Source organism: Lyngbya sp. PCC 8106, assembly GCF_000169095.1.
Lineage (GTDB): Bacteria > Cyanobacteriota > Cyanobacteriia > Cyanobacteriales > Microcoleaceae > Capilliphycus.
The window spans coordinates 57672-115342 of sequence record NZ_AAVU01000016.1; the positions used below are offsets into that span (position 1 = coordinate 57672).

At 40.7% G+C, this 57671-nt stretch carries 47 protein-coding genes (2 of these 47 cut by a window edge); 26 read left to right on the forward strand and 21 right to left on the reverse strand.

Going from position 1 to position 57671, the window contains the following annotated elements; translation table 11 throughout:
* The 4 genes from L8106_RS12640 to L8106_RS12655 all read right to left on the reverse strand — a co-directional run.
* On the reverse strand, positions 1-2035 hold the 5' portion of the coding sequence (locus L8106_RS12640) for a hypothetical protein (protein ID WP_009784700.1). It extends 200 nt beyond the left edge of the window; 2035 of the gene's 2235 nt are visible here — the first part of the coding sequence; the start codon lies at positions 2033-2035; its stop codon lies off the left edge, out of view.
* Between the two features lie 147 nt (positions 2036-2182).
* Positions 2183-2722: a type IV pilin-like G/H family protein gene (locus L8106_RS12645; RefSeq protein ID WP_009784701.1), complete on the reverse strand. Its 540-nt coding sequence runs from the start codon at positions 2720-2722 to the stop codon at positions 2183-2185.
* Positions 2723-2870: 148 nt separating this feature from the next.
* Positions 2871-3401 (reverse strand): type IV pilin-like G/H family protein, encoded by a 531-nt coding sequence (locus L8106_RS12650; protein WP_009784702.1) that lies wholly within the window; start codon positions 3399-3401, stop codon positions 2871-2873.
* A 106-nt stretch (positions 3402-3507) separates the two neighbouring features.
* Positions 3508-4833 (reverse strand): bifunctional 2-polyprenyl-6-hydroxyphenol methylase/3-demethylubiquinol 3-O-methyltransferase UbiG, encoded by a 1326-nt coding sequence (locus tag L8106_RS12655; protein ID WP_009784703.1) that lies wholly within the window; start codon positions 4831-4833, stop codon positions 3508-3510.
* 614 nt (positions 4834-5447) lie between these two features.
* Between L8106_RS12655 and L8106_RS30480 the strand changes: the two genes are divergently transcribed.
* Positions 5448-5651 carry a hypothetical protein gene (locus L8106_RS30480; RefSeq protein ID WP_071941388.1) on the forward strand — a complete coding sequence of 68 codons (204 nt, stop codon included), beginning with the start codon at positions 5448-5450 and terminating at the stop codon, positions 5649-5651.
* A gap of 329 nt (positions 5652-5980) precedes the next feature.
* The gene (locus L8106_RS12660; RefSeq protein ID WP_009784704.1) at positions 5981-6235 is read left to right on the forward strand and encodes a SemiSWEET transporter; all 255 of its coding nucleotides are present in this window, start codon (positions 5981-5983) and stop codon (positions 6233-6235) included.
* Positions 6236-6295: 60 nt separating this feature from the next.
* Here the strand turns inward: L8106_RS12660 and L8106_RS12665 are convergent, their stop codons facing one another.
* Positions 6296-7567, reverse strand: a complete 1272-nt coding sequence (locus L8106_RS12665) for an RNA-guided endonuclease TnpB family protein (RefSeq protein WP_039896187.1) — start codon at positions 7565-7567, stop codon at positions 6296-6298.
* A gap of 401 nt (positions 7568-7968) precedes the next feature.
* Here L8106_RS12665 and L8106_RS12670 point away from each other — a divergent pair, with 401 nt between their 5' ends.
* Entirely contained in the window at positions 7969-9555 is a 1587-nt protein-coding gene (locus L8106_RS12670; RefSeq protein WP_009784706.1) for a radical SAM protein, read from the forward strand.
* Positions 9556-9598: 43 nt separating this feature from the next.
* A complete protein-coding gene (locus L8106_RS12675) occupies positions 9599-10375 on the forward strand; it encodes a WecB/TagA/CpsF family glycosyltransferase (protein ID WP_009784707.1) in 777 nt (258 codons plus the stop codon).
* A gap of 36 nt (positions 10376-10411) precedes the next feature.
* On the opposite strand, the gene L8106_RS12680 is transcribed toward L8106_RS12675, so the two are convergent.
* Entirely contained in the window at positions 10412-11584 is a 1173-nt protein-coding gene (locus tag L8106_RS12680) for an RNA-guided endonuclease TnpB family protein (RefSeq protein ID WP_009784708.1), read from the reverse strand.
* Here L8106_RS12680 and tnpA point away from each other — a divergent pair.
* On the forward strand, positions 11583-11984 hold the full coding sequence (gene tnpA, locus L8106_RS12685; RefSeq protein ID WP_009784709.1) for an IS200/IS605 family transposase: 402 nt from the start codon (positions 11583-11585) through the stop codon (positions 11982-11984). The two genes, L8106_RS12680 and tnpA, sit on opposite strands and share 2 nt — an antisense overlap.
* Before the next feature lie 102 nt (positions 11985-12086).
* Here the strand turns inward: tnpA and L8106_RS12690 are convergent, their stop codons facing one another.
* From L8106_RS12690 to L8106_RS12700, 3 genes are all read right to left on the reverse strand, one after another.
* Positions 12087-13589 carry a sugar transferase gene (locus L8106_RS12690; RefSeq protein ID WP_156803659.1) on the reverse strand — a complete coding sequence of 501 codons (1503 nt, stop codon included), beginning with the start codon at positions 13587-13589 and terminating at the stop codon, positions 12087-12089.
* A 546-nt stretch (positions 13590-14135) separates the two neighbouring features.
* Complete coding sequence (locus L8106_RS12695; protein WP_009784711.1) at positions 14136-15554, reverse strand: GTP-binding protein; 1419 nt, start codon at positions 15552-15554, stop codon at positions 14136-14138.
* 7 nt (positions 15555-15561) lie between these two features.
* The gene (locus tag L8106_RS12700; RefSeq protein ID WP_009784712.1) at positions 15562-16479 is read right to left on the reverse strand and encodes a TIGR01777 family oxidoreductase; all 918 of its coding nucleotides are present in this window, start codon (positions 16477-16479) and stop codon (positions 15562-15564) included.
* A gap of 269 nt (positions 16480-16748) precedes the next feature.
* Here L8106_RS12700 and L8106_RS12705 point away from each other — a divergent pair, with 269 nt between their 5' ends.
* Both L8106_RS12705 and L8106_RS12710 read left to right on the forward strand, forming a co-directional pair.
* The gene (locus L8106_RS12705; protein ID WP_009784713.1) at positions 16749-18392 is read left to right on the forward strand and encodes a DUF3352 domain-containing protein; all 1644 of its coding nucleotides are present in this window, start codon (positions 16749-16751) and stop codon (positions 18390-18392) included.
* A 255-nt stretch (positions 18393-18647) separates the two neighbouring features.
* On the forward strand, positions 18648-19934 hold the full coding sequence (locus L8106_RS12710; RefSeq protein ID WP_009784714.1) for a WcaI family glycosyltransferase: 1287 nt from the start codon (positions 18648-18650) through the stop codon (positions 19932-19934).
* A gap of 384 nt (positions 19935-20318) precedes the next feature.
* On the opposite strand, the gene L8106_RS12715 is transcribed toward L8106_RS12710, so the two are convergent.
* The 3 genes from L8106_RS12715 to L8106_RS12725 form a co-directional block, all read right to left on the reverse strand.
* On the reverse strand, positions 20319-20921 hold the full coding sequence (locus L8106_RS12715) for a fasciclin domain-containing protein (protein WP_009784715.1): 603 nt from the start codon (positions 20919-20921) through the stop codon (positions 20319-20321).
* A gap of 289 nt (positions 20922-21210) precedes the next feature.
* Positions 21211-22197: a cysteine synthase A gene (locus tag L8106_RS12720; RefSeq protein WP_009784716.1), complete on the reverse strand. Its 987-nt coding sequence runs from the start codon at positions 22195-22197 to the stop codon at positions 21211-21213.
* A gap of 157 nt (positions 22198-22354) precedes the next feature.
* The gene (locus L8106_RS12725; protein WP_009784717.1) at positions 22355-22993 is read right to left on the reverse strand and encodes a peroxiredoxin; all 639 of its coding nucleotides are present in this window, start codon (positions 22991-22993) and stop codon (positions 22355-22357) included.
* A 165-nt stretch (positions 22994-23158) separates the two neighbouring features.
* On the opposite strand from L8106_RS12725, the gene L8106_RS12730 reads away from it, so the two are divergent.
* Positions 23159-23443 carry a hypothetical protein gene (locus tag L8106_RS12730; protein WP_009784718.1) on the forward strand — a complete coding sequence of 95 codons (285 nt, stop codon included), beginning with the start codon at positions 23159-23161 and terminating at the stop codon, positions 23441-23443.
* 32 nt (positions 23444-23475) lie between these two features.
* Here the strand turns inward: L8106_RS12730 and mutS are convergent, their stop codons facing one another.
* The gene (mutS, locus tag L8106_RS12735; protein ID WP_009784719.1) at positions 23476-26136 is read right to left on the reverse strand and encodes a DNA mismatch repair protein MutS; all 2661 of its coding nucleotides are present in this window, start codon (positions 26134-26136) and stop codon (positions 23476-23478) included.
* 841 nt (positions 26137-26977) lie between these two features.
* Here mutS and L8106_RS12740 point away from each other — a divergent pair.
* From L8106_RS12740 to L8106_RS12770, 9 genes are all read left to right on the forward strand, one after another.
* The gene (locus tag L8106_RS12740) at positions 26978-30067 is read left to right on the forward strand and encodes an ABC transporter transmembrane domain-containing protein (RefSeq protein WP_156803660.1); all 3090 of its coding nucleotides are present in this window, start codon (positions 26978-26980) and stop codon (positions 30065-30067) included.
* A 668-nt stretch (positions 30068-30735) separates the two neighbouring features.
* On the forward strand, positions 30736-32412 hold the full coding sequence (locus L8106_RS12745; protein ID WP_071941389.1) for an HlyD family efflux transporter periplasmic adaptor subunit: 1677 nt from the start codon (positions 30736-30738) through the stop codon (positions 32410-32412).
* A gap of 122 nt (positions 32413-32534) precedes the next feature.
* Complete coding sequence (locus tag L8106_RS33625) at positions 32535-32627, forward strand: HetP family heterocyst commitment protein (protein ID WP_232228473.1); 93 nt, start codon at positions 32535-32537, stop codon at positions 32625-32627.
* 4 nt (positions 32628-32631) lie between these two features.
* Positions 32632-32748 (forward strand): hypothetical protein, encoded by a 117-nt coding sequence (locus L8106_RS34355; protein WP_304412086.1) that lies wholly within the window; start codon positions 32632-32634, stop codon positions 32746-32748.
* Between the two features lie 685 nt (positions 32749-33433).
* On the forward strand, positions 33434-33730 hold the full coding sequence (locus tag L8106_RS12750) for a hypothetical protein (protein WP_009784723.1): 297 nt from the start codon (positions 33434-33436) through the stop codon (positions 33728-33730).
* Between the two features lie 155 nt (positions 33731-33885).
* Positions 33886-34188, forward strand: a complete 303-nt coding sequence (locus tag L8106_RS12755) for a hypothetical protein (protein WP_009784724.1) — start codon at positions 33886-33888, stop codon at positions 34186-34188.
* Positions 34189-34445: 257 nt separating this feature from the next.
* The gene (locus L8106_RS12760) at positions 34446-37055 is read left to right on the forward strand and encodes a calcium-binding protein (protein ID WP_009784725.1); all 2610 of its coding nucleotides are present in this window, start codon (positions 34446-34448) and stop codon (positions 37053-37055) included.
* 56 nt (positions 37056-37111) lie between these two features.
* On the forward strand, positions 37112-37855 hold the full coding sequence (locus L8106_RS12765) for a peptidylprolyl isomerase (protein WP_009784726.1): 744 nt from the start codon (positions 37112-37114) through the stop codon (positions 37853-37855).
* 324 nt (positions 37856-38179) lie between these two features.
* Positions 38180-38518, forward strand: a complete 339-nt coding sequence (locus L8106_RS12770) for a hypothetical protein (RefSeq protein WP_009784727.1) — start codon at positions 38180-38182, stop codon at positions 38516-38518.
* Positions 38519-38723: 205 nt separating this feature from the next.
* On the opposite strand, the gene L8106_RS12775 is transcribed toward L8106_RS12770, so the two are convergent.
* Positions 38724-39470, reverse strand: a complete 747-nt coding sequence (locus L8106_RS12775; protein ID WP_009784728.1) for an LEVG family PEP-CTERM protein — start codon at positions 39468-39470, stop codon at positions 38724-38726.
* A gap of 195 nt (positions 39471-39665) precedes the next feature.
* On the opposite strand from L8106_RS12775, the gene L8106_RS12780 reads away from it, so the two are divergent.
* Complete coding sequence (locus L8106_RS12780; protein WP_009784729.1) at positions 39666-40508, forward strand: MOSC domain-containing protein; 843 nt, start codon at positions 39666-39668, stop codon at positions 40506-40508.
* Positions 40509-40633: 125 nt separating this feature from the next.
* Positions 40634-41365: a DNA repair protein RadC gene (gene radC, locus L8106_RS12785; protein WP_009784730.1), complete on the forward strand. Its 732-nt coding sequence runs from the start codon at positions 40634-40636 to the stop codon at positions 41363-41365.
* Positions 41366-41424: 59 nt separating this feature from the next.
* Here the strand turns inward: radC and L8106_RS12790 are convergent, their stop codons facing one another.
* Complete coding sequence (locus tag L8106_RS12790; RefSeq protein ID WP_009784731.1) at positions 41425-41916, reverse strand: NINE protein; 492 nt, start codon at positions 41914-41916, stop codon at positions 41425-41427.
* 286 nt (positions 41917-42202) lie between these two features.
* The gene (gene miaA, locus L8106_RS12795) at positions 42203-43105 is read right to left on the reverse strand and encodes a tRNA (adenosine(37)-N6)-dimethylallyltransferase MiaA (protein WP_039896212.1); all 903 of its coding nucleotides are present in this window, start codon (positions 43103-43105) and stop codon (positions 42203-42205) included.
* A 184-nt stretch (positions 43106-43289) separates the two neighbouring features.
* Here miaA and gyrB point away from each other — a divergent pair, with 184 nt between their 5' ends.
* The 5 genes from gyrB to L8106_RS12820 all read left to right on the forward strand — a co-directional run bounded on the left by gyrB (position 43290) and on the right by L8106_RS12820 (position 51202).
* Complete coding sequence (gyrB, locus tag L8106_RS12800) at positions 43290-45227, forward strand: DNA topoisomerase (ATP-hydrolyzing) subunit B (protein ID WP_009784733.1); 1938 nt, start codon at positions 43290-43292, stop codon at positions 45225-45227.
* Positions 45228-45411: 184 nt separating this feature from the next.
* A complete protein-coding gene (locus L8106_RS12805; RefSeq protein ID WP_009784734.1) occupies positions 45412-46077 on the forward strand; it encodes a TnsA endonuclease N-terminal domain-containing protein in 666 nt (221 codons plus the stop codon).
* A gap of 4 nt (positions 46078-46081) precedes the next feature.
* A complete protein-coding gene (locus L8106_RS12810; protein WP_009784735.1) occupies positions 46082-48457 on the forward strand; it encodes a Mu transposase C-terminal domain-containing protein in 2376 nt (791 codons plus the stop codon).
* Between the two features lie 209 nt (positions 48458-48666).
* Complete coding sequence (locus L8106_RS12815) at positions 48667-49776, forward strand: ATP-binding protein (protein WP_009784736.1); 1110 nt, start codon at positions 48667-48669, stop codon at positions 49774-49776.
* 130 nt (positions 49777-49906) lie between these two features.
* Positions 49907-51202, forward strand: coding sequence for a TniQ family protein (locus L8106_RS12820; protein WP_009784737.1), 1296 nt, complete (start codon positions 49907-49909; stop codon positions 51200-51202).
* On the opposite strand, the gene L8106_RS12825 is transcribed toward L8106_RS12820, so the two are convergent.
* From L8106_RS12825 to L8106_RS32150, 5 genes are all read right to left on the reverse strand, one after another.
* The gene (locus L8106_RS12825) at positions 51178-53106 is read right to left on the reverse strand and encodes a TniQ family protein (protein WP_009784738.1); all 1929 of its coding nucleotides are present in this window, start codon (positions 53104-53106) and stop codon (positions 51178-51180) included. The two genes, L8106_RS12820 and L8106_RS12825, sit on opposite strands and share 25 nt — an antisense overlap.
* Before the next feature lie 55 nt (positions 53107-53161).
* Positions 53162-54979 (reverse strand): DUF262 domain-containing protein, encoded by a 1818-nt coding sequence (locus L8106_RS12830; RefSeq protein WP_009784739.1) that lies wholly within the window; start codon positions 54977-54979, stop codon positions 53162-53164.
* A 103-nt stretch (positions 54980-55082) separates the two neighbouring features.
* Positions 55083-55373, reverse strand: coding sequence for a hypothetical protein (locus L8106_RS12835; protein WP_009784740.1), 291 nt, complete (start codon positions 55371-55373; stop codon positions 55083-55085).
* An 85-nt stretch (positions 55374-55458) separates the two neighbouring features.
* Complete coding sequence (locus tag L8106_RS12840) at positions 55459-55758, reverse strand: hypothetical protein (protein WP_009784741.1); 300 nt, start codon at positions 55756-55758, stop codon at positions 55459-55461.
* Positions 55749-55910: a hypothetical protein gene (locus L8106_RS32150; RefSeq protein WP_156803662.1), complete on the reverse strand. Its 162-nt coding sequence runs from the start codon at positions 55908-55910 to the stop codon at positions 55749-55751. The genes L8106_RS12840 and L8106_RS32150 overlap by 10 nt, the downstream gene beginning before the upstream one ends.
* Positions 55911-56201: 291 nt before the next feature.
* Between L8106_RS32150 and L8106_RS12845 the strand changes: the two genes are divergently transcribed.
* Entirely contained in the window at positions 56202-56720 is a 519-nt protein-coding gene (locus L8106_RS12845; RefSeq protein ID WP_009784742.1) for a hypothetical protein, read from the forward strand.
* Between the two features lie 168 nt (positions 56721-56888).
* Positions 56889-57671 carry the 5' portion of a hypothetical protein gene (locus L8106_RS12850; protein WP_009784743.1) on the forward strand. It continues 696 nt past the right edge of the window, so 783 of the gene's 1479 nt are visible here — the first part of the coding sequence; the start codon lies at positions 56889-56891; its stop codon lies beyond the right edge, outside the window.

The following is a 57671-nucleotide window of genomic DNA, read 5'->3' on the forward strand; positions in this document are numbered from 1 at the left end:
CATTAATTCCCGCATTAACCATCATTGTATAACTATTTCGACTGGCGAACTGTTGACCCACACGAGTTACCATTGGAACTTCCATCCACAACGTTTCTAATGTCGTTGTCGCGCCATTGTAGGGGAACGTATCCAGCAAAACATCTGCGATCGCTAAATTGGCTCGATGAATTATCGAACTGGGTACTCCCGATAAAAAGATTAAGCGATCTGGGTTAACTCCCTCATCTTTTGCCAGTTGAATAAAGAACTCTTTGACGATATCTTGTTTCTTGAAACCCTTAATTAAAAAGTAGCTATTTGGGACTGCTTTCAAAATATGAATTTGCATTTTTGCAGTTTGCGGGTGGTATTTATAACCCGTCTGAGAACTAAGATAAATCACCGCATCACCGGGAATATTTAGGTCATCCCGTCGTAACGTTGGTACCCCGACTTCAAAACCATCCACTGCAATATAAGTTTGTGGAAGTCGCCAAATCTTCTCGCTGTAATAGTCCTGAGCATTTTCGGGTAATACATAAGGATCGGCAATATAGTAGTCAATATTTTGCACTTCTGAAGCATCCCAACCCAACCACGTCACTTGAACAGGTGCAGGTTTCACTGCCATAATTTCACAAGTTACATCGAGAGTAATACTATCAAGATCGATAAGAATATCAATTTCATCCTCGGAGATTTTATCCGGAATTTCTCTAGATCCCACAGGAAACTCATGGGCTGTATCGGCTTTATTTACATACCAATCTTGTAAAGCATCTTCTCGACCTTTTGCATTAATTAAATAAGCATAAATTTGAAACTTTTCTTGGTTATGATGGTGAAATAACCATCTTGCCAACCATCCCACCGAATGATTTCGCAGACAATGAGAAAGATAGCCAATTCTCAAGGGTTTATTCGGATCTTTAATAGATTGACGGGATGCAAATTTTTGTTTGTATTGCTTAACCGCAGAATCAGCATAGTTTTCAATATTCTTTTGACAGATTTGAGCAACTTGTTGTCGTAGTTTATTATTAACCTGCGGCTCATCTCGTAAATAAGCAGGAAAAAATAGAGTTGAAAATAGGCGCATTGTCACTTCTTGAGTGAGTTCACTTGGATTGAACTCTATCAAAGACTCGACCAAAGTTTCATGGCGTTCTAAAATAGAACTGACTTCAGCCACATATCCACCACCCGCAGACATTAAGCCTCTTAAAATTAAGTGATTTGCATAAACTTTATCCGCTAAATCTTCAAGAGCCGCATAACAATGCTTTGCAAGTTCAATCCCTTTTTCAAGATTTTCTGCTTTTTGATAAAGAGTTGTTATCAGAAACAAAACCGTTGTATTTTCCGGTTCCAACTGGAAAGCCAATTCAGCAAATTCAACTGCTAACTTAGCCTGATAATGGATAATCGAAATTATAGTCGCAGTTGTTTTTAATAAATCGATCAACTCGCTCTGCTCGGAAACATAAGGCAGACAAGCTTTAGTGAATTCTAAAGATTGAGAATCTAAAGGGGCATAGTTTAGAACTTCTTGTAAAACCAAAAACAACAATTTACTATCGATATCTTCCGCTTCTGAAGGGGACTGAAGCAAGTCAAATACACCAAAAGAAGTGAGTTCCTCTCCGGTATAGGTTTTGAGTAAAACACTCAGTGCAATTAAATTTAATATATTATTGATATCTGTAGGAGTAATCTCTCGGATATGTTGGCGAATTGCCCAAGCCACAGCCCAATCTTCTAAATATTCTCGCCGTTGAGCTTCATGTTGCAAGACTTGGATTAATTCTGTTGTCCACTGTTCGACTTCCTCCGCTTCCCCCTCCGCCATCGCAAACAGCCAACTTGTCTGGGCTTCGGCTTCCTCTCCCTGCAACAGCAGCATCAGCCCCAAATTCCAGTAATGGGATTTTACATCAGGTTCTGTTTCTATTGCAGCTTCGTACAGACGGCTTGCTTGCTGATAATCTCCATCGAGTAGACATTGCTCGGCTTGTTGTTGCCAATTTATTGTTTGTGAATCGGAAGAAGACATTCTCATATTATGTTCGCATTATTCGTGATCATACCGTAGGTTCGGTTAAGTGGTAGCGCAACCCAACAACAACCTAACAACACAACAACACAACAACCGAAAACATTGTTGGGTTTCGTTCCTCAACCCAACCTACCAACTATCAATCTAGACATCTTCCATCTTAGGATTAGCTTTTTCACAGGTGGGATCAGAATTTTTAGCATTAATACTACCTAGTTGAAAAATACCCAGATCTTTATCTGGCCCCTTAGCTTGACACAGTATACTTCTTGATGTTGATTCTGCATCATTAACATATACCAAATAGACGTGTCCAAGATAGTCTCGAAGAGGAGCGCCATCCTCAGCTTTTGCTGTACAGCTAACTGCGGCTTTACCAACGGCACATTCATATTTGTAATTTTCTGTTTCAGTCTTGATACCCACACCAAGAGCATTAATATCAGTATTAAACTGACCGAACTCAGTGTACGCAGCTTGCTGACCTTTGTTAATTGCACTCAGGTATTGCTTCGCTTCAGACTCTTTGGCTTTGTTCGCTTGGTTAAGGAAAGAAGGCAACGCGATCGCAGACAAAATACCGATAATGATGATAACAACCAACAATTCAATTAGGGTGAAACCTCCTTCTTTTTTTCTCTTAGCAACGTGTTGTAAGAATTTTGCTTTAAATTCTGTCTTCATTGTCGTTTCTCTGTTTGAGTTGGATGAAAGTATTGTTCGGAAAAAATCAGATTTAATTAAAAAAATAAGTGGGTAGCAACCGCCACCCACCTAAATCAACAGTAAATTGTCTCAAATCACGAAAGCAGTGAAGGTATTCCCAATGAAACTAGACATCTTCCATAGTCTCTGGACATTCGGGATCCTTTTGACCAAATTCAACAACTGTAGCTACATCAATCCCTTCCGGATCTTTACCTGGCTCCTTAGTTTGGCAGAGCAGACTTCTTGATGTTGTTTCTGACTCACTAATACTGATTAAATAGACGGCTCCCAGATAGGAGCGAATAGCAGTTCCCGTAGAGGTTGCTTTACAGTTAACTCCCCCGACACCTGTAACACATTTATACTCGAAATTGGTTGTTTGTGTCTTGATACCCACACCGAGAGATGAAATATCATCAGAGAATTTACTTTTCTCAGTGTAAATTGCTTGCTGACCTTTGTTAATTGCACTGAGGTATTGCTTCGCTTCAGACTCTTTGGCTTTATTCGCTTGGTTAAGGAAAGAAGGTAACGCGATCGCCGACAAAATCCCGATAATGATGATAACAACCAACAATTCAATTAGGGTGAAACCCTCTTCTTTTTTTCTCTTAGCAACGTGTTGTAAGAATTTTGCTTTAAATTCGGTCTTCATAGTAGTTTCTCCTTGGGGTTAGGATAATGGATATCTTGTTTTCGTATCCCTAACTTACCCAGTCACTTTCCGTTTCATATCACCCCTCAGAAAATTTTTTGACTTTTTAGGCGGAACGCTCCAAAAGCACATACAGAAAGGGATCGAGGTCACTCAACAGTTCTTTGACTTGTTCAAAAGCCGTTTGCTGACTCACGGGTTCGAGGGTGATGGGGTCAACAGTGCGGATTTTTTGCCATCGTTCTACTAAACTGAGAAAGGGTTGGGGTTCATCCCAGAGGGGAAGCAAACTCGCGACCACATCACTTTCTTGGTGAAGTGCAACCATTGTCGGAAGTTTAACGTATTTGCTCATCTCGAACGGTCTGCGGGTTTGGACACATTGAATCAAGTCTTCTTTTGCTTTAGAATGTCTTAGTTGTGGGTGTAGATGAACGGTGACAGTGTTCCAGTCGTTATCACTCCATTCAGAAACAGGTTCAACCAGATGAGCGGCGCCCGGATGACCACACCAAAAGTCTAACAAACGATGAACTGGGTTCAGTAGTTCAAACAGGTGGAGTTGGTCTTCTGCTGAAAGTTCGGGAAAACTCATCGCCAGAAATGCAGGTAAATTATCCGGTTCTTTAAACAACCCCGTTATATCCCAATACCGCCAATTTACCATACTGATAAATTCTAAGTTAGCTTCTCTCAAAGCCGCAAAGAGTTCGGGAATTGTTGAACCTTTATCGCCCATTAATAAGTGGTTCGCCAGCATTGCTTCATCACTTTCTTTCGCCCTTTCACTCCAAGTTTGCATCTTAATCAAAACCTGATCTTTAAGAGAATTCATCGTTTCTCTAGCGACTTCTATCTCCATTTCCCCCGGACTTTCATTCATCAACCCCATGAACTTAAACAAGTCTTGCGCTCGATAATAGGACGCCCTCTGAAAGTAACTATGAAGATTCGTTCTAATAATTCCTTCGGGCTTTAATACCGCTTTCATTGCCTTCAACCCTTCGACAATATCTGGCAACAAATACAGCACTTCATCGGCGTTAATATAGTCAAACTCCAACCCAAGCTGAGGCAATTCTTCTATAGAAATCGCGTGAAATTCGCAGTTTGTAAAGCCGTAATGTTCTAATCGTTTTTGGGCTAAATCAACGGATTTTGCTGATAAATCTACCCCCACAATTTTCGCGCCGGGGTTGGCTTCAGCGAGAACGAGGGATTTGTACCCGCTCCCACAACCCGCATCTAAAATAACTTTGCCTTCGGTATTAATAAATTTTTGATTTCTTAGATAATAAGACGTGACTAAATTATGAATATAGAGGATATCATAAGACTCTTTAGGAGATCTTTCTAACGGGATTTTCGGATAGGGTGCCGACTCAAATTGTTGACGAATCTTTTCTACTAATTCTGGATTTTTTTGTTCCATCGTTCATAAACTCCAAATACTTTTAACCTTAAAAACTACAAATATTATCCAAATTTGTCTCTGTTCTATTTAACTCTAAATTACCCTAAATCCCCCGCTCCCGTGACTCCGCCCCCAAACCCCCCGCCCCCGTGACCCCCAATAATGGGGGTAGCTGAGGGGTTTTGATAATGGGGGTAAAAGGGGAACTTTCTTATTCCCCCCTTTCAAAGGGCAGGGCTGTTTCATTCTAAGTTAAAAATTGCCGGGGTTGATGGGGTGAAAGGGTGATGGTGAGTCCACCCCCGTGCGCGGGTTCCCCGCGTTGAGGGGAGTGGCGAACCCGAAGGGGGTGATGGGGAGAGGAGTTTTTTCCGAGGAAAAATAGCTTTTTATTAATAAAAATCCTCCCTACCTCCCTACCTCCCTACCTCCCCACCTCCCCACAAATCAAGTTTTCGGGCAACGAAACGGCCCTGCTTTCAAAGGGGGGTTAGGGGGGATAAAGAGGGTTAGACGGGATAAAGAAAGCTTGGTGGGGATAAAGAACTAACAAAATCGAAAATTGGGATTAAGTGATAAAATCTGTACGAATACAGCGACTCAAACCTAATTTTACCGTTTAACGTGTCTTTATGGATAATAAAGTCGGATTTCTCCTCAAAGTCTTATTACTCTCAGCAGCCGTATCGGTTCTGATTAAATATGTAGGGCCATCTCTATCGATTCCGTTATCAGTCACAAATACTTTAATTGCTGTCTTTTTCCCGAGTATAGCGCTCGCTTTGGTTTTCCTGTGGCGAAGTACCCGTCCTTACGAGAAGTCTACCCCCGACTAAAGTTCAGGGAAATTAACACTCAAAATGAAGACATTTAAAAGTTTTGCTGCGATCATATTTTACCTTTTCTGGGATGGATATGCAAGCATTTATAGCGCTACGCGCTAGGGAACAGGGAACAGGGAACAGGGAACAGGGAACAGGGAACAGGGAACAGGGAACAGGGAACAGGGAACAGGGAGTTTAAAACCTCTCTCAGTAAAGGTTTGAGAGTTTCTCAATTTCATCAATTTGTCAATACACCAGTGCGACCTGCTATATGTTAATATCTCCTCATCTTCCAACTCCTCAACTAGAATAAGAAAGGCTAAATTCAGGGTAGTGTAGGGATGACTTTAATTACAGCAATTGGACTGCTGGCAGGGACTTTAACCACAGTTTCTTTTTTACCGCAGGTGATTAAAACCTGGAAAACAAAATCAACTCGTGATGTTTCCCTAGAAATGTTTGTGCTTTTTTGTTCAGGTGTCTTTTTGTGGATTGTTTATGGGGCTTTAATTGGAGACTTACCCATCGTGGCGACGAATATTGTCACTCTCAGCTTGGCTTCAATGATTCTCTTTTTTAAGCTAAAATATCATTAAGATTGAATGTAACTTTTTTCAACTTTGTAAGCAGGACTTCTAAAGTGACATCCTCCCCTCCTAACTGCGAAGCGCAGTATAGAAGGGGCTTCCCAACTTCGCAATTGAGAGTTGCTGCCTCACAGGACTTGCATCCAAGTATCCTCCGCAGCCAGCAAACGCTAGTCCAAGCGTCTGTTTTACCCGATTCAAAATGTTAATTCCAGAGTTCCAATCTCGGTCGATAACTAACTTGCAGTGAGGGCAATTATGAACTCTATCCTTAAGTGTCTTCTCAACCCTTGCACCACAACCAGAACACTCGATACTCGTGCCTCTAGGGTCATCTCCAATTGCCCACTTACCGCGTTTTACCGCCACTGCTTGCAGGATATTCAGGAAACTCCCCCAGGCTGCATCCAATATCGACTTAGCCAATCGGGTTCTTGCCAAGCCCTTAATGTTCAAGTTCTCAAACGCTATCAAGTCGTAATGCTCACACAGCCAGTGAACGACTTGATAATGAAACTCTTTTCTCTGTCTGGCAACGTGCAAGTGAAGACGAGCAACTTTATTAGATTGTCGTTGGTAGTTTTTAGAGCCTTTCTCCATCCGTGCCAATTGTCGTTGTTGACGAGCTAACTGTTGTTGAGACTTCCGGTAAAATTGGGGAATCTTTACAGCTTGTCCGTCAGATGTCGCTAAAAACTTCTCTAAACCAACATCTATGCCAACAGCACTTTTAACTTCATCTACTGGCAACGGCTCAGGAATCGTGTCGTCTTCCAGGGAAAAACTTGCATACCATCCATCAGCTTTTTTGACTAAGGTAACTTGCTTAATTGCAAAACCGTCAGGGATTGGGCGATGCAAGATAACTTTAATTTCGCCAATCTTTGATAGTTTCAAGATGTTCCCTATCAGATGTGCGCCTGCTTTTGGGCAGTTCACTCTAGGAAAAGTAAACGAGCAGATGTCACCCCGCTTCTTAAAACGTGGGCGACCTCCTCGCTTACCATTCTTATCGGGAATTAACCAACGCTTACTCGCTTTGTCCAATCTCATCAAGTTCTGCTGCTGGCAGTCGGCATAGATGTTTTTGTATTCAGGAAATAGCTCTTTAGTTTGTTTTAACTCTGATGCTTGTGAGTAATAATCAACTTTTTCAGGGATATCACCTATCGGTTCAGAAACAATACTGCATCGGTCAAACTGGCATCGAGTACGGCGTAGACAATCGAGCCTCTGACCGAGTGCGTAATTATAGTGCCGACGCAGCAACTCGCCCCAGGTTTCCATTGTGGACTCCTGGTCGGAAGTTGGCTTGAGACGGTACTGATAGGTGATTATCATGATAATATTGTATCGCAATTAGCAACACAATGCAAGATCATGAAACACCTAGCAGTAAGGATTCCTGAGCAAGTAGCTCAAGATACTCAAGGCTTTCTGCGAGCAGGAAGACAGAACACAATCAGAAGTATTAAGAGCATACATTCGTAGTCTCAAAAAGAAGGTTAAATGTAAAAACGCAAATTAATTGGAAATCTCCGTCCCTCCGATTTCCCGCCTATCCCCATACCACCAAACCCTACCGGGCTATGGTGGCAGTACCCCGGCGAAAGTCTGATGGATTAGAAGTCTATTTTGGTTTTCAAGAATTGCGACTTATCTTTATTGAATTTTAACTTAGCCTAGTGAATATTTCTGTCTTCGACTCCGAACGTCTTTTGTTTACTCCGGCGACACCGGATATGAACGCTATTCCGATTATTTTTGCGTTTCCAAACGAGTATACTGTCGGAATTACCAGTTTAGGTTATCAAATTGTTTGGGCGACTTTGGCTTTACGTTCCGATGTACAAGTTAGTCGGCTATTTACAGATATTCACGAACCTCTACCCACCCAACCCGAATTACTCGGATTTTCCGTATCTTGGGAACTCGATTATATCAATATTTTAGAACGCTTAGAATTTCTCAATATTCCGATTCGTTCAGTGAACCGAGACAATTCTCATCCGTTAGTATTTGGAGGGGGGCCTGTTTTAACCGCTAATCCTGAACCTTTTGCAGACTTTTTTGATCTCGTTTTACTCGGAGACGGAGAAGACTTATTACCCAATTTAATCACCGCTTATCAACAAGTAAGAACCGCAAGCCGGGAAATCAAATTACGACATCTGGCTCAAGTTCCAGGTGTTTATGTTCCTAGTTTATATCAAGTCATTTATGAAAGTCAAGACGGTAAAATAAAATCGATTGAACCGATAACAGCAGACATTCCGAAAATCGTTCAAAAACAAACCTATCGCGGAAATACCTTATCGGCTTCTACTGTGGTGACGGAAAAAGCCGCCTGGGAAAATATTTTCATGGTTGAAGTGGTTCGCAGTTGTCCAGAAATGTGCCGCTTTTGTTTAGCGAGTTATCTCACCTTACCGTTTAGAACAGCTAGCTTAGAAACCTCACTCATTCCGGCGATTGAACAGGGTTTAACCGTTACAAAAAGGATTGGTTTGTTGGGGGCTTCTGTAACTCAACATCCCGAATTCAACGAGTTATTAGACTATTTGAGTCAACCGAAATATGATGATGTTAGGCTAAGTATTGCTTCAGTTAGAACGAATACTGTTACTGTTCAACTGGCAGAAACTCTAGCCAAACGAGATACAAAAAGTTTGACCATTGCCATAGAAAGTGGCAGCGAAAATCTGCGTAAAATTATCAACAAAAAGCTAGAAAACGAAGAAATTATTCAAGCCGTTGTCAATGCCAAAGCCGGAGGATTAAAAGCCTTAAAACTCTATGGAATGGTTGGGATACCTGGTGAATATCCTGAAGATGTAGAAGCAACTCTGGCTTTGATGAAACAACTCAAAAAAGCCGCCCCCGGTTTAAAATTAACCCTCGGTTGTAGTACCTTTGTCCCAAAATCTCACACTCCCTTTCAATGGTTTGGGGTGAACCCAGAAGCCGAAAAAAGGCTGAAATATCTTGAAAAAAATCTCCGTAAAAATGGAATAGAGTTTCGTCCAGAAAGCTATAAATGGTCAGTCATTCAAGCTTTAATCTCAAGAGGCGATCGCCGAGTCTCTCATCTGCTAGAATTAGTCAGAGGCTATGGTGAGTCTTTGGGAAGTTATCGACGGGCTTTTAAAGAGTTGCGAGGACAATTACCCGAACTCGATTATTATGTTTATGAAAACTGGCATCTTGATGATATTCTCCCGTGGCATCATCTACAAGGGCCACTTCCTGAAGCCACACTGAAAAAGCATTTAGCAGATGCAAATTCTCAGATCAAAAACCCATTGAATTGTACCCCAACCGCAGTATAATAAAGTTAGCCGAATTCCTGGCTAAATTCATCGGTGAATTCTAATGCTTGATTTAGGGAAATATAACCTTTTAGGGGTCAAAGTCAGCGCCATTGACTATGAAAGTGCAGTCAATCAAGTGATGAATGGGGCTAAAAATCATCAATCCCTGATTGTCGCCGCCCAACCTGTTCACGGGATTATGACGGCAGTTTTAGACAAAGCTTATCGCTATCGTCTGAACCGTTTTGATTTAGTTTGTCCAGATGGTCAACCTGTACGTTGGGCTTTGAATTTACTCTACAAAACTAATCTCAAAGACCGAGTTTATGGCCCCAATTTAACCTTATATATTTGTGAACAAGCCACTCAACAAGGGGCTAATATTTTTCTTTATGGTTCAACTCCCCAAGTGTTGGAAAAATTAGAGTTTAATCTTAAACATAAATTTCCAAATCTTAAAATTTGCGGTGCTATTTCTCCGCCTTATCGCCCTTTAACAATAGAAGAAGATGCTGCTTTTATCAAACAAATTCAAACCTCTGAAACTGACATTTTATTAGTGGGTTTAGGCTGTCCTCGTCAAGAAACTTGGGCGTTTGAACATCGAGATTTACTCAATTGTCCGATTCTTTGCGTTGGGGCGGCGTTTGATTTTCATGCAGGTAATATTCCTCAAGCCCCCGGTTGGATGCAACGAGGAGGCTTAGAGTGGGCATTTCGACTCTGGCAAGAACCGAAACGATTGTGGAAACGATATATTTTTCTCAATCCGTTGTATTTGATTCTATTATTTCTACAATTTATTCGGGTACTTCCGGTGGAAAAATGGTCACATTGACACACTCCCCCGGATAAATCGCGGGGGATTCTGGAGTCAAACAACAGAAGCAGGCAAACCCTGTCTCACACTGTCTAATCCAAGAGTCGATGCCCCGACTCTTTTAATGTTTAGAGAAGCATTTTCGTCACGTCCATTAACATTTGAACAGGACGGACAACGCCATTCTCTGGTATTTAATTCCAGTTTTTCTAGAACGTGACCGCAGTGAAAGCAGGTCTTACTAGAGGGAAACCATTGGTCAATAAAGACCAGTTGTTTCCCTTTTTTCGTAGCAACCCATTCGAGTATTTCAATGAACTCTGCAAAAGCCAAGTCACCGATTTTTCTACCCCAAAGCTTCTGCATTCCTTTGAGGTTTAAAGTCTCAAAACAGAGAACATCAAATTGTTCTGTTAATTGATGAGCAAGCTTCCAGAACCAATCTCGTCTGCGGTTCACAACTTTTCCGTGCTGGCGAACAAAATGTTTCCTAGCCTTCTCCCAGTTCTTTGAACCTTTACGTTTTTTGGACAAGCTTCTAGACGCTTTCTTGACCTCACTGATAGCCTGTTTCAGGAATTGCGGGGATTGTACTAAAAAGCCCTCGGAACAAGTCAAAAACGTTTTTAGTCCGAAGTCAAATCCAGCGATTTTACCCGTCTCGGACTTGATTTCAGGAGTGCTGTTATTGTCAACGACAACGCAGAAAAATAACTCGCCCAAAGGATTTCTCTTAACCGTCACCGTTTTAATTTTCCCTTCAATAAGTCGAGAGTTCCAGAATTGATAAACTCTACTGCCTATCTTGACTCTGTTCCCGCCTACGAACTTGTATCCCGCCTGCTTTAAAGTGAAAGATTTATACTTTTTCACTTTCTTGAAATTGGGCGGTCTAAATCCTTTTTTGTTGTGTTTAAAAAATAATTGGTAGGCTCTGTCAATTCGTTCGCATATATTTTGAACGGCTTGAGAACCTACCAATTGCCAGAACTTATTTCTATTTCTGAGTTTTGCAATGTGAGACTGAAGTTTAGCCTTTTTCACACACTTCCCAAACATCCGATAGTACCGCTTGTGCAAAGCGATACAGTGATTGTAAATCATGCCAGCAGCATTAATGGTCTGGTGGAGTGATTTGTTTCGTTTGTGTCGGTAGAGTTTAAACTTCAGTGTCTTCATAGTTTGATATAGTACCATAAACTGTAGACTATTGCAATCTATCGACATGAAACCAACATACAGACATTTTAACCATGCTATCGGAAACGCTACTGTACACCTCGTATGGATTCCTTGTCGTCGGAAAAGGTTGTTCTATCAAAACGAAACTTTAAAGCTAAGGTGTATAGAGGTTTTTCAGTCTGTAGCTAACGACAAAAAGTGGATTATTAAGGCAATAGAAGTTGCCTCAGATCATGTTCATCTTCTCGTGGAGTATGACCCACACCATTCAATCGCTCAAGTCGTTAAAGCGTTTAAAAGCAGAACATCTCGGCTCCTTAGAGAAGAGTTTCCAGAACTGTTAAAGCTTCCAAGTCTATGGACGCATTCTTATATGTTTGATACCACAGGAAAGATCAGCAGCAAAAGAATACTTGATTACATTAATGATCCACATCACGACTAATATTTTACTGCCAAATAAAATGGGCTGCCCTCGCTTGTATCCCCCGGTTAAAACACGGGGGCTTTACGCATCGCCACCGTAAATGAATGAATGAGTGATGTGTTAATAAGCTCCTTTGCGATTCAAAACAACATGAACCGTTTTCCATAAAATCTGAAAATCAAGCAACAGTGACCAGTTATTAATATACATCACATCCAGACGAAAAGCATTCTCGAAATCAATAATATCTGAACGTCCAGAAACCTGCCACAAACCCGTAATTCCCGGTAAAACATTTTGTCGTGCAAAGTGATGAGGCGCGAATCCCTCAACATCTCGTAAAGGCAGAGGACGCGGCCCAACCAAACTCATTTGACCCCTGAGAACATTAATTAATTGCGGCAGTTCATCTAAACTATATTTACGCAAAACCTTCCCAACTTTTGTAATCCGAGGGTCATCTTTCATTTTAAAGAGAACACCACCTTTGATTTCGTTGTTTGCTTCTAGTTCTTTCATCAGTTGGTCAGCGTTAATCACCATTGTTCTAAATTTCCACACCTTAAAATGCCGCCCTCGCAAACCCAAACGAGTTTGTTTGTAGAAAATCGGCCCTGGTGAGTCTAATTTAATTAAAACTGCAATTAATAGCAAAACAGGACTAGCAAATAATAAAAGCAATACCGCAACTGTTAAATCAAATCCTCGTTTTAACCAAAAATCAGTTCCCATAATTGCAGGTGTTGAAAACCGAATGGTTGGCATTCGACCAATCATTTCAATTTGAGGGGATTGATAAGGAAGTTCTAAACCAACTGGTAATACTCGTAAGTTAATTCCTGCGGTTTTTAAACTCCAATAAAAGGACATTGGATTCGGAATAGATTGCCAAGAACAAACAAATACTTCTCCTACATCTTGTTGTTGAATATCTTCTAGAATTTTTAGCCAATTTTTTTGTCCTTCAATCGTCGATAAATCTATTTGACCTACAACTTGAAATTCTCGATTACTAATTAGTTTGAGTGATATTTTCGCGGCTAAAGTATCCCGAGGCGTTCCAATCAGAAAAATATTGCGCGTTAATATTCCTTTGCTGCGAACGGTAATGACAGCTAACTCTAATAAAAAACGACCAAACAAGACAAAAACAATGGTAAAAATCCAGGCTAGTATAAACAGAGAGCGAGACAAAAATATACCGGGTCTATAGAGAAAAGCTAGCACAATTAAGATCACTTGTGCCAAGGTTAAACAGCTTACTAAACGCAAAAAACGACGACGACTATCACGGCGACTATAAAGACCTGCTGCGGCGATAATACCAATGGTAATCGCTAAAATCGGGAATAAAAAACCCGGTTGTTCTGGTGAACTTCCGATGAGGTCAAAAGACTCAACACTTTGAAAATGTTTTGTGTTAATAACAATCCATTTAGAGCTTAACCATCCGAGGGAAATTAACAGAGAATCGCAAAGGAAAAGAATGAGATTTCGGACTAAAGCAATCGCGGCTCCTTTGTCGAGATGAAGTAAAATACTAGGAGCGCGTTGGTCGTTAAATTGAGCGTTGTCAATTTGGGGTTCATGTTTTTTTTCAGGGTTCGGCACATTCTTGAGCATGGTTTGATTACTCTGGTTTGAAAATAACATTAGTGAGAACAATGACTCTATTGACTATCAATAGAGTTTGATTTTATTTCTAATCAGAATTTAGATCCTAGATGAGATAATTTGTGATCAAAAATGCGACCCTGATTACTTAATATACAAATACAATTAACCCAGTTGGGCTTCAATTGCAATCAACTCTAACAAACTTGAGTGGAGTAGAATTGTAAAATCAACAACTTTTCCATTATTGATGATACAATATAGAGGAAATTAGAGTACAAACAAGTGACTCTCGTGATTGACCTGTTAAGTTGAAATGGTTTTCAGTTTGAGAGTAAAGCTCGTTAAATCGTGAAGTCAATATGATGAATCCCTTGTCTCCTCAATACATCAGCCTATCTGAAATTAGGGATAGTGCTGGTCTTCTCATTCTGGGCTGTGATCACAACTCTATCATATCAAATCCGGGTTAATTTTCCTACCTTTTCTAAGATCATTTAATCAGTGATTCGGGAGCAATCACTTTCCCTTCTTGTGTTTAAAATATAAATAAGTTTAAGGTTTTGTAAATTCTTGTCGCAATCGATAAACAATTGTATCACGATCCACTTGATGAATAATCTCTTGAATCACCGTATCAATCCCCGATTCTCCCCAAGTACAGCCTTGTTCAAGATAAACCTGAGCCGCCCGACCCACTGTATATGTTCCATAAGCCGAGATAGAAGCTTGAGTCAAAGCAACACCCGCATAAGTCGAAATATCAGTTGCTAATCCGGCGGCACTTTTACCTAATCCTAATATTGCCCCACTTCCCCACTCAGCGAGAATCATCCCACCCGCACTCAACAAAATCGTTCGTAAAAGCTGACTCGCCTCATAATTGGTAATCGGTAAACCATACAAACGAGCCAGAGAACGAATCAAAATCAAATCACTAATTGTTGTCGCCAACACATCAATAATAGCAATCGGATTAATTGCGATCGCGATCGCTTTATACTTAGTAAACTGCCAAATTAACGCCTCAGCTTCCGTTTGCTGAAGTTTAATCGTTTGATGAGCAATTTGTTTTTCCGCCTCTCGCGCTTGTACCAACGCATTCAACGCCAAAAGAGAGCGTCCTTCAAGATGAAGAATATTAACAATCGCACTTTTCAACTCGTCGATTTGAGGCGGTGGAGACTCCCATTCTGAAGTCACCCGACCATCAGGCCATTCAACCCGAACTTGAACTGTAGCAGGTTCTGCTGCAACTCGCACCACTTCCAACAGAGAGGAGTCAGTTTTCGCAGTTTCTCCAACTTTCAAGGGTTCGGTTGGTGCATCCCAGTTTAGATCGTCAAAATCAAAATTCAGTGCATCAGGAGTCGTTAACCGTTGTAAATTGAAGTAAATCGCCTGTTGTTCGGTATCAGTGTAGAGGTCAACCTTATTAAAAACAACAATTAAAGGTTTTGTTGATCTTCGCAACTCACACAGCCCTTCGTACTCCGTGCGAGTCAAATCACCCGACACCACAAACAAAATCAAATCCGCCTGACGAGTCACCTCACGGGCCATTTCACCTCGAACCTGACCCCCCACCTCATCGAGTCCCGGCGTATCAATCAACTCCACCGGAATACTGTCTTGTTGGTGATCATAGCGAGAAGGAACCGTCCAACGTACCGAACGAGGCCATTGCGTGACTCCATTTAAAGGCCCCGTTTGCAAAATATGTTCTCCCAACAGGGCATTCAATACCGCTGACTTTCCCCGACTCACCAAACCAAAAACCGCAATTCGGATCAAACCCTGATCCAGTTTATCTAAACTCTCCGCGAGAATATCCAACTGGGTTTTGAGAGTGGCTTGTAATTCTGGGGGGTTTTGTCGTTGGCGTCGTTTGTGAGAATACCGAATCATCGCCTGTCGGAGACTGCGACGAGCGCGATCAAAATCCCAAGATTCAACAGAGTCAGAGGAAGTCATAAGATTATCAGACAATATCTTCTAGGGCAGGCTTAACAGTAGGATATTGATAGTCAAAATTGTAGGATACCGTGCGTTTGGGGATGACTTGCTGACCTTCGAGAACCAACTTCGCCGAATCTCCCAACAGGGTTTCTAGAGCAAAATCGGGGACAGGGAGCCAAGAAGGGCGGTGTAAAACTTCTCCCAAGGTATTACACAATTGTTCCATCCGAACGGGGTTAGGCGCGGTACCGTTAACCACTCCTTCAACTTCTGGATGCGTCAGCGCAAAGATGATTAAACTCACTAAATCATCTCGATGAATCCAAGAAAACCACTGTTTCCCTGAACCCAAAGGCCCACCCGCAAACAGTTTAAACGGCGTTAGCATTTTTGCCAAAGCCCCTCCCATTCCTAAGACAATTCCAGTACGAACAATCACCAGACGAGTCCCGCTTTCTTTTACCTTTTGGGCGGCAGATTCCCAAGCTTGACAGACTTGAGCGAGAAAATCATCCCCAGGTGGACTGGTTTCATCAAATATCGCCGTATTGCTAGTACCGTAATAACCGACTGCTGAAGAATTGACCAAAACCGACGGTTTAGAATCAGCCTGTTCAATGGCTTCGACGAGTTTTGCGGTGCCTGTGGCGCGACTATGAATAATTTCTTGTTTGCGTTGAGGAGTCCAGCGTCCCTCTGCAATAGAAGCCCCTGCTAAATTAACCACACCCTGACACCCTGAAATCGCCTGTTGCCAAGATCCTGATTCTGTTGGAGTATAGCCGACAATTTCTAACTGGGGATAGGCAGAATTGGGAAAAATACGCTTGGCCCGTTCGGGGTTGCGAGTTAGCACCAACACCTGATGTCCTTCTTTGTGAAGCCGCTCAACCAAGCGAGTCCCGACAAATCCTGTTGCTCCGGTAATTGCTACTTTCATCAATTTATAACTACTGAGTGACTCAGTTCAGACTCGATATGCGATCAATCTCAACTTGTTTTTGATTATACCGAGCGACAAGACAACTCTCTGCTGTGTTGTCAATTTATCCCCACTCATACACAATGAACTGATGTGGGGTTTGGGGAGATGGGAAGTGGGAAATTGGGAGATGTGAGATCTTGCCTTTTAACCTCACGACTTCTGACTATTTTGGGAACTCTTAAGATAAATAGAGACTGCGAACTGAAAACGGTGAACTTGAAAAAATGCCACTGAAGAAACTTAACTTGCTGGTTGGAGCTACAACAGTCATTTGTGTGGGCGCTTTAACAAGTCTACTTTATCTAAAAACAGCTAAAGTACGAGCCTATAGTGTAACCGAAAGTGCCAAGCTTGTACCCCAGGATGCTCGCATGGCAACTTTTATCTCGTCTACTCCCGAAGCAATGACTCACCTCAAGCAGTTTGGTACGCCAGAGGCGCGAACTTGGATCACTCAAAATTTAACGACTTTTAAACAAAAAAGCTTGGCGGATACTAGCCTCAATTTTGAGCGGGATCTTCAGTCTTGGATCGGGGGAGTGATGGTTGCTCTTTTACCGAATGAAGATGGACAAGAACCGGAAGATTTTGATGTGTTGATGGTTGTGGGAATCAAAAACCCGATCAAAGCTTGGCATTTTGCTCGTCAGTTTAATGATCAAGCCAATCTTCAACGTCAGCAACGAGACTATAAAGGTGTCGAAATTGTTGAGTATACAGAGTCAGAAGGCAGACGTTACAATGTTGCCGTACTCAACAGTCATATTATCGTTGCTGCCGATCCGAACGCAATTGAACGAGCAATTGATACGGCTCTGGGTGAAGCCTCTTTAGCGAGTTTAACAGGAACAAACCAGGCTTTTCTCAATAGTGTTGATGTTCCTAATCCCATTGCCACTCTCTATATTGCAGAATATCCTACTTTTATTCAACAAATCACGGCTGATGTTTCCCCGTCTTCTCAGTTATCGATGCAGGTTTTATCCCACATCAAGCCTGTTAAGTCTGTAGTTCTCGGTATTGGAGTCGATCAACTGGGAATTCGTCTCAAAGCCATGACTCTACTCAATGATCGCGCTATTCGTCAATCTCAACAACCTCACCTCGATCCGATCGTGACTCGCTTTCCCGCAAATACGATTGGATTAATTCAAACTCAAGGGATTAAGGAAATTTGGTCAGAAATTCTCACGTTAGCTGAAGACAATTCTGATCTCAATCGTGTCGTTAGACAAGTTAAACGGGGCTTGAATGCGATTAATTTAGATGCGGATCAAGATGTATTTGGCTGGATGGATGGTGAATTTGCTTTGGGGTTGATCGCCAACGATGAAGGAGTGCTGGCTCCTTTGGGCTTGGGCGGGGTGTTGATGCTAGAAACGAGCGATCGCCCTGCGGCCGAAAGAATGCTCGCTCAACTTGATACAGTTGTCTCTGGGAGTAATCCTCCGGTGAATATTGAACAACGTGCGATCGCTGGAGTCGAAGTGACTGAATGGAAAGATCCCCAACAAGGGACTTTATTTGGACATGGTTGGCTGCAATCAAATTTAGTGTTTATTGCCTTTGGAGGGCCTGTTGTCGAAGCGATCACCAGTGAACCCCAACTCCCGATCACGGCCAATCCTCGCTATCAGAACGTGACGGAATTATTACCCCAAGCTAATCACAGCTATGTTTATCTTGATGTTGAGGAGCTAGTGACTTGGGCGACTGGTTATCTGATTGCGGCTCCGGCGATCGCTGTTCAACCGAATGCTTTGGCATTGATTAACTCGGTTCAGGGCTTAGGAATTAGTGCAACTCGCCTCGATCAAGAAACTGCTAGAGTAGAAATGATTTTAACACTCAAACCAAAAAGAAACTAAAAAGTGAAAGAGTAATCCGGGGAACTGGGTAAGATGTTATGTAGCGATCGCAAATATTAACTGACTGCCAGATTCAGGGGCATTGCGGTGACTGATCTGACTATTGGCTCACCCACTCACTTTTTTGAGTCTCCATTCGGGTTCAGCATCTAGGGAGAGTCAAAGCGAAATATTTGGAAACACAACGATTTTAGGCAAAGGGAGTTTTGACTCAGCTAAACTCTGACAATCTACATTTAACTATTGCAGAAGACCATGCGTATTTTAATCTACTCCTATAACTACCATCCGGAACCCATTGGCATCGCCCCTTTAATGACTGAGTTAGCTGAAGGTCTTGTCAAGCAAGGTCACGAAGTCCGAGTTGTTACCGGAATGCCCAACTATCCCCAACGCCGCATTTATGACGAATATCAAGGTAAATTTTATCTAACTGAAGAAAGAAATGGAGTCACCATTCAACGCAGTTATATTTTTGTTCGTGGCCCTGAACCGGGTGTGCTTGATCGAATTTTGTTGGATGGAAGTTTTATTTTTACCAGTTTATTTCAAGCGATTAATGGTTGGCGACCGGATGTTATTTTTGCCACAGAACCCCCTTTATTAGTTTGTGTTCCGGTTGCTCTTTATGCTTGGGTGAACCGCTGTCCGTTTGTGTTAAATATTCAAGATATTGTCTCGGAAGCGGCTGTGCGCGTCAACCTGCTGAAAAAAGGAGGGCCGTTAGTAGCGATTGCTGAAATGTTAGAAAAGTTTGCTTATTGGCGAGCTGATAAATTGAGTGTCATTGCAACAGGATTTATTGAAGCTTTAGAACAAAAAGGTGTACCCTCGAAAAAGATTAGTTATATTCCGAATTGGGTTGATACCGATTTTATTCGACCACTACCCAAAGAAAATAATCCCTTCCGAAAAGAGCATCAACTTGAAGATAAATTTGTGATTTTGTATTCAGGAAATATTGCTCTAACTCAAGGTTTAGAAACGGTTATTCAAGCCGCAGCTAAATTAAAACATATTCCTGAAATTACCTTTGTGATTGTCGGAGAAGAAAGAGCTTTGGGTCATTTACAAGAATATTGCAATACCTGTGATGCAACCAATGTCTGTTTGTTACCCTTTCAACCCCGCGAAAAACTACCAGAAATGCTCTCGGCAGCTAATATCGGTTTAGTCGTTCAAAAAAGTCATGTTACCGTTTTTAATCTGCCTTCAAAAATCCCTGTTTTGTTAGCGAGTGGATGTGCAGTAGTCGGTTCTGTTCCTGATACTGGAACGGCGAAAGAAGCTATTGTTAAAAGTGGGGCGGGTGTGGTTGTCCCTCCAGAAGATGCAGAGGCTCTTGCTGATAGTATTTTAGCACTTTATCACGATCCAGAACAAGTGAAAAGGTTAGGTGAACGAGGTCGCAAATATGCTGAAGAATTCTTTTCTTTTGAGCAAGCCTTAAAACAGTACGAAACCTTATTTTCTCAGGTTGTTCCGACCGAAAAAGTTTCCTTATTCAAACCGATTGTCAAGTCCAATTCCGACATTCATTAATTGAGAATAAGATAGAAGTCAGAAGAATTATGAATTATAAATTATGAATTGCAAGTGAATTCGGGGAGGAAAATATTTTTGAAATCCTTCAGTTATTCCTCTGCTTATAATTCATAATTCAACATTATTCATCACTCAAAGCAGTGATTAAGCTGAGTTAAAAACTTGGGTTGGAAGTGAATCAACTCCCATTGCTAAAGAGTTTAATCGTTCAGTTAATATCAACGAAGTTTATGCTGTTTTGAGTAAGTATGTTTTAAATTAAAAGCTGCTTTTGAAAATCCTCAAAATCAACAGCTATTCTTGCTAAAAATAAGAGATAATAAAGTGGGTAGCTAATTAAAACTACCCTTTAATTGATTGTTAAGTTTGGGTTCAGAAAGACTATCTTGCCGCTGTTAACTCTTGTAACTGAGCCGCAGAAATATCAGGCGGTAAAATTACTGCATCAATGGCATGAACGACACCATTACTCGCTCGAAGATCAGCTTCGATGACTTCAGCACCTTCAACTACAACCATACCATTAGCAACGTCAATATTCACTCCACTGCCTTCAGCCGTTTCAAAAAATCCAGAACTAATTTCACTAGAGTCGGCTGCACCTAAAACAACGTGATAGAGTAGAATTCGACGCAATGTTTCTTGATTTTCAGGTTGTAGGAGTGCTTCTAATGTTCTTGGAGGTAAAGCTGCAAAAGCCTCATCTGTGGGTGCAAATACTGTATAATCACCCGTATTTTTTAATGTATCTGCTAAACCTGCGGCTTCTACGGCTTTCTCAAGAGTATTAAAAGATGCACTCTCCGAAAGTTCGCCAACAATGCTTTGTTTAGAAGACATTTCTTGGCTCATCGAGCTACTGCCCCTATATTCATTCGCAACGGCTCTATTAAGATTACCAACAGCAGAGACGGTTACTAAACCGCTTAAGCTAACAATAGTTGCGAGTAAAACTTTAGGTAATTGGGTATTTAAAGATTTCATAATTGTTGTGAGTTACATTTCTTTACATCTCTAATTTAGATCCTAACGGCTTGGTTTGCTATCCTTCGGATGAAAGAGATTAAAAATTTAACGGTTCTAAATTTTTGAGAATTGAGTTCACAATATTTGTAAAATCTCTACCAAAAGAGTGATTGCAAGTTCAGAGAAATTTTTTAAGTAAATCTCTCAATACAGAGTAACTGAATCAAAAATCTGATGATTAAAACTCAATGATGACTCCATCAAATCTTGCAAAAAAAATAGTTGATTCTAACCCAAATCCTGTCATTTATCCGACGTCACTCGTTGGTAATAATCCCTTTTCCTGTAACCATTCCCGGTTAAATAATTTCGACTGATAGCGAGTTCCACTATCACACAACACCGTAACAAGAGTATGACCTGGCCCCATTTTTTTTGCTAATGCGACAGTTGCCCCCACATTAATTCCTACAGAACCCCCCATAAATAAGCCATCTTTTTCTAATAGTTGATACACGACCCGCACCGCTTCGATATCATCAACTTGAATAGCATCATCTATCGGTACATCTTCCATATTAGCCGTGACGCGACTATTACCAATTCCTTCTGTGATTGAACTGCCTTCTGGGTTAATTTCTCCCGTTTTCACATAACTATAAAGACCACTTCCCATCGGGTCAGCGAGAACGGTTTTAATATTGGGATTCTTTTCTTTTAAATATAAAGAAACCCCCGCAAATGTTCCTCCGGTTCCGGTTGCCGCGACCCAAGCATCAACTTTGCCGTCTGTTTGTTCCCAAATTTCTGGGCCTGTGGTTTCATAATGGGCAATACGATTTGCTAGATTATCAAATTGATTCGCCCAAATTGCATTTTCCATTTCCGATGCAGTTCGGCCTGAAAGCTTAACATAATTATTAGGATCACGGTAGGGAACCGCCGGAACTGTACGAACTTCTGCCCCCAATGTTCTTAATAAATCTATTTTTTCTTGGGATTGAGTTTCGGGGATAATAATCAAACATTTGTAACCTTTGGCATTACAAATATGGGCTAAACCAATGCCTGTATTCCCGGCTGTTCCTTCTACAACAGTTCCTCCGGGTTTGAGTAATCCCTTTTCTTCTGCATCTTTAATAATATAAAATGCAGCCCGATCTTTAACTGAACCACCCGGATTTAAAAATTCGGCTTTCCCTAAAATTTCACAACCAGTTTCTTCACTAAAACTATTGAGTCGAATCAGGGGAGTATTACCAACTGTTCCGACAAAACCATTTTTAATATCCATCATCCTGAATTAAATTTAAGTTGTCTGACTTTTTCAGATCGGGTGGATCGCATTTTCATCCCTTTCTGCTGTTCAACAACACAAACAGGTTTGACCCACCCTGATCATTTCTTGTGATCTCTCAATCACCAATGACAACTATTTTACTCGAATTTAACTACTTATCCGGTTGAGGAGTCATCCGCAAGTAGGGTTTAACTTCAGTAAATCCTTTGGGAAACTTCTGTTTTAATTCTTCAGGATCTTTGAGAGAAGGAACAATTACGCAATCTTCTCCATCTTTCCAGTCTGCGGGAGTTGCGACTTGATAGTTATCGGTTAATTGTAAAGAATCAATCACCCGTAAAATTTCATCAAAGTTGCGTCCGGTACTCGGCGGATAGGTGAGAGTTAGACGGAGTTTTTTGTTAGCATCGACAATAAAAACGCTACGAACTGTAACAGAGGCGTTAGCGTTGGGGTGAATCATGTCATAAATATCAGACACTTTGCGATCCGCATCCGCCAAAATCGGATAATTAATATTGGTGTTTTGCGTTTCGTTAATATCACCAATCCAGCCTTTGTGAGATTCGACATCATCAACACTCAGGGCGATAACTTTAACATTACGTTTGTCAAATTCAGGCTTGAGTTTAGCGACGGTACCGAGTTCAGTCGTACAAACGGGAGTATAGTCCGCCGGGTGAGAAAATAAAACAACCCAGCTATCACCCGCCCACTCATAAAAGTTGATATCACCTTCTGAGGAAGCTTGTGTAAAGTTGGGTACTGTATCTCCTAATCGCAGTGTCATAACTGATTTCCTGTGATTCTTGTAAGAAATATAACTATGATGTCATAATACCCCGCTTTTCCGACCGGAATTTTGACGTTTTTAAATCTTCACATAATTTTAAGGTCTGAGGATGATTAAAATAAAGTATCCCGTTGTTAATACTCAATCGGTGAGAAGTCTATCGTGTTAAAAATACTCATTGCTTTAATTCACGCCATCCAGCCTTTTATCGTCCCGTTGTGTTTTGTCTGTGCATGGGGATTAATGGTTCTGCTGGTTTGGAGTGTGGGGTCTGCGATCTTTGATACTATGCGCCGCGCCCAACGAATGCACCAAATTCCTTGTGCTGACTGTGCATACTTTACTAAAGATTATCATCTTAAATGCCCTGTACGACCGACAATTGCTTTATCGGAAGAAGCCATTGATTGTCCTGATTTTTGTTCGGTTGGGGGGAAAAACAGTTAACTGTTGACTTAGACAGTAAACGATTTTAAAAATTAAAATTCTTCTTCGGTTTCAAAGATATCTAATTGTTCTATGGAGGCGGTTTGACTTTTTTGTTTTTTGATGCCTTTTCTCAGTCCAATTGCTATTTTACTATGTTGTTCGATTTGACGCATAACTTGTCTCGCCCGTTGAATCACAACATCCGGTAAACCCGCTAGCCGTCCGGCTTCTATCCCATAGGATTTATCTGCACCTCCGGGTTGAACTTGATGTAAAAAGACAATTTTATCCGGTAACTCTTTGACGGTGACTTGATAATTTGCTACATTTTCTAGGATAGATGCTAATTCGTTTAACTCGTGATAGTGGGTGGCAAAAATAGTCTTTGCTTGGATTTCTGCTGCTAAATATTCTGCTACCGACCAAGCAATTGAAAGCCCGTCAAAGGTTGCTGTTCCCCGACCAATTTCATCGAGAAGAACTAAGGATTTTTCAGTCGCATGATTGAGAATATTTGCCGTTTCATTCATCTCGACCATAAAGGTTGATTGACCTGTGGCTAAGTCATCCACTGCCCCAACTCGGGTAAAAATGCGATCGCAAAGACTCAATTGGGCGGAACTTGCGGGAATAAAACTTCCCATTTGTGCCATCAGTTGAATTAAGCCAATTTGTCGCAAATAACAACTTTTTCCACTGGCATTCGGCCCGGTTAAAATAATTAAATCAGGATAAGAATAAGGGGTTAGTTCTTCATCTTCTTTATCCGGTATTCGACTGCCTAACTGCGCGGTATTCGGCACAAAAAATCCCGGCGGAAGTAACTTTTCTACAACGGGATGTCGCCCATCAATAATTTTCAATTCTCGCCCTTCGATCATTTCAGGACAACAGTAAGATTGACGAATTGCCACGTCTGCTAACCCACAAAGTACATCAATTGCAGCCACCGCTTTAGACACATTGCGAATAGTATCGGTATATTCAGCAACTTCTGAACGCAGTCGAACAAAGATATCATATTCGGTTTGGTTTAAATCTTCTTTAGCAGTTAAAATTCTAACTTCCCGTTCTTTTAATTCTGGTGTAATATACCGTTCTTCATTGGTTAATGTTTGTTTGCGAATATAATCATCAGGGGCGAGTTCTGCTTTGCCTCGACTAATACTGATATAATATCCAAAGGTTTTATTAAATCCAACTTTTAAGGTAGGAATTCCGGTGCGTTCTCGTTCTTGGACTTCTAAATTAGCAATCCATTGTTGATCTTCTACCGCCAGACTTCGCATTTCATCGAGGTTGGCATCAACTTCTGGACGAATTAGTTCGCCTTCTTTGACGGAAATCGGAGGAGATTCAACTAAAGAATGAGTAATTTTTTCGGCGACTTTTTCTAAGGATTGAGGAAGATTTTGTAAGGCTTTTAGATAGGGAGATTTTCCCTGTTCGGCGACAGTTGCCAGTTGGGGTAACTTGGCTAAAGAATCGGCTAAAGAGACTAAATCTTTGGCATTTGCGGTACTATTTCCCACTCGTCCGGTCAACCGTTCCAGGTCATAGATTTGTCGGAGAATCTGTTGAATATCTTGTCGCAGTTCGTGGTTATTGACAAACTCTTGAATGGTATCATGGCGTGCGCGAATGCCTTTGAGATCGAGTAAAGGTTGTAATAACCAACGCCGTAACGCCCGACTTCCCATGGGTGTGCTAGTTTTGTCTAACGCCCATAATAATGAACCATACAACGTATTATCTCGAACGGTTGTGGTGATTTCTAAGTTGCGGCGACTTTGATGATCGAGGACTAAATAATCACTGAGGGTATAAGTTCGAGGACGTTGGAGAGGGGTAATATGATCTTTTTGAGTATCTTCTAAATATTCTAATAACCCACCTACTGTCCGCACACTTAGGGGTAGATGTTCACAGCCAATACCTTCGAGAGATGTGAGTTGAAATTGTTGTAAAATTCGAGGTTTGGCTTCACCCAAAGAAAAGGGCTTTTGCGATCGCAATGAATAACAAAAACAACGAGGTAAACAGTCCGGCAATTCCTGATCATTTTCTCCTGGTTTCAGCATCTTACTGATATCAGGGACATTCACCGGAAACAAAATTTCAGACGGTTGTAACCGCATTAACTCTTGGGTGAGGTGTTCTAAATTTTCTGACTGAGTGGTGAGAAATTCTCCAGTTGAAATATCAGCATAAGCTAACCCCCAATGTTGACCTGCGATCACAATTGCCGCTAAATAATTATTTTGGCGACCTTTGAGCATATTATCATCAGTCAGAGTTCCAGGCGTTAGAACACGGGTGACTTCTCGCCGAACCTGTCGTTTTTCTTTGGCGGCGATGGCTGCATCTTCAACTTGATCACAAATTACAACCGCATAGCCTTTTTCTAACAGGGTACTGCTGTAGCGATAAACGTGTTCGTGGGGAACTCCTGTCATCGGAACTCGCCCAATTTCTTTTCCGGCGGCTTTGGTGGTTTGGATGAGTTCGAGTTCACGGGCGATAGTGACGGCATCTTGAAAAAAGCACTCAAAGAAGTCGCCCACCCGAAAAAAGAGTAACGCATGGGGATATTGTCCTTTTACCTCGATGTATCGCTGCATCATTTCCGACAGTTTGCTGGGATCGAGTTGTCGGTAGTCAGCGTTGGGGTATTCTTCGGGTTGAGTAGATGCAGGGGTGGAATCAGTCATAGCAGGTTTAAGACTTTTAGCAGGACGCTACCCTTATTAACTTTACCGCGATTGTGACCCCACAAGTTCAGAAGTCGTGAGGTCAGAAGTTGTAAACTACCCAACGCCAGTGAGGGTATAAACCCATCAGGGGTTAAAGCACTCTTGACGACTGATAGTATTGACTGAAAAGTTTTTTAATTTTAGCATTACCTCGATTTAACTCTCTTCTGTTAGACAGATGAAGCATTTAGGAGGTTTTTTAAAGATTCTGTAAAGGTGGACGGAGAATTGTAGACATTTGATAAAGTATATGGCAATCTTTATATAGCTGTGAAAGTTAAGTGAAACCTGGGATCTTCTCAGGTCGTGATTAGGCTAGGCAAATTTAGAGTTGGTCTGTTTGGTATTGTTAGTTTAAACTAATTTTTGGCCACCGTCTTTTAGGTGAAATAAAGACAGGGGTAAAATAAATTTGAGCATTGTACATTAATCAAACGTTTTTGAATTTGATATTCATTAATACTTTGAGATAAAAACCAGTCACTTCCATCGGAAAATCGGATAATGTCGAGACTCCAGCGACTTAAAACTCTTAAGTTGGAGGGATAAAACTGGCTGTTAGAAGCTTTCAGTCTCGATTTTCGGCGGAATTTCGATGACTTAGTTTTGTTTTTGTGAGTTTAGAAATAGGTTACTCCACATCTGTTATTGATTAACTTTTTTAACAAAGTGTGATGAGTATCGAATTTTTAACCCGATTTTTCAGAAATGTTGAATAGTTGACATTAGATTCGGAGTAGAACTCCCCTGAAAACGAATGAGCGAATCAAATTCTCAGTTTCGGCATTCAGCTCAGACAATGAGCCGAAAAAGGAGTGCATCAGAGAGCATCTCTGCCTTTGAACAACTTCTCACCGTTCTCAACATTGAGAGTAGTCTGGCGGTGAATCTTAGTCAGGAAGCAGAGGTTTATAGCTATGAGCTAGGAGACGAGATTGCGATTGCAGCGAGCAGCTTTGCTCCGAATGTATATGATTATCAACTCAATCAATCTACAAATTCTGTTCAGGGCGAACATCAAGAGGGAATTTATCTCATTTGTCAAGGTCATGTCAGACTGTTAGCGTCTGACCCCACCAAAGACCGAGACGTTTCGGTTTCCCGCCTAGAAGCCGGAGAACTATTTGGAGGTGATCGCCATCTGTTCACCCTTGAACCCTTACCCTATCAAGCGATCGCAGCCAGTCCGGTTATCGTTGCTCATCTGACTCTCAAAACCCTGCAAACTTGGCTGGAACGGTTTCCTCAATGGCGCGAGGAACTACAAACGACAACGAACGAACGTCAACGTTTGATTTTCTTCAAAACTCAAACCGAATTACGAAGATTAACCAGTTCTCAACTGCGACAACTCTTACCCGAGATCAGCGAACGTCAAATTCAGCCCCAAACCCCTCTAAAAACTGCAACACCTGCTTCAAAAGGGCGCTACTGGTTGTATCAAGGTGAAATTGGCGGAACAGAATCGATTCCGCAACCGGGACAAAGTTGGGGTTATCCCGATACCACGCCCCCCGCTTGGGTTGCCAAAACGCCTCTGATTGTTTATCACCTTTCCACCGAACATTGGCAAAATATTTCCCAAAACCCGACAACCGGCTCGAAACCAGTCTCTCGTCCCTCAATCTCCGTTCAACCCTCCGCCAAAAAAGCGACACCGACCCTTACCGTTGTTCCCCCAACGAATACGAACGATGTCGAACTCGAACTTCCCAAGCCTCGAAAACGTAGACGAGGACGGGGACTTTGGCGGCGTTATCCCTGCGTCGAACAGCAAAGTTCCTCCGACTGTGGGGCAGCTTGTCTGGCAACAATTGGACAATATTGGGGTAAAACCTGGAGTCTGAACCGCTTACGAAACCTAGCCGGGGTCGGACGTTCGGGAGCCTCATTAAAAGGATTAGCACGAGCCGGGGAAAGTTTAGGATTTCAAGTTCGACCTGTACGAGCCAGTTTGGGACGGCTAGAAGACCAAAAACATCCCTGGATAGCCCATTGGCAAGGCGATCATTATGTCGTGGTGTGTTGGGTAAAACGGCGCAAAGTGTTGATTGCTGACCCCGCCCAAGGAAAACGGGAGTTATCTCGTCAAGAATTTCTCGCCGGATGGACAGGTTATGCGTTGTTGGTTGACCCCACAGAACGACTCGAACAAGTCGAGAACGAAAAACGGTCTTTAGGTCGATTTATGGGGGTGTTGTGGCCCTATAAAACGTTGGGGCTGCAAATCATTCTAATTTCGATCTTGATCCAAATGTTTGCGCTGGTTTCGCCTCTGATTACTCAAATTATTATGGATCGGGTCGTTGTCAACAAAAGCCTCACCAGTTTACACGTTTTTGCTTTGGGTGCTTTGCTGTTTGGGGTGTGGAGTTTGGGATTATCTTCGATTCGACAGTATTTGTTGAGTTATCTCTCAAACCGCCTAGATTTAACTCTCATTAGCGGTTTTATTCAACACACCCTCAAACTTCCCCTCAAGTTTTTTGAGTCTCGGCGAGTCGGTGATATTATTACCCGAGTTCAAGAAAACCAAAAAATTCAACGATTTCTAATTGGTCAAATTCTGCTGGCGTGGCTGAATTTTGTCACGGGGTTTGTCTATTTGGGATTGATGCTGTACTATAACTGGCAGCTAACAGTCTTGATTTTGGGTTTGATTCCACCGATTCTGTTGTTAACTTTGGGTTCAACGCCCTTTCTCCGCAAAGTTTCTCGTCAAGTTTTTAATGCGTCGGCCGATCAAAATTCTACCCTTGTGGAGATGATGACGGGAGTTTCTACGGTGAAAGCAGTCGCGGCTGAACAGGAGTTACGCTGGCGCTGGGAAGATCGCCTGACTGAACAACTGAATATGCGGTTTAAAGCCCAGAAATTGGCGATTAATTTGGGGTTTGTCAGTGGGTTAATTAATTCGATTGGTGGCACAGCGGTACTCTGGTTTGGGGCAATGTTGGTGATTCAAGATCAATTAACCATTGGTCAATTTATGGCGTTTAACATGATGCAGGGTCGTGTGATTTCGCCCGTGATTGCCTTGGCTGGTTTGTGGGATGAACTGCAAGAAGTGTTGATCTCCGTTGAACGTCTCAATGATGTTTTTGACACTGAACCGGAGGAAAGCCCACAAAAACCGTTACTTGTTCTTCCGCCTCTACAAGGTCAAATTAAGTTTGATCAGGTGACATTTCGCTATGGGGAAGATGAAGATAACACCTTAGAAAATCTTTCCTTTGAGATTCAACCCGGTCAAACTCTGGCAATTGTGGGTCGAAGTGGTTCGGGTAAAAGTACGTTGGTGAAGCTATTACAGGCTTTGTATCATCCTCGCAGTGGTCGTGTCTGGATCGATGGACATGATTTGCGTCATGTGTCTAGCCAGTCTTTGCGAACTCAGATGGGGGTTGTGCCGCAGGAATGTTATCTGTTTTCGGGGACGATCTTAGAAAATATTACGATTTATCGAGGAGAATATACGCTCGAACAGGTGGTTGAAGTCGCCAAATTAGCAGAAGCCCATAGCTTTATTCAAACGTTACCTTTGGGGTACAACACGAAAGTCGGAGAACGGGGTTCCAGTTTGTCGGGAGGTCAACGTCAACGCATTGCGATCGCCCGGGCGTTACTTGGAAATCCTCGACTTTTAGTATTAGATGAAGCGACGAGTTCTTTGGATACCGAAAGTGAACGGCGCTTTCAACGAAATTTAGAACAGATGAGTCGCGATCGCACCACGATTATTATTGCCCATCGTCTCTCAACTGTTCGGAATGCAGATCAAATTTTAGTGCTAGATCGAGGGGTGTTGGTAGAACAGGGAAATCATCAGCAATTGATGGAGACTCAAGGGCTTTATTATCATCTTGCCCAACAACAACTTAATCTTTAATCTCTGTTAATGATTTGATGAAATCCAATCTAGATCAGAGATCTGTGACTGAGTACCATTCAATCTTTGAATGTTATTTAGAATCGGATATCGCAATGTTACCTGATTTGTAAAAAAGTAATCGAGATCACCCCCCAATTTTGGGGGCAAAGTACAAATGATTTCTGATTGCTTTTTTCTCAGGTTCAGATCAAACAACAATCTCTTCAGGGGAGGCATTCCCGATTCAAGTAGCGCTGCTATATCCCCAACAAATCAGAGTGACTTGAGTTTATAAAAAAATTAAAGTTTTATTAAAATTCCAGCCGATGATCAATTCAAACTCCAAATCAAACAAATTAGACAATTTATAGAGTTAATAAGACTTAGAATGAAATTATTTAAAAAATCAAAAAAACTGCCAATTTGGCAAAATATGATCAGGACTTAAGTTAAAATACTAACAACTTTAAGTTTCTGCCCGCCTAACGATCACATTTCACAGCTAAGTTGAGGCATATCAGAAATAAAAGTTACCCAAAAACTACCCTTTAAAAAAATTCTTTTATGCTTTGATCTGACTCTAGTTAGAGTGAATTCTCAGACAAGATTGATCTCATCTTGATTTGTGAGTGATCTTCCTAATTCGCCCTGACTCTTAACCCAACGTTGTTACAACATTTAAAGCGATGAGCTTCCACATCCTACCTCACCTCCGAACAAAACAAACTCGAGAATCAGATTCTCATTCGGAGGAGAAACAGAATTATTTGTATGATTTAAACTTCTCCCAAGAAAACATCGAAGAAGCCCACTCTATCCAAGGTGGAGTTACCACTTCTCTCCCTCTATCCTCACCCGTTTCTAATACTGCTTATCCGCTCACTCCCCAAGATAAAGATACAGAAAAAAGAGCTTCTCATTCAGGAAATTGGTCAATTGCTTTACAGTCAGTTTTAGATCAACCGCCCGCCTCATTTCCGATGCAACTGTTTTGGGGTGGCGTAGTATTTTGTATCGCCTTTGCAACTTGGGCGCATTTGGGGACTGTTGATGAAGTCGGTCATGCGCGAGGTGAATTAATTCCCCAAGGAAATGTTTACAAAGTTAATCCCGTGGAAATGGGAAAAATTGCCACTTTAGCTGTTAAAGAAGGGGATACAGTAAAAGCAGGTCAAGTCATTGCAGAATTGGATAGTCAATTGGCTTTAGCAGAAATCGAACGACTGCAACAACAACTTAATTCCTTGCAAATTGAACAAACTCAAAAACAAGGACTTTTAGAAAGAACCCATTTAGAAAAGGAAAGTCGTAGTGCAATCTCAGCCGCTCAAATTCAAACCCATGAAGCGGAAATAGAACGGGTAAAAACACAAATACGCGGAACAGAACGGGTACTCAGTCAACTCCAATTACAAGCAGAAAGCGCTCAAGCCAGAGTAGAGAATATACAACCCTTACCCACCCAAGCGGATGAACTTTTAGAAAAACTTTATGTAGATCAAGCAGCATCAGTTGAACGGGTTGAACGACTCAAACCGTTAGTGGAAGAAGGGGCAATTTCTCAGGAGTTATTGTTTCAGGCTGAACAGTCTTTACGGGATCGCGAACGGGCTATTGTTCAGGCTCAATTATCGGAGAAAAATAGTACCAAAGAACAGGTATTTCAAGCTCAACAAATGTTACGAGAGCGTCAACAGATGATCACTCAAAATGAAGGTGAATTGCAACAACTTCAAGCTGAAGTCAATCGTCTTTATGTTGAACTCAAACAAAAACAATCAGAAGCCGAAGCAATTGAGATAGAAGCCGATCAGAAAACTCAGCAAATTCAGCTAGAAATTATGCAGCTTCAAGCTCAAATGAAAGAAACTAAAAGCTTGTTGATGGCAGCAAAAATGAAGCGAGAGGAGCGATTTATTTATGCTCCGGTTGATGGCTATATTTCGACTTTGAATGTTAGCAATGAGGGAGAAGTTGTACAACCTGGACAAAATATTGCTGAAATTTTGCCGAAAAATACTCCGTTAGTTTTATCAGCAAGTCTACCCAATCAAGAAGCAGGTTTTATTAAGGTTGGGATGCCTGTTAAGATGAAGTTTGATGCTTATCCTTATCAAGATTATGGGGTAATAGAAGGAACTGTTACTTCGATTTCTCCTGATACAAAATCTGAAGAAAACCAACCACCTGTCTATCAGCTTGAAGTTGAGTTAGAACAGGATTCAATTCTAGAAAATCAAGAAGAAATTAAATTTAAACCGGGACAAACTGCAAGTGCAGATATTATCATTCGTCAGCGTCGGGTTGCTGATGTGATACTTGAACCGTTGCAGAAGTTTCAGGCCACTGGTTTAGAGCTTTAAAACGGAAATTACTTCAATGTAATCAAAGATAAGAAGACTAATTTTAAGTTCAATTCATCTGGGAAGCATTCACATGAACTATTCTAATACTTCTTCTAAAACTCAAAGAGATAAAGCCATGAGTGAAGAACGAATTTAATCAAGTAATTGAAGCAATATTAGCTGGAAAATATTCCTGGGCTTGTGTTTTGATTCTTCAGATTTGCAGGTTATAACCCTTTGCATTATATTCCCTACCGCACTTACAATCGGTTAACCAGAGATAATAATCAATGCGAAAAAAACAATAAAAATTCTTCAGGTAAATGCGATCGCACTCGACAAAAGGTTTCTTGAGGTTACTGCATTTTTATCAACTTTAACATCTTTTTCATCACAAAGATGAATATAAATCTATTTTTAACCCCCTAGTCTTTGGGGTTATTTTTTTGTCTTGAGACTTACAAAGAAGATGCCACAGGCGGGGGATATAGCACTACGCGCAAGTCAAAAGTTGACTATAGAAGGGGGTTTATGAGGAGGATGAGATGAAACTTCCCAGAGAGTTAGTCTCAAACAAAACTCAAATCAACCCGATTCAAATACTTGAGAAAACTTAACAGAAAAACTGCCAAAATGGCAACCTAAAATTTGTAGTATTGACTACTATTAACTACTGGAATCACATCAAGCTATAAATTGATGTTCTCGACTCCTGAATGATTAAAATAACTGAATCATTCGTCAGGGTTGCTGTCAACTGTAGTTACAAGTGAATCTTAGATATCTTGAGTTGTTTAAAAAGAATTTGAACGAACTCATCGGAATGTTTTTTGTGTCAACCCAGAGATTTTTGGGTTGATTTTGCTGTCTACATTTTATTGAAAATTCCCCAAGAATAGAGATGCAATACTTTTCCAGATAAATTTGATAAAACTGCCAAAATGGCAACACAGTATTTGCAAGGTTAGTTATTATAAAAATGTCGAGATAAGAAAAACAACTCGACACAAATACTCAGACTATTAACAGGATAAAAATCATGAAAATTGCAGATCTGAACCACTTAGAAACCGTCGAAGCTAACGTTACTGGTGGTATCACTAACAAATACGCTAAGACTGTACTTTCATTCAAAGAATATGTAGATATCGACAAGTATTTTACAGCTACAGCTAATGTTAAAGGCAATCTTGCTTTTGCAGAAGCAGATGCAGCAGCTTTTGGTAATGACTCTGCATCAAATGCTTTAACTGAAACCTATACCGATGAGTATACGTCTATCTCTACTGCTACCTCTGCTTCTGCTACTGGCAAAAGCTACGGTTACTGGTACTAATAAAAAGAGTATACTGCATTGTGGTTAAACTGTTTAAATCACAAGATAACTACTGTCAAAGGTAGTCGCAGATGAACTCAACATTTCTTGGGTTGGTTCAAACAAAATTGAGCTGACTCAAGAGAGACTCGTCTAATACATTAATATTAGCAACAATGATGATCACAGATTTAAACTTTTTTGATCAGGTATCTCAACAGCAAAATATTGTAGGGGGAGCCTTCACCAGCACAACAGCAAATGCAACAGCTAAATTTAATTTTGCCAATGCTAACAGTGAAGCTATAGCAGTCGGTGAATATACTGTAACTCAAAGCAAAACAAAAACAGGTGCATACAGTAAACCAAAGACTTCTGTAACTTATGGTGTTGCTCAAGCAGTTGCAGTTTCCGCTACTAAGACTAATATTTCTATTTCTCAATCCCTTGATACTGATCTTTCCATAGTTTGGTACTAAAACTTTTTTAGAGAGTTTTTTTAGTTGAATTAACTCTCATCTTATGCTAACCAATTAGCTCAGATTTTTTTTGAACTAGATTATTCTATCAATTTTTAATCAGCCCTAAATATTTAGAGCGTTTTTTTTGTTTATAGAATTTTCATGATTTTTTAAAATATATTTTATTCTTGTTTTTGCTTGAAAAATACTTAATTCATCAAAGTCATTTTTATTAACAGATAACATTGAGTGTAAATCTTAGGAGAGCAATTATAATGTCTCAATTCAATCAATCTTTTTCTCGAAATTCCTTAGAGGATGAGAAAACATCGTTAGAGGTTTCATCAAACTATGATCTTGACACAAATCACTTGATTTTGGCAGATACACCCTTAGAAACAATGACTTCAAATCATAAAATTTATAATGAGTTAGAAGCTGAAAAACGACTAGAAGATATGAATTCAACTCCGAACAGTAACAGCGCCTCTAGTTCTTCTGAGTCTTTTGTTGATGAAACCGGAGCGGGAAGTAATAGCCAAGCCACTGCAACTTCTTCTAATGGAGAAACAAGCTACAGTGAAGCTCAAGAGTATAAACCAGGAGCCACTTCCAGCAGTGGAAGTTCATCGGCGGAAGCTTCTGATAATAATGCTTCAACTGATGCTAACGTTGAGACACCCGCTAATAATTCAACAGATAATAGTTATACCAATAATAACTCAAATACAACAGAAAATTCCAACGAAAGTTCGAGCAGTTCCTCGAGTAATTCTATTGTAGATGAGAACGGAGCTAGCAGTGAAAGCGAAGCTAACGCCACATCTGGAGACGGAGAAACTAGCAACAGCAACGCTCAAACTAACGAACCCGGAGCTAATTCCAGCAGTGGAAGTTCATCGGCGGAAGCTTCTGATAATAATGCTTCAACTGATGCTAATGTTGAGACACCCGCTAATAATTCAACAGATAATTCTACCAACTCAAATACAACAGAAAATCCCAACGAAAGTTCGAGCAGTTCCTCGAGTAATTCTACTGTAGATGAGAACGGAGCTAGCAGTGAAAGTGAAGCCACCGCCACATCTGGAGATGGAGAAACCAGGAATAGCAACGCTCAAACTAACGAACCCGGAGCTAATTCCAGCAGTGGAAGTTCATCGGCGGAAGCTTCTGATAATAATGCTTCAACTGATGCTAATGTTGAGACACCCGCTAATAATTCAACAGATAATTCTACCAACTCAAATACAACAGAAAATCCCAACGAAAGTTCGAGCAGTTCCTCGAGTAATTCTATTGTAGATGAGAACGGAGCTAGCAGTGAAAGCGAAGCTAACGCCACATCTGGAGATGGAGAAACCAGGAATAGCAACGCTCAAACTAACGAACCCGGAGCTAATTCCAGCAGTGGAAGTTCATCGGCGGAAGCTTCTGATAATAATGCTTCAACTGATGCTAATGTTGAGACACCCGCTAATAATTCAACAGATAATTCTACCAACTCAAATACAACAGAAAATCCCAACGAAAGTTCGAGCAGTTCCTCGAGTAATTCTATTGTAGATGAGAACGGAGCTAGCAGTGAAAGCGAAGCTAACGCCACATCTGGAGATGGAGAAACCAGGAATAGCAACGCTCAAACTAACGAACCGGGAGCCACTTCAACCCGTGGAAGTTCATCGGCGGAAGCTTCTGATAATAATGCTTCAACTGATGCTAACACAGAAATTAATACGATAGAAGTCATTGGAATTGCGCTGGCTTTGGGAACCGATGACAATAATCGTATTGTCGGTAATTCTGAAGAAAATACGATTTTGGGTTTAGATGGAAACGACGAGATCTTTGCTGAAGTTGGTGATGATATTTTACAAGGGAATGCAGGTGATGATACTGTAGTTGGCGGTGCAGGAAATGATACCATTTGGGGTGGACAAGGAAATGATTTAATCTTCGGATCACAGGGAGATGATTGGTTGTCGGGCGATCTCGGTATGGATACTATTTCGGGTGGTGAAGGTGCAGATACTTTTGTGATCATTCCTGATGTTGCAAATCAGCCCGATATCCTAACTGACTTTAATGCCAGCGCCGGTGATAAAATTCAAGTTTCACCCGAAGTTTCACCCGAAAATTTAGGGCTTGAAGTGATAGATAGTAATGGAGATGGTGAAGTTGACGCAACTTTAATTACAATCAGTTCTATAGAACAAAACTCCCCGTTAGCGATTGTCTTAGGAACCGTAAATAATCAGGGTGAAACAACTCTTGCTTTAGATGATTTCATCTCTATTTCTGATAATGTTATTCTACCCAGAACAACAACTTTTTCGATTCCTTCTCTGATTATCGCCACTAATAATGATGATAATATTCAAGGAAATCCTGATGCAGATAGGATATTTGGTTTAGCAGGGAATGATAATTTATCTGGCGAAAGTGGTGATGATTTTATTCTGGGAAATGTCGGTAATGATACTCTCAAGGGTGGAGAAGGAAATGATACAATTCAAGGAGGTCAGGGTGATGACTCGCTGACGGGAGATTCAGGAGATGATCAACTCTGGGGAGACATCGGAAATGATATCCTGATTGGGGGCGAAGGAGCAGATACATTTGCTTTAACCTTAGAAGATTTTGAGCGCGTTGATGTCATTGTTGATTTTGAAGTAAGCGCTGGGGACAAAATTCTTCTTCCTTCTGATATTTTGTTAACTAATATTGCTTTAAATCCTGTAGATTCTAATGATGATGGTATCATTGATGCAACAGCTATTCAACTCAATGTTAGTCAGGATGAATTGATTTTGGGTGTGGCTCTAGGAACCGTTGATTCTTTAGATCAAACTACTTTAACGTTTGCTGACTTTGTTGTAACATAAAGAGATAAGATTTGAGGATGAAAACTACTCAGCCTGAATCGAGAGAGAAAGCGACTATGGTTAATAAGTCGGGAACATCTGTAACAAATGATGAAATTGTTAGTTTTCTGAAAGAACAACTTCAGTACAAAGAATTCTGTCAGAAAATCTTATCACAAAGAGCGATTCATCGAGCGGTTCAGGAACGAGAAATTACAGTCACCTCAGATGAAATTCAAGCGGAAGCTGATCGTCAACGCCTAGTTAGACGGTTAGAAAAAGCTTCTGATACCTTAGCGTGGTTGACTGATCAAAGGATTTCCCCTGATGACTGGGAAGCCGGAATTCAACAGGGAATTTTGGCTAAAAAACTAGCAGAAACTCTGTTTGCTTCGGAAGTCGAAAAATATTTTGCTCAAAATAGATTAGACTATGAACAAGTCTTGCTTTATCAAATTATTGTTCCCTATGAGCGACTAGCTCGGGAACTTTTTTATCAAATCGAAGAAGAAGAAATTAGCTTTTATCACGCCGCTCATCTGTATGATATTGAAAAAAAACGCCGAGAATTATGTGGTTATGAAGGACAACTCAATCGCCGTCATTTAAAAGCAGATATCGCGGCTCTGGTTTTTGGTGCGACTCCGGGAGAAATTATCGGCCCCCACCAAACCGATCTGGGTTATCATTTATTTAAAGTTGAGGAGTTTATCCCGGCTGAGTTAACGGAAGAATATTCTCAAAAAATTATCCAAAAATTGTTTAAAGAATGGCTGGTGAGTGAAGTCAATTATCTGTTACATAATGCTTCCTCTTTATAGTCAAAACTCCCAGAATGTAAATTTTTGTTACTGTCGCTCTGAGGAGTCAAACCTTTTTCGCTGCTGAAGCAGTGGCTTTCGTTGTCGGGACAATAAAAGAAAAAACCCTAAATTCAGCCCTTGTGACTCCATCTAGAGTGTCTAAGACGACCAAATTTCAGCAAATTTCAGAGAGAATCACTGAACAGGGGTATTATTCTCAATCTTAAGAAGACTAGAATAGATCTTAAGATTTAATTTATAATTCATAATTAAGAACGTAGAGACGGGAAGGATAGCCTTCAGTCCTCTTTTTGGTTCGCTGTAACGAAGGATGCTTTAGAAATGTTGTTTAAGTGTCAACTTTGGCCAGGAAGTATTTGTAAGTGCGATTTACAAATTCATCCTAAGTCTGATGGTAGCCAGATTGTGATGGTCACGGAGTTACCCCGGAAACACGGAATTAGCATCAGCAGTGCTTTTGAAATCTTATTTGACCATATCTGTGAAACTCACTATCTCAACCCGGAAAAGGTCACTTACCTCGAACGTCGTTGTGAACCAGGAGGTTTAGGTGAACAGTGGTCATTGGTGCATTTTGAGATTATTAAAAAACGGGCTTGTAATCCTCGCTGGCAGGATGTAACTGAGAGTTTTGTCCGAACCATTATAACCTTTAAATAGCATAAATTTACTCTGACTTTCATCCCCCCTTAGATAGATTCTGGATGAAGTCTTCATCAATCCAAAAAAACGACAAAAGATGGATAAGCTAATCGTTTTACTTTCTATCCATCTTTTGGGTTTGAATCAAAATCTAGTCACACTCCATCCCAGAGTAGTGCAGAAATTTTGTTGAATATTGGCTGATTTACGTACCGTTTTAAGCCTAATGACGCTTCCGAAGTTTAGAACCCGCTAAAGCCAAACCTAGCACTGCTAAACCACTAATTGTAGTGGGTTCAGGAACAGTTGCTGCGGGGGTTGCGGCTAACCGAAAGCGGACACCATCTCCAGGTTTTTTAACCATCATTCCTTCCGGGTCAAATAACCCCAACTTCAGCGTTAGAGAACTAACATCTGTAAAAGTTTGAGTAAAAACGTTACCATTTGATCCATCAGGTACCCAATCTGGAGAAGCTAAAGGATTACCATTGAGGGCGACAACACCCGTAGTATTTTCGGACTCTGCATCGAAATATTCAATTGTCAATTCTTCTAACAGTGTACCAAATTCAAAGGTGTAAGTCCCGACTTCGAGTTGACCTTCTTCGGGATAAGAATCTGTTGCTTCCAAATAAGCGACTGGACGAAACCAAACATCAGCAGGTATAGTTCCCGCATCTGTTGTTGAAAAGCTAATATCATCCCCATAAACGTTCTCAGTGTTCAAATCATCAATGAACAGACGACTTGTAGAACTTGTAGTTTCATCTGTCTCAGACAGAATACTCTCGACAAAAGAGAGAGACTCTGGCAGAATACACTGAGCGGCATCTAAACAATCTAAACCGACATTAATTTCCCCCTCAGAGTCAGGAACGAGACTAACCGCATAACCACTCGAAGCCATTGCACTGATTGCAACGGTTGTTGTTGTCGCCAACAAACTCCGGAAAAATAGAGATTTCGTCATACTATATACCCCAATCAAATTTTTACGAGATTTACAATCTCTGTCGTTTACTAATATAACCAATCCAGTGTAATATCACCTCCTATATACTACTATTGCCTGAACGAGGGCTTTTCGGTTTGTGGGTTGGTTTCAGTCACCGCGTGCGTCAAACTCATTAGTCTTTTTTATCGGTTCAGAGGAGAGATTTTCGCAATGAAGGTTACGGGTATTTTTATTCATCCGATTAAGTCTTGTCAGAGAATTGCACTCGAACAAGCGGAAGTCACGCCAAAAGGATTTGTTTGGGATCGAGAATTGATGATTGTTGATCACCGTCAGCAATTTATGACGCAGCGAGACTATCCTCAGATGGCAAAAATTCAGGTTAAACTTTCGGGAAAAGTTATTTCTTTATCTGTTCAAGATGAACCCCTAGAACCTTTTAGTTTTGAACCTCAGTTAACGGGAAATACTCTGGCTGTTAAGATTTGGCGGGATAATACTATTGCTATTGATCAAGGTGATGAAGTGGCAAATTGGCTGCAAACTGCTTTGAAATTATCTCCGATTCAACCTTGTCGATTGGTGCGACAATCTCCTCAACAACTTAGACCGATTAATCCCAATTATGCACAGCGATCTGAAGATCAGGTTAGCTTTGCAGATGGTTATCCTTTTTTACTCACCAATACGGCTTCTTTAGAGGAATTGAATCGCAAAATTATAGAGAATAATTTAATTGATGTTTCTGAGATTCCGATGATTCGATTTCGTCCGAATATTGTGATTGAATCTGACGTTGCTTTTGTTGAAGATGACTGGAAACTGATTAAAATTGGTGAGGTTTATTTTGATGTGGTTAAACCTTGCGATCGCTGTATTGTTACGACAACAGACCAATTCACAGGAAAACGAGACGAACTTAAAGAACCCTTGAAAACTTTAGCAACTTTTCGGCGACAAACCGGAGGTGTGATGTTTGGGCAGAATATGATCCCTCAAAATACGGGAGTGATTCACAAAGAAGATCAAGTTCAATGTTTAGAACATCGGTAATTTTACGGATATTTATAAACAGGTTTGTTTTGTAAAATCAGAAAATATTGATATGGAAAATATTCATTGATTTTCAAAAAACTCGGGTTATATTTAATTTAATCCTTGTTGTGAGAGCATCGAGTATGACCTATAGCCTGAGAATTGCTGATTTACCCTCCGATGAACGACCCCGAGAACGGATGATCGCCCATGGTTCGCCAGCCCTTTCCAATGCAGAATTAATTGCAATTTTACTCAACACCGGACAGGGAAAAGGAAAATTATCAGCCGTGGGTTTAGGACAATTTTTACTCAATCAACTCAGCCAAAATCAGCATGATCCGTTATCAATTCTGCGACATATTACTGTACAAGAACTCACTCAAATTCATGGAATTGGGCCAGCTAAAGCCACAACCATTATCGCAGCAATAGAACTCGGAAAACGAGTCTTCCAACTCCGTCCTTCTGAAAAAGCAATTATCGAAACACCCCAAGCCGCAGCCGATGCTTTAAGCCAGGATTTAATGTGGCAAACTCAAGAACGATTTGCGGTATTATTATTAGATGTAAAAAACCGTTTACTGGGAACAAAAGTTATTACAATTGGTACCGCTACTGAGACTTTAGCCCATCCTCGGGAAATTTTTCGAGAAGTGATCAAATATGGGGCGACACGGATGATTATTTCTCATAATCACCCTTCGGGAAATGTTGAACCGAGTCCTGAAGATATTACCCTCACTCGTCAACTCTTAGCCGGCGCCCAAGTTTTATCGATTCCGATTTTAGATCATCTGATTTTAGGTCAGGGAGAATTTCAGAGTTTACGTCAAATCACCGAATTATGGGATGAATATCCTCAAGGTGATTAAAAAGTTAACCGTAACCCGTGATTGTAATCATCCATCTTCACGATCACAACGGTTTTCTATTAAACAATCCGATAAATGATCGTTCCTGTTTCTTCATGGTTATCAATATGAAGCAAACCTTCTTTATACAAATCGTTCAATAATTGCTTAATTTCAGGAATGGGTTTATCTGTTGCAATCACACAATCTGCAACTGAAATCCCTTGAGGACTATCTTTAGCGAGTTTTAAAATCGTATAAATATCAGACTTTTTCTCGACTGTCGGAATCGCTTCCTGGCTATATTTTTGACTTTCTGTTAGATTAACAATAACTTCGTGAGTAATTGGATTTTGACTATTTTCTCGTTGATAAAGTTGATATTTTAGATTCTTCCGTTCAACCATTCCGGGAATGAGAAATAAATCAACAACTTGACCTACCCCAAAAAAACCGAACGTAAATAGCCACACCAGTCCGGTAAAATAATTCCCGGAATAGATGCGGTGAACACCACCTAACCCTAAAAACCAGCTACACCACAGTAGATACGCTAGTCCTGTATTTCTCATTTCGATTCTCCCCGTATCGTGCTTGAAAAGACTAATCATTCAACACCCACAACTCATATCGTCCCAGGAATTTCGTGCAGCCTGGAGAAACGGATGTTGATTCCCCAAGTTATTCTGCCTTGATCTTCAACCTGGTGTCTGTGGATTCCGGAAAACCCCTTCTCATACTATTCTAGCACCAAATTGTTTCTCTGTTGTTGTTAAGAGAATCAAGAAAATTAACGAAAATTTATATTAACAATAAATTCCCCAAAACGTAATAATTCAAAAAAACTTGATGAAAAAATTAGATAAACGATTGAATCCGTTGCCAAACTTGTTCTAATAAATCTGGTTTTTCTGCATCAAACCATTCAATCTCAGGAACTGATCGAAACCACGTTTTTTGTCGTTTGGCAAATTGACGAGTATGCAAAACCGTCGCAGCGATCGCATCATCTAACGAACAACTTCCCGTGAGATATTGTTGAATTTCGTGATAACCCAAAGTTTTTAATAGTGGCAAATCTTGACCATATTTTTTCAGAAGTGTTTGTACTTCTTCAAGCCATCCATCCTCAATCATTTTTTGAGTGCGGTGTTGAATGCGTTGAGTTAGGCGCGCGCGATCCAAAGTCAACCCAATTTGTAAAATCGGATAATCTGGAGGATCTTCACCCTGCTGTTGAGAAATAGCACAACCCGTAATATAATAAACCTCTAACGCTCTTTGGGTGCGAAACTGATCATTCGGATGAATCTTTTGTGCCGCCACCGGATCAACTTGTTGTAGCATTGCATAACATTGAACCTGACCCAAGGCTTGAAACTGCGATCGCAACGGAGGACAAGGCGCAACCCGAGGAATCTTCATTCCGCGTACAATCGCTTTAATATACAGCCCCGTTCCCCCGACTAGCAACAACAGAGGAGAAGGAGAAATAGACACCGGAGGAACAGCAATCAAAGCTTGAGCCTTTTCCTGGTAATCTGCTAAAGTGAGAGTCTCTGTCGGATCGCAAATATCGAGCAGAAAATGGGGAACCTGTTGCTGTTCATCAAGCGTCGGTTTAGCCGTGCCAATATCAAACTCTCGATACACCTGACGCGAATCAGCACTGAGAATCACTGTGTTTAACCGTTGCGCTAAAGCGATCGCCAGTCCTGACTTTCCCGTTGCAGTTGCGCCACAGATCACAATAATCGTCATAAGTCCTTTTAAAAAATTAAACATCCCTTCCCTAGTCTCCATGATAAAGGGGTTCAACCTAGATTGAAATAGGGCTTCAGTTCAGCCTGTAATCGTTTCTAACCCTTTTGTGCTACAATTTTGGAGAGATTTGTCATTTTTGGAGTCCTGGGGACATTAGACCCCTAATTGGAGCAGTGATCAGATGACCAGCAGTTATAGCGCCGATCAAATACAGGTTCTTGAAGGTCTAGAAGCCGTCCGCAAACGTCCAGGGATGTACATTGGTTCTACCGGGCCACGCGGACTTCATCATTTAGTATATGAAGTTGTAGATAACTCCATTGATGAGGCGCTCGCCGGCCATTGTACCCATATTGAAGTTGATTTTAATGCAGATGGTTCAGTAACCGTCACTGATGATGGTCGGGGTATTCCCGTTGATGTTCATTCCAAAACCGGAAAATCAGCCCTAGAAACCGTTATGACGGTTCTCCACGCCGGGGGAAAATTTGGTGGAGGCGGTTACAAAGTTTCAGGCGGTTTGCATGGGGTAGGTGTCTCCGTTGTGAATGCGCTGTCTGAATGGGTAGAAGTGCAAGTTTTGCGGGATGAAACCCAGTATACTCAACGCTACCAACGAGGGGTTCCCGTTGACGAACTTCAGTCCAAACCCAGTCAAGGAAAACAGACGGGGACTTCGGTACAGTTCTTACCCGATACAACCATATTTACCACTGGAATTGAGTTTGACTATGCGACTATCGCGAATCGTTTACGAGAATTAGCCTATTTGAATGCAGGCGTTAGAATTACTTTAACAGACAATCGTTTAGACCTAATTCAACTCGAAGAAGCGAAAACAGAAAGCTTTTGTTATGAAGGTGGAATTCGAGAATATATTGCCTACATGAACCGCGAAAAGCAACCTCTACATGAAGATGTTATCTATGTGTCGGGAGAGCGAAATAATGTGCAGATTGAAGTCGCGTTGCAGTGGTGTGTAGATGCTTATAGTGATAACATTTTAGGCTTTGCTAATAATATTCGGACGATAGACGGGGGAACCCATTTAGAAGGGTTGAAAGCAGTCTTAACCCGCACGATGAATAACTTTGCCCGCAAGCGAAATAAACTCAAAGAAAATGAGTCAAATTTAGGCGGTGAGAATGTACGGGAAGGGTTAACGGCGGTTATTTCTGTGAAAGTTCCTGACCCAGAATTTGAAGGACAAACCAAAACAAAGTTAGGTAATACAGAAGTTCGCGGAATTGTTGATTCGTTAGTCGGGGAAGTTTTAACAGAATATCTCGACTTTCATCCCCATATTGCCGATGCGGTTTTAGAAAAAGCAATTCAAGCTTTTAAAGCCGCAGAAGCCGCTCGTCGTGCGCGAGATTTGGTTCGTCGGAAGTCGGTGTTAGAATCTTCACCCCTACCCGGTAAATTGGCTGATTGTAGTACCCGAATTCCTGCCGAATCGGAAATCTTTTTAGTAGAGGGAGATAGTGCGGGTGGAAGTGCAAAACAAGGACGCGATCGCCGAACCCAGGCAATTTTACCCCTACGCGGAAAAATTCTGAATATTGAGAAAACAGATGATTCCAAAATCTATAAAAACAATGAAATTCAATCCCTGATTACAGCGTTAGGATTGGGAATCAGAGGCGAAGATTTTGATTCATCTCAATTGCGTTATCATAAGATTATTATTATGACAGACGCAGACGTTGACGGCGCTCACATTCGGACATTGTTGTTAACGTTTTTCTACCGCTATCAACGAGAATTAGTCGAACAAGGTTTCATTTATATTGCTTGTCCTCCCCTCTATAAAGTCGAACGAGGACGCAATCATTATTACTGTTATAATGATCGAGAATTGCAGGAACGTTTGGCTGAGTTTCCGTCTAATGCCAACTACAATATCCAACGGTTTAAGGGTTTGGGTGAAATGATGCCTGAACAACTTTGGAATACAACAATGAACCCAGAAACTCGGATGATCAAGCAAGTAGAAGTGGAAGATGCAGCCCAAGCCGATAACGTTTTTACTGTATTAATGGGGGACAGAGTTGCACCCCGTCGGGAGTTTATCGAAACCAATGCACCTCGTTTAAATCTGGTTGATTTAGATATTTAATTGTTGTTGGTTCGCGCATAAGCTGCTAATCTTCGCACATAAGCTGCTAATCTTCGCGCATAAAGTGCTAATTTTTTGCACATAATCGCAGGGATAGCAGGGGCGGGTCGCGGTCTTGCTAATTTAGGGCTATTGGGACTAGGATATAGAAACCTAGTCCCAACGTCAGTTAGGTCGCAGTCCGATGAACGTGCCAGCCCGAAAGATCACAAATACCGGAACTCGGAAGAATATTGGCAAATTTTCCAGTCGCAAGATGGGTCAAATCGTTTGGTACGAGTCTCTTCTGGAACTGGACTACATCTATCTTTTGGAAATAGATCCTGATGTTGTAGCCTTTGCGAGTCAGCCATTTCAACTTCAGTACACAATTATTGAAGGCGGAAAAAGACGGAAGTTGAAATATACACCAGATTTTTATGTAGAACGTAAAAATCAGATACAAGTTGTGGAAGTCAAGCCGGAGAATAAAGTTAATTCAGAGAGAAATCAACGCATCTTTCATTTCGTCGCCCCTATATTCCGTGAGAAAGGTTGGGAATTTGTTGTGGTGACAGAAACAATGATTCGGGTTCAACCTCAATTAAATAATGTTAAGTTACTGCACAGATATTCTGGCGTTGAATTTTCATTGCAAAACTTAATAGATTGCCAAGAATACTTTCAAAAACTTGCCGGACAAATTACTATAGAGCAAGCCGAACGGGAGTTAAGATCCAAAGGGATTACAAGAAGTTTTCTATTTCGGTGGATTTACTCTGGATTTCTAAAGACGAATTTAGAAAAACCCATCAACTCTCAGAGCTTAATTCATTTTGAAGCTAGAAATACAGATTTTGCTAGGGGATAAAAACATGGCACAGGTTCGTTTTCGCAGGGGACTAAACTTTTGGTTGGACGGCAAACAGTTTTGCATCAAAAAACGATTAAATTCTGAAGAGTTTCAAATCTTAGATGCGATCACTGAAGAATTATCAAGTATTAAAGAGAGCATATTACTCGAATTATTAGTTAAAGAAAGAATACAGTTTGAACCGCCGGATAATGCCGATACGAACAAAAATAATGACTGGTCAAATGCCGATTTCTCGGAGATAGATCCTCGGCTAAAACAAGAAGCAAGCAAAAGATTAAAATATGTTGAACGCTTCTTAGAAAAAGACATACAAAATTTAACTCCTGAGACATTGAAGCCGATTATCGAAGAAGTTTCTCAAGAAATATCGGATAACAGCCCTCCGGGATGGTATTCACTTTATCGATGGATTAAAAGATACGAAGAGGGAGGATATGATATTCGGAGCTTGGTTTCCAAAACTCAAGCTAAGGGGAATCGAAAGTCCAGGCTTCCTGACGAAATTTATCAAATCATTAATGAAGTTAAAGACGAGTTATACTTGTCCAAAACCAAACCGACAATAGCCGATGCAGTCTCGGAGATTAGATATCGAATTACACAAGAAAATTATAGGCGCTCTCAAATCGGGACGCTAAAACCTCTAAAAATACCACACGAATCAACAATTTATCGAATTTACTCTCAAATTGATCCCTACGAAGAGGCTGTTGGGCGATATGGAAAAAGGACAGCAGACCGAATGTATGATATGTCAGGAAAAGAACCCATTCGCCCTCAACGTCCTTTACAAATCGTAGAAATTGATCATACACCCCTTCCTTTTTATGTTGTTGACTCCGAAACTCGATTACCAATTGGTCGTCCCAATTTAGTCACCGTCATTGATAAATATACTCAAATTCCTTGCGGCTATGACTTAAGCTTTGATCCGGAAAGCGGGCTATCAGTAATGCGCTGTCTCAATCACGCAATTCGTCCTAAAAATTATGTGTCAGAGCAATACCCAAATGTTTCAAATACATGGGATACTTATGGTTTAATGGAGATGATTCGGGTAGATAATGCCGGTTGTTATACGGGTACTCAATTAGAAGATGCTGCCAAACAGCTTAATTTTCATATTAGCCAGACTCCCCCTAAAGTTCCCTGGTATAAAGGTTCAATCGAGCGTCATTTTAAGACAATAAATACACAGCTTCTTCAAGGTCAGCCGGGTAGTTTCCTCAAAAATTTAAAAATGTATGACGATCAATACGATCCCTATAAAGAAGCTGTAGTCTCTCTGGATGCGCTTCACGAAATGATTCATATCTTTATCATTGATATCGTCAGTCAAGCTTCCCATACCAATTTCAAGACACCCCGCTCCGAGGTTTGGAAAGCTGCCATTACTGAGTTTCCACCAGCAATGCCAACAAAGATGCAAGATTTAAGAATTTTACTGGGAGCAGTGACGCATCGAGTAATTTCTAAAAATGGAATTGAATTTGAAGGTTTATATTACAAATCTCCCGAACTGACTCGCTTGCGTACACTTTATGAGAAAAGGGATAGACGGAGACAAAATGGAACAAATAATCGAGAAAAAGCTAAAGTTAAGTACGATCCGGGTGATATTTCTTGTGTGTACGTTTTCGATCCCGAAGGGCAGAATTATGTTTCTATTCCTGCGGTTAGCCAAGACTACACTCAAGGATTATCTCTGTGGCAACATAAGGCTATTAAGAAGTATGCAGCCCAGGAAACCGAAAAAGTAGATCTAGTTGCTTTAAGTATAGCGAAAAAGAAAATTCAGAAAATTGTAGAGCAAGAGTGGAACAACTCTAAACGCCACCGAACTCGTACCCAAATGGCAAGATGGAACCAAGTCGGGTTGATCGATTACAACATTAAAGAAGTCGAAGCTTTTGTGCAACAAGAGAAAGGAAAAGAAGATAATTTCTCAAACGCCAAGTCAGGAAGCTTTGAAAAAATGTTTGTACAATCTGATGCAATGGCGGGTTTGTCTAATGTTGGAAGCGGCTTTAAAAGTTCACCCAACAAAAATGCGGAAAACACAGATCAAAAGATTGTAGAATACCAAATTACTCATCCCAATTCGGCTCAATTACCCGACAATCTTGTGGAAGCAACAATAGACTCGGAACCCTCGGAAATTCCGAATCCAAAAATACCTCCTTCCTCATCTCCCAAACCCCAATCCAAATCTAAGTCGAAGAAACGCAGTTCATCCAAGCGGAAGGGGAAAAAATCCAACTCGGAGGAGTCACCTGTAACAGAGAATAATAAAGTAGTAGAAACTCAAGATATCACCGTTAAAATTGAGGAATGGGAACCGGACTTATCCGAATGGAGTACCAATTATGACTGAGTGAACTGCTGAAACAGCAACCCGAGTAAAATTGCTGACAAAAGTAAAAATTTTCAGATAAAATGGATTAGAGAAACATCATCTCAATCTGTTTATTCCGACAAGTATTAAGAACTTAAAAGTTTTCCAAATAAATTTAACAGGAGTTGATGGGCGGTTCTTAAAAAAAGAATTAAAAAGGATAAGATTATTGTTAACAGGAGATGAATATGACAGCATTGGGTGAGGCAGAGAAACACAGACAACTTGAACAAAAAAAGCGCAGACAAGTTGAGCGAGAAGATTTTAAAAAAAGCTTAAAAAATATGAGCTTTGAGGAAAAATATAATTTTTTTCGACATTACCGAATTGAGCATCCGACCTATAAGAAAATTATTAGGGAAATACAGGACTGTCACCAACTTCAACTCGATAAATCTGTTGAGCCGGATTGTCTATTTATCTCCGGAGAAACCGGAGCGGGGAAAACAACTCTGAGGAAGGCTTATGAGCAACAAGAAAAATATACTAGAAAGATAACGGATGAAGGAACAAAAATATATATTGTCTCGGCGGGAATTTCAGCTTGTGGAACCATCTTGGGTACGGCAGGTAAACTACTAAAAGCTTTGGGAGATCCCGCCCATGAAAAGGGAACGCGAGATAAGATGACGACAAGAATCTGTAAGTATATTAAAGATTGCGAGGTTGAACTGATCATTTTAGATGAACTGAATCATTTAATTGATCGAGAGAATAGAAAATTGTTGAAAACGATAGCCGACTGGCTGAAGGAAATCATATCAGAAACCAATACTCCTGTTGTTGCTTTGGGTTTACCAACGGCGAGACAGGTTTTAGATCCGGAAGTAAATGCTCAACTCTGTCGCCGCTTTAAAAAGCAAGTTCATCTCCGAAATTTCTCTTGGTTTTCCCCAAAAGGAAAAGACAAAGATGGAGAGGAGTTTCGGATGCTGCTGAGTATTATAGAGGAAAAGTTTCCTTTAGAAGATACACTGGATTTATTAAATGAAAGAATGGCAATGCGTCTTTTCTACGCAACCGAGGGGAATATGTCTCATATTATGTCTCTTTTAAAAGAAGCCCTAAAAATGAGTTTAAGACAAAATCAGACTCAACTCCAGCTAGAGACTTTAGCCGCAGCTTTTGAAGAGAATTTAAGAGGGGTTTTTAAAGACAAGAAAAATCCCTTTATTACAGATAATTTTTCTATCGAAGATCTTCCAAATAATTCTGATGAATCAGAAAGCTCTGTATCCGCAACCAACAATAGAATTAACCGAAGATTGGGAAGAAAAAAAGCCTCTGATGTATTGTAGCAATCGGAGATGATTCATCAAACAGACGGGGGTTCTAATCCGGTCAGGGAGGCTATAATCTCATTCAACAATTGACTGGCGAAAGTCTCTTAATGTTTTCAAATATTCCGGGTCAATTTCACCGCAAATTATGTCATCTAGTCAACCTCTACTTTTTAGACCTTCTCCTTATCCAGATGAAACACTGGTGAGTTATATTCTGCGCCTCAGCGAGAGAAACTATTACGACAACCCCAAATGGATACTGAGTTGTGCAGAGTTAAGTGATAGCAAACTTTATCAACAAAATACATTAGAATCAAAAGACGACCTTCACACCCTCAGTCAGCTTACGAATCTTGGTGAAGTTCTATTGAAGAAAATGCTTTTCGTGGAGTCGAAACCTAGAGGTAAAAACCTGAAAATTCAGATATCGGGTCACTCTATTCCTTCAAACTTCGTGAAAAAAGCAACGGGTAAAATCTGTCCGGCTTGTCTGGCAGAAGCGGCATACTTTCGGAAGTTCTGGCATTTGATTCCCGCAACAGCTTGTCCAAAACATAATTCCATCTTAATTGATTCCTGTCCCCAGTGTCATCAAAAATTAACATGGCCAAGAAAATCGATACTGCATTGTAGTTCTTGTCAATTTAACCTGGCTGACTCTCCAATTCAGCATCTCGATCAAGATGAAGTCGCTTTATCGAGTCTCGCTTACCGAATTTACCATCATCAAACAGAAATATTTGATTCTGGCGGTTTCGACGGAAACCATCCCCTTTCATCAATTAACAAACTTTCGGATTTCTGTGAAATCATCATGGGGGTAGCATCGTTTTTTCTCGAATCAAAATTATTTATTCGTCCCGAAAAATTTCGTGATTCTAACTCTCCCAAATATAGAGAAAGTCGAAAAGAATTGTTATCAAAATTTATCGCCGCCGAATCCAACGATAAACTCCACGCCATTTTTACAAGAGTCTATCAAGTTTTAGATTGCTATCCCCAACACCTGACTTCATTCTTAAAGTGGCTTCAAGATTTATATTTCCACGCCAATTTAGAATTTGATCCCTATCCGGATCTGGGAAAAATTGTTCGACACTTTCCTTCGGTATGTTATCCCACTTCTTCAACTCAAAACGGTTTTACAGAAACTATTGAAACCAGTTTGCAGCAAAAGTTTATGAATTTATCCTGGATAAGAACTCCTCAAAAATTTTATCTACAATATTTAACCCTGCCAGAAGTTCTATCCTGGCATCTCATTGAAAGTCCAATTGAAATGTCAAAGTTTATAAATAAGTACCTTTTAAAAGAGGAACAAATCAAACTTAGTATTTACTACTATTTATATCAACCCTTAACCAACTTCTTAATTGAGTTTGACGCTTTAGACGACAACCTAAAGGCAATTTACTTTCAAATGTTTTCCGAAACAAATTGAAGCTCATCTATTTTGATGTCATCTCTTTTAAATAAATATTGTCTTCCCCCATCAATACAGTGACCCGTCACGGGTATAATATTTTGTTTCATTAACATTTGAGTTAATTTTCGAGGAGACGTTCCCAGTTCTTGTGATAACTGTATTGCCGTAACATATTTATTCCGAAATTCTTCAATTTCATCGGTTTTAACCTGACGATGACGCCGAGATTTTCCTGGAGTTTGATATTCGCAAGGAATCAACCCTTTATCCATCCAAAAAGCCGCCACTTCCTGCTTTATACCGAGCCGTTGAGCAACATCCCTAACCGTTAGAAAAGTCGCCTTATCCGCTTGAACTGACTGCCGAATTAAACCCTCAATATCCTCTTTTCTAAAAGAATATTGCTCTAACCCCGTTCCCATCCGTTTCCCACAAGGTTGAATGAGTCCATCAAGAATTAGACGGGTAAACTTACCCGTTGTATATTGAAGTCCCGATAACTTTCTGACGGCTATTGAAAAAGAAATAATTTCACCTTCCCCATGAAACCCAACTTCAACTGCTGCATCCAGATTTTTAATTAAAATCTCAGGACTTTCCGACTCAATTAACCATCTGCTGTAACCATCTATTGACGGCCCCCTCAACGCTTGAATACAAGAATAAGCCACCAAATCAACTACCGTCCGATTTCCAATCCCTAAAAAATTGGCAACTTCTGTCGTTTTTAATGCTTTTTCTTGCTTCTTTTGATAAGATGCTAAACTTCCTATTTTTACCAAAGTCATCATTCGCTTTCCCATTGTTTTGGTTGTTCCTTCTAGTTTTCCCAATTGAACTAACCGTACAATAGAAGCTTCCGAGGTTCCAAGCTGTTTAGCCGCTTCCGTCGCCGGGATAAAATTTCTATGTTCACAAATAGATTCATGTAAACGACTTAACTTAACATTTAAGTATCCCCCATCCCAATTTTGTGTGAGATAAGTTTCAAACGCTTCGTGTAAAAAAGAATAAGTTGGTTTGGGAAAATCGGTGTAAAGCTTGCGATAAAAACTACCAAAATCCTTGTTAATCCCAATAGATCTGGGCGAGGGCAATTCTTGATTTTTACGCCAATCCAGAAAAGCAAAAAAATTTTCAGGCCAATGGTCAAACTTTTGCAAAGCTTGATAAAGAACCGAATGAATCTTCGAGTTCGGCTTCATTACTCCAATAAATTTTCCCGTTGTATCGCAAGTATTAGATAACTGTCCGGCTATAAAAATTACAGCTTTTAACAAATTTTCCAAGTGTATTGTTCGCAAAGGATTATTCGCGTCAAAAAATGAGTTGGTCTGATTAAATTCCGATGAAAAATAAATAATTTTAGATAAAATTACCTCGGAAGTTTCTACAAAAATAGGAGTCACTTGTCGCCAATCTTGTTCGCATTTGCACCGAACTACCGAAGATTGTGACCAATTGAGGAATTTCCCACATTGGCAACACTTGTCAACTAAAAGACAGCGATGAATTGGACAAGTTGTTACTAACGATATATCCCATATTTTTCGGCGATAAGGGGATTCTTGCAAGCAAATCGGACAAATTTTTGTCGTTTTTTTGTGAATAAAATAGCCGGGAAGAGAATGATTAAACAGTTTAATAGAATTATCTGATCCATCCTGTTGAGAGGCTAAAAATGTCATCGACCATAATTTTTCTTCAGCAACCCCCGTTAATTCCGAGAGGGTGAAAAAGTCGTTTTTTTGAGGTTCAAGTAGATTGGCATTATATTGGTGTTGAGAAATCTTTGCTAAATCAAAAATCCATCGACAGGACTCATAAAAATTAGATTCGGTCAATCGTAAGAAGTAACCCGATAAACTTTCATCAGTTTTGGGTTGAGGTCGGTTCAGTAAAGGTTTCGATAGACTCATGAAATTTTATGATATTGTCTGACTGTTGATAGATAAAGAAAGAGAATCAAATTGATCAACGAATTGATAAAAGCTTGATTTTTAAGGGCTTCACAGAGATAGATTGAGAATTAGATTCTTTTCCCATCGCTTCAGTCATCAAACCCAAAAGTGCTGCGGTGCGATATTCAAAAAAAGCGTCAAAATCATCCGTCCAAAGCGTGTAGGGTTCAATCAGATGGGAGAATAAAATCTGATCGATCCTTTTTTTTGACATTCCCTGCTTCCGCAATTTAGCCAAATACTCAGAAGGGGCTTTTCCACCCAACAATTTATTCGTCTTTAACTTCAAAGGCGTTTTATTTACGATACTGTTGTATCGAGTTCGAGGAATTCCTTGGGATTTGCACCACTGCTGCGGAAAAATATGATGATTCTCAATCTTTTCATCAAAATACTGAACCGAATTAATCGATTCTCCACTGAAAAAGTCTAACGCCCCTTCCCGTCTTAACAACGCCGAAATTGCCCGATAGGTTGAACCCTGAGAATTGGTTAAGTTCTGCAACCGTTCCTCCGTTAAAAAAGCTTCGAGTACCGTTGCGGGGATATTTCCATCCTGCAACCACTGGGGAACTTCAATCAAATCCTTTGCCGCTTTTCCTTCCCTACCCCGCGAATAAGTTCCCGATGCCGCACCGCAATAAAACCATTGTAATAATAACCTGCGGATTGCATCGACTTTAACTCCTTCTCCCAAAATAACGAATAACGGTGCCATCACCACCAATTGCATGGGATAGGGTAAATCATCCGCGTCAAAAATTGCCTGTTCGTATAAAAACCGTGCGGCTTTTTCTAACCCAACAGAAATCGGTTCCGACCATTTTTGATATTGGTCTTGGCTTAAATTTAAGATTCGATTCCGACTCATACTCACCGAGGGGAGTTTATCGACAGAACAACCTTTCTCTAAGGCTTCCATCCGTTGAGTATAGCTATCGATTAAAGCGATGGATTGTAAAAAATCACTGGGTTTTAATAACCTTAATACTCGATAAGCTGCAAACCGTTTTTCTCGGTTTTGCCAATCGAAACGCAAATTAAAATCTTCGGCCGCAAAGGAGGAGGTTAACAGATTAAACTGGGTGAGTTCCTGCTGTTTTTGGTTGTGCTTCTCAAAAATATAACAAACTGCTTCTTTCGGGAGTGAAGGTCGCAGGACAAATAATCCCATCTGATAATGTTCAAACTGCTTAATGACTTCTCGTTCAAACCGTTCGATTAACTCGATCTTTTGAGAATTCCCCTGCCAATATTTCCAATATCCGCTTCGCCACTGCATAAAGTTGAAGACTTCCGAGACGGGGAATAAACCCAATTCAAATTCTTTCTCGGTTGTCGAACAATCGATGGTCGGTTCTGCGAGTTGCTGTAGCTTTTTGTTCGCTTTTAATCCGATAATGGCATCTACGCGATCGGTGTGGGGATAATCTAACGCTTTTTCTATATCGAGATAGTACCAACGTTGGTCGGGTTTATAGCGTTTTCCTCGGTCGATCCAAACGGGTTGGTTTGAAAGCAAACTCATCCATAATGTTGTGGTGCGTTGCTGTCCGTCGAGAATTAATCCTTTGGGTTCTATCAAGTTGTCAGAAGCTACCCCCTCAATGGGACGGTATTTGAATTTGATATCGGGATTTCCTCGTTGCAATAACATTACCGCCCCAATGGGAAAGCCAAGAGAAACCGAAGCGATCGCCTCTTTAATTCGTTCTTCTGTCCAACACCAGGAACGTTGAAAGTCTACGAGTTGGATTTTTCCGGTTTTGATATCTCGCAGCAGGTCGAGTAATGGTTCTTTGATGAGGTCGTAGGTTGATAAAGCATTCATGTGATCGCCTTTTTAAATAAAAACTGTCCAATTTCCAGCCTAAAGTTGAAGGGATAGAGAAAACAAGGGGTTTAGCGTTGAATTGGTCGTGAGTCACGATCAGTTATTCTTGGGGGAAGTTGGGGGGTAGGGTAACAATACCTTGAGTTTGCAGTTGACGGAATTGGTTGATTAAGTCGGCGTATCGCAGCAAACGCAACACATAGGTGGGACGACGGTGAAAGTTGTGTCCCCAATCTTTGATGGTGTGAGGGCTGAGTCCGGTTGCTTGGGCGATCGCGTGAATGCAGGCTTTGCGATAACTCCGGTTGGGATCGGGCTGAACCCAACGGCGGCAATAGTCTGAGGGTTCTAATGGTAGGTTGCGAATGCGATCAAAGCGATGACGATCCAACGAGATTTACCCGAGGGTTTGCAATGTCTAGGTTAAATAATCTCAGGATTCAATTCAAGGGTTTTACTCGTGAAGTACGACTAATTTAAGTTTGGGGATAGTCGGGGGGTAAGACAATTTTACGGACTTGATTGAGCATATCGGCTAAACGCAGGGTATGGGTGACGTGATCGGGTCGTTTCTCGAAGTTTTTGCCCCAATTCTCGATTGTTCTGGGACTCAACCCCGTAGCTGCCGCCAGAGATTCGACACAAGCCTTTCGATACCCCCGTTCTTCGGGGGACAATTCAACCCATCTTTGACAGTATTCCAATGGCTCCAAGGGCAGTCGTGTTAGCGCATCAATCCTATATTGCGCTTTTAGAGGTTGCCTGTCTATTCCCATATTTGCGATCGCCGACTTCGATAGTCGTATTTTACGAGTTTTTTCTTCGGATTTTGAGAGTTAACAGCTATCCATCGCAGAGCATCGCTATTATTGGATGGAAAATGGATTTTTGGTCGGATACAGTTGTGGAGATTTGTAATGCTTTTCATTATTAATGAATCCGTAAAATTACGGAGATTAACTAAAAATAGAATACCGATAAAATTTAAAAAGTTCAGTAGGTCTACTGTTGACCAGCTTGGGCGGTCGGTCTAAGCTTGAAAGTAGAGTATCCTCAATCCGATATCCGTTGCCACCACTAACACTTTTATGGGTTCCAATATTAGCCGTTATTTCCCATTTTTTCCGATAGGATTTGAGAGGATTATCGACAGAATATTTAAACGTATTCTGACAATTTTTTAAGTTAATTTTACATTCATTAACCCAGGAGATTGAAAATGAAAGCTTCCGTACTTTCTGGTTTAGCTGTTGCTTTGATGTCGAGTTTATTTAGCCAACCCGTCCACGCTGAAATGTTGACGTTAGGAGAGGCTTCTGGCGGTCAGTTGGTCAGACTGGACACCCAATCAATTCAACGGAATGGGGGAGGGGCGAGTTGGTGGTCGGGATTTACTTATTATCTCGGAAATGAACGAATTAATGCCGGCGCCCATTGCGGTCGAGGAATTTGGGAAGTCGATGGTCAAGAATATTCTCCCCAGTCTCAAGCCACTCGTAATATGTTAAAAGTCGTTTGTTCCGCTCGACATATACGACCGATGGAAGATATGGGTTTTGTTTTGGTATTTGACCCTCCTTCTAACGTGCGTTCTTCTCCGGGTGGAAATGTTAAATGTACTCTGGAAGATATGCAGGTTGTATCGGTTTATGTTGAACCTGAAAACGGGTGGTATATGACCAATGCTTGCGGCGGGAGAGGATGGATTCACGAAACACAAATTCGGACGTTTCGTTAACCAATAATTCTCGAATTTTGGGGGCAAATCCAATCAATAATTTTGGCGATTTTCCCCGTCCAGTTTGAAAATTTAGTGACGTTGCAGTTGTTTTTTTTCAATGATTCGCTTTTTAAATAAAAGGCGATCAACAGTTGAGTCAATTCTTGTGAAGGAGCTTTAACTTAAATGGCTAATTACTTGGTTTTACAAGTTCTAGGAAATAACGATATAAAGATTTCGTCAGATCAAGCCAAAAACAGCATACAAAAATGTAAAACTTTTGAGGATTTTCACGAGGAAGTAGATTTCCTCGAAGAATTAATGCTAGAGGATATCGAGCAAGTTAAATTTCCTTTGATTAGAAAAGTTTATGACCGTCTACAAAAGGAAGCTAATATTCACTTTGGAATAATTCTCACCAATCAGCAAGCCTGGATAGAACATCACAATATTAGCGGTCAGACGTTTAGTGATTTAATGGCATCCGATGGCTATTGGTGGCGAAATATTCTTTCTCAATGGTGTCAAGCAAAAAATATAAATCTGCATTTAATTCATTTAGAAATTCAGCCGGAATTAGAAAATGGAGTTGCCAACTGGGATGGCATGGCTAAAACTATAGAAAATCTTTTGAGCGGACAAGAAAATCCGATGATTTCGTTCAAAAACCAACACATTATTTTTCAGCCTCCCAATTCAGATAAAATCACTTTTGATAAATTTATCATCCAACACAGTAGCGGTACTCCTGCTTTAAGTAGTGCTTTGTATCTCTGGGGAGTTGAACAAAAAATAGCGGGTCAACAGGTTGAGTTCGTTTATATTTCTCGGCAAGATACATCCCTTAATGAGCATAGCGGAGATCACTGGCAATGGCGTTTAAAAGTACCCCAAATTCAGCAGTTATTAGAGATACAGGATTTTGCAGGCGCGTTAAAACTAATAACTGAAAATGAGCGGGAGCAAACT

Coding starts and splice junctions, on each gene's coding strand:
- L8106_RS12665 (WP_039896187.1), bottom strand. CDS start 7,567: ATGATAATCACCTATCAGTACCGTCTCAAGCCAACTTCCGACCAGGAG.
- gyrB (WP_009784733.1), top strand. CDS start 43,290: ATGACCAGCAGTTATAGCGCCGATCAAATACAGGTTCTTGAAGGTCTA.
- L8106_RS12660 (WP_009784704.1), top strand. CDS start 5,981: ATGACTTTAATTACAGCAATTGGACTGCTGGCAGGGACTTTAACCACA.
- L8106_RS12695 (WP_009784711.1), bottom strand. CDS start 15,554: ATGACTTCCTCTGACTCTGTTGAATCTTGGGATTTTGATCGCGCTCGT.
- L8106_RS12825 (WP_009784738.1), bottom strand. CDS start 53,106: ATGAGTCTATCGAAACCTTTACTGAACCGACCTCAACCCAAAACTGAT.
- L8106_RS12775 (WP_009784728.1), bottom strand. CDS start 39,470: ATGACGAAATCTCTATTTTTCCGGAGTTTGTTGGCGACAACAACAACC.
- L8106_RS12715 (WP_009784715.1), bottom strand. CDS start 20,921: ATGAAATCTTTAAATACCCAATTACCTAAAGTTTTACTCGCAACTATT.
- L8106_RS12740 (WP_156803660.1), top strand. CDS start 26,978: ATGAGCCGAAAAAGGAGTGCATCAGAGAGCATCTCTGCCTTTGAACAA.
- L8106_RS12725 (WP_009784717.1), bottom strand. CDS start 22,993: ATGACACTGCGATTAGGAGATACAGTACCCAACTTTACACAAGCTTCC.
- L8106_RS12765 (WP_009784726.1), top strand. CDS start 37,112: ATGGTTAATAAGTCGGGAACATCTGTAACAAATGATGAAATTGTTAGT.
- L8106_RS12650 (WP_009784702.1), bottom strand. CDS start 3,401: ATGAAGACCGAATTTAAAGCAAAATTCTTACAACACGTTGCTAAGAGA.
- L8106_RS12700 (WP_009784712.1), bottom strand. CDS start 16,479: ATGAAAGTAGCAATTACCGGAGCAACAGGATTTGTCGGGACTCGCTTG.
- L8106_RS12760 (WP_009784725.1), top strand. CDS start 34,446: ATGTCTCAATTCAATCAATCTTTTTCTCGAAATTCCTTAGAGGATGAG.
- L8106_RS12755 (WP_009784724.1), top strand. CDS start 33,886: ATGATGATCACAGATTTAAACTTTTTTGATCAGGTATCTCAACAGCAA.
- L8106_RS12805 (WP_009784734.1), top strand. CDS start 45,412: ATGAACGTGCCAGCCCGAAAGATCACAAATACCGGAACTCGGAAGAAT.
- L8106_RS12710 (WP_009784714.1), top strand. CDS start 18,648: ATGCGTATTTTAATCTACTCCTATAACTACCATCCGGAACCCATTGGC.
- L8106_RS12790 (WP_009784731.1), bottom strand. CDS start 41,916: ATGAGAAATACAGGACTAGCGTATCTACTGTGGTGTAGCTGGTTTTTA.
- L8106_RS12675 (WP_009784707.1), top strand. CDS start 9,599: ATGCTTGATTTAGGGAAATATAACCTTTTAGGGGTCAAAGTCAGCGCC.
- L8106_RS12745 (WP_071941389.1), top strand. CDS start 30,736: ATGAGCTTCCACATCCTACCTCACCTCCGAACAAAACAAACTCGAGAA.
- L8106_RS12810 (WP_009784735.1), top strand. CDS start 46,082: ATGGCACAGGTTCGTTTTCGCAGGGGACTAAACTTTTGGTTGGACGGC.
- L8106_RS12780 (WP_009784729.1), top strand. CDS start 39,666: ATGAAGGTTACGGGTATTTTTATTCATCCGATTAAGTCTTGTCAGAGA.
- L8106_RS12750 (WP_009784723.1), top strand. CDS start 33,434: ATGAAAATTGCAGATCTGAACCACTTAGAAACCGTCGAAGCTAACGTT.
- L8106_RS12645 (WP_009784701.1), bottom strand. CDS start 2,722: ATGAAGACAGAATTTAAAGCAAAATTCTTACAACACGTTGCTAAGAGA.
- L8106_RS30480 (WP_071941388.1), top strand. CDS start 5,448: ATGGATAATAAAGTCGGATTTCTCCTCAAAGTCTTATTACTCTCAGCA.
- L8106_RS12670 (WP_009784706.1), top strand. CDS start 7,969: ATGAACGCTATTCCGATTATTTTTGCGTTTCCAAACGAGTATACTGTC.
- L8106_RS12770 (WP_009784727.1), top strand. CDS start 38,180: ATGTTGTTTAAGTGTCAACTTTGGCCAGGAAGTATTTGTAAGTGCGAT.
- L8106_RS12690 (WP_156803659.1), bottom strand. CDS start 13,589: ATGCTCAAGAATGTGCCGAACCCTGAAAAAAAACATGAACCCCAAATT.
- miaA (WP_039896212.1), bottom strand. CDS start 43,105: ATGACGATTATTGTGATCTGTGGCGCAACTGCAACGGGAAAGTCAGGA.
- L8106_RS12845 (WP_009784742.1), top strand. CDS start 56,202: ATGAAAGCTTCCGTACTTTCTGGTTTAGCTGTTGCTTTGATGTCGAGT.
- L8106_RS12680 (WP_009784708.1), bottom strand. CDS start 11,584: ATGTCGATAGATTGCAATAGTCTACAGTTTATGGTACTATATCAAACT.
- L8106_RS12655 (WP_009784703.1), bottom strand. CDS start 4,833: ATGGAACAAAAAAATCCAGAATTAGTAGAAAAGATTCGTCAACAATTT.
- radC (WP_009784730.1), top strand. CDS start 40,634: ATGACCTATAGCCTGAGAATTGCTGATTTACCCTCCGATGAACGACCC.
- L8106_RS12815 (WP_009784736.1), top strand. CDS start 48,667: ATGACAGCATTGGGTGAGGCAGAGAAACACAGACAACTTGAACAAAAA.
- L8106_RS12840 (WP_009784741.1), bottom strand. CDS start 55,758: ATGGGAATAGACAGGCAACCTCTAAAAGCGCAATATAGGATTGATGCG.
- tnpA (WP_009784709.1), top strand. CDS start 11,583: ATGAAACCAACATACAGACATTTTAACCATGCTATCGGAAACGCTACT.
- L8106_RS12720 (WP_009784716.1), bottom strand. CDS start 22,197: ATGGATATTAAAAATGGTTTTGTCGGAACAGTTGGTAATACTCCCCTG.
- L8106_RS12830 (WP_009784739.1), bottom strand. CDS start 54,979: ATGAATGCTTTATCAACCTACGACCTCATCAAAGAACCATTACTCGAC.
- mutS (WP_009784719.1), bottom strand. CDS start 26,136: ATGACTGATTCCACCCCTGCATCTACTCAACCCGAAGAATACCCCAAC.
- L8106_RS32150 (WP_156803662.1), bottom strand. CDS start 55,910: ATGAAAAGCATTACAAATCTCCACAACTGTATCCGACCAAAAATCCAT.
- L8106_RS12705 (WP_009784713.1), top strand. CDS start 16,749: ATGCCACTGAAGAAACTTAACTTGCTGGTTGGAGCTACAACAGTCATT.
- L8106_RS12820 (WP_009784737.1), top strand. CDS start 49,907: ATGTCATCTAGTCAACCTCTACTTTTTAGACCTTCTCCTTATCCAGAT.